General features: G+C 64.0%; 55 protein-coding genes (2 of these 55 only partly in view). 11 read left to right on the top strand and 44 right to left on the bottom strand.

Translation table 11 applies throughout. The features are described 5' to 3' along the window. Window positions 1-1,318, bottom strand: partial view of an Ig-like domain repeat protein gene (locus ACOIX3_RS23785; protein ID WP_420964532.1) — the beginning only. Its footprint begins 2,447 nt before the window's first position; only the first 1,318 of its 3,765 coding nucleotides appear in the window; the start codon lies at window positions 1,316-1,318; the stop codon falls past the left edge of the window. Window positions 1,319-2,030: 712 nt separating this feature from the next. Between ACOIX3_RS23785 and ACOIX3_RS23790 the strand changes: the two genes are divergently transcribed. From ACOIX3_RS23790 to ACOIX3_RS23805, 4 genes are all read left to right on the top strand, one after another. After that, window positions 2,031-3,770 carry a multicopper oxidase family protein gene (locus tag ACOIX3_RS23790; protein ID WP_420971786.1) on the top strand — a complete coding sequence of 580 codons (1,740 nt, stop codon included), beginning with the start codon at window positions 2,031-2,033 and terminating at the stop codon, window positions 3,768-3,770. Further along, window positions 3,770-5,944 (top strand): alkaline phosphatase family protein, encoded by a 2,175-nt coding sequence (locus tag ACOIX3_RS23795; RefSeq protein ID WP_420964533.1) that lies wholly within the window; start codon window positions 3,770-3,772, stop codon window positions 5,942-5,944. The genes ACOIX3_RS23790 and ACOIX3_RS23795 overlap by 1 nt, the downstream gene beginning before the upstream one ends. A 138-nt stretch (window positions 5,945-6,082) precedes the next feature. Continuing rightward, window positions 6,083-6,541, top strand: coding sequence for a GNAT family N-acetyltransferase (locus ACOIX3_RS23800; protein WP_420964534.1), 459 nt, complete (start codon window positions 6,083-6,085; stop codon window positions 6,539-6,541). Window positions 6,542-6,674: 133 nt separating this feature from the next. Continuing rightward, complete coding sequence (locus ACOIX3_RS23805; protein ID WP_420964535.1) at window positions 6,675-7,733, top strand: MBL fold metallo-hydrolase; 1,059 nt, start codon at window positions 6,675-6,677, stop codon at window positions 7,731-7,733. A gap of 28 nt (window positions 7,734-7,761) precedes the next feature. Here ACOIX3_RS23805 and ACOIX3_RS23810 read toward each other — a convergent pair whose 3' ends face one another. Together ACOIX3_RS23810 and ACOIX3_RS23815 are read right to left on the bottom strand one after the other, a co-directional pair. Then, window positions 7,762-8,976, bottom strand: coding sequence for an amidohydrolase family protein (locus tag ACOIX3_RS23810; RefSeq protein ID WP_420964536.1), 1,215 nt, complete (start codon window positions 8,974-8,976; stop codon window positions 7,762-7,764). Between the two features lie 123 nt (window positions 8,977-9,099). Continuing rightward, window positions 9,100-10,296 (bottom strand): RluA family pseudouridine synthase, encoded by a 1,197-nt coding sequence (locus tag ACOIX3_RS23815; RefSeq protein ID WP_420964537.1) that lies wholly within the window; start codon window positions 10,294-10,296, stop codon window positions 9,100-9,102. A gap of 129 nt (window positions 10,297-10,425) precedes the next feature. Between ACOIX3_RS23815 and ACOIX3_RS23820 the strand changes: the two genes are divergently transcribed. Further along, entirely contained in the window at window positions 10,426-11,070 is a 645-nt protein-coding gene (locus tag ACOIX3_RS23820) for an alpha/beta hydrolase (RefSeq protein ID WP_420964538.1), read from the top strand. Further along, window positions 11,067-11,216: a hypothetical protein gene (locus tag ACOIX3_RS23825; RefSeq protein WP_420964539.1), complete on the top strand. Its 150-nt coding sequence runs from the start codon at window positions 11,067-11,069 to the stop codon at window positions 11,214-11,216. Before ACOIX3_RS23820 ends, ACOIX3_RS23825 begins: the two co-directional genes overlap by 4 nt. 525 nt (window positions 11,217-11,741) lie before the next feature. Here ACOIX3_RS23825 and ACOIX3_RS23830 read toward each other — a convergent pair. The 3 genes from ACOIX3_RS23830 to ACOIX3_RS23840 all read right to left on the bottom strand — a co-directional run bounded on the left by ACOIX3_RS23830 (window position 11,742) and on the right by ACOIX3_RS23840 (window position 16,781). Next, window positions 11,742-13,901: a tripartite tricarboxylate transporter substrate-binding protein gene (locus ACOIX3_RS23830; RefSeq protein WP_420964540.1), complete on the bottom strand. Its 2,160-nt coding sequence runs from the start codon at window positions 13,899-13,901 to the stop codon at window positions 11,742-11,744. Window positions 13,902-14,091: 190 nt separating this feature from the next. Then, on the bottom strand, window positions 14,092-15,426 hold the full coding sequence (locus ACOIX3_RS23835) for a replication-associated recombination protein A (RefSeq protein ID WP_420964541.1): 1,335 nt from the start codon (window positions 15,424-15,426) through the stop codon (window positions 14,092-14,094). Further along, a complete protein-coding gene (locus ACOIX3_RS23840) occupies window positions 15,423-16,781 on the bottom strand; it encodes a DegQ family serine endoprotease (protein WP_420964542.1) in 1,359 nt (452 codons plus the stop codon). Before ACOIX3_RS23840 ends, ACOIX3_RS23835 begins: the two co-directional genes overlap by 4 nt. Before the next feature lie 344 nt (window positions 16,782-17,125). Here ACOIX3_RS23840 and ACOIX3_RS23845 point away from each other — a divergent pair, with 344 nt between their 5' ends. Beyond that, on the top strand, window positions 17,126-18,724 hold the full coding sequence (locus ACOIX3_RS23845; protein WP_420964543.1) for an OprO/OprP family phosphate-selective porin: 1,599 nt from the start codon (window positions 17,126-17,128) through the stop codon (window positions 18,722-18,724). A gap of 72 nt (window positions 18,725-18,796) precedes the next feature. On the opposite strand, the gene ACOIX3_RS23850 is transcribed toward ACOIX3_RS23845, so the two are convergent. Further along, complete coding sequence (locus ACOIX3_RS23850; protein ID WP_420964544.1) at window positions 18,797-19,177, bottom strand: winged helix-turn-helix transcriptional regulator; 381 nt, start codon at window positions 19,175-19,177, stop codon at window positions 18,797-18,799. A gap of 118 nt (window positions 19,178-19,295) precedes the next feature. On the opposite strand from ACOIX3_RS23850, the gene ACOIX3_RS23855 reads away from it, so the two are divergent. The 3 genes from ACOIX3_RS23855 to ACOIX3_RS23865 all read left to right on the top strand — a co-directional run bounded on the left by ACOIX3_RS23855 (window position 19,296) and on the right by ACOIX3_RS23865 (window position 22,802). Further along, window positions 19,296-20,309, top strand: coding sequence for a zinc-binding alcohol dehydrogenase family protein (locus ACOIX3_RS23855; RefSeq protein WP_375775241.1), 1,014 nt, complete (start codon window positions 19,296-19,298; stop codon window positions 20,307-20,309). A 264-nt stretch (window positions 20,310-20,573) separates the two neighbouring features. Continuing rightward, a complete protein-coding gene (locus ACOIX3_RS23860; RefSeq protein WP_420964545.1) occupies window positions 20,574-21,653 on the top strand; it encodes a phosphotransferase in 1,080 nt (359 codons plus the stop codon). A gap of 21 nt (window positions 21,654-21,674) precedes the next feature. Further along, the gene (locus ACOIX3_RS23865) at window positions 21,675-22,802 is read left to right on the top strand and encodes a hypothetical protein (RefSeq protein WP_420964546.1); all 1,128 of its coding nucleotides are present in this window, start codon (window positions 21,675-21,677) and stop codon (window positions 22,800-22,802) included. Here the strand turns inward: ACOIX3_RS23865 and ACOIX3_RS23870 are convergent. The 33 genes from ACOIX3_RS23870 to rpsL form a co-directional block, all read right to left on the bottom strand. Then, the gene (locus tag ACOIX3_RS23870; RefSeq protein WP_420964547.1) at window positions 22,799-23,095 is read right to left on the bottom strand and encodes a DUF1330 domain-containing protein; all 297 of its coding nucleotides are present in this window, start codon (window positions 23,093-23,095) and stop codon (window positions 22,799-22,801) included. The genes ACOIX3_RS23865 and ACOIX3_RS23870 overlap by 4 nt on opposite strands. 9 nt (window positions 23,096-23,104) lie before the next feature. After that, complete coding sequence (locus ACOIX3_RS23875; protein ID WP_420964548.1) at window positions 23,105-23,899, bottom strand: SDR family NAD(P)-dependent oxidoreductase; 795 nt, start codon at window positions 23,897-23,899, stop codon at window positions 23,105-23,107. Window positions 23,900-24,095: 196 nt separating this feature from the next. After that, window positions 24,096-24,512, bottom strand: coding sequence for a 50S ribosomal protein L17 (gene rplQ, locus ACOIX3_RS23880; RefSeq protein WP_342728492.1), 417 nt, complete (start codon window positions 24,510-24,512; stop codon window positions 24,096-24,098). A 122-nt stretch (window positions 24,513-24,634) separates the two neighbouring features. Then, window positions 24,635-25,666 (bottom strand): DNA-directed RNA polymerase subunit alpha, encoded by a 1,032-nt coding sequence (locus ACOIX3_RS23885; RefSeq protein WP_420964549.1) that lies wholly within the window; start codon window positions 25,664-25,666, stop codon window positions 24,635-24,637. Window positions 25,667-25,784: 118 nt separating this feature from the next. After that, entirely contained in the window at window positions 25,785-26,174 is a 390-nt protein-coding gene (gene rpsK / locus ACOIX3_RS23890; protein ID WP_006021048.1) for a 30S ribosomal protein S11, read from the bottom strand. Between the two features lie 114 nt (window positions 26,175-26,288). After that, on the bottom strand, window positions 26,289-26,657 hold the full coding sequence (gene rpsM / locus ACOIX3_RS23895) for a 30S ribosomal protein S13 (protein WP_173637151.1): 369 nt from the start codon (window positions 26,655-26,657) through the stop codon (window positions 26,289-26,291). A 191-nt stretch (window positions 26,658-26,848) separates the two neighbouring features. Beyond that, window positions 26,849-27,754 (bottom strand): adenylate kinase, encoded by a 906-nt coding sequence (locus ACOIX3_RS23900; protein ID WP_420964550.1) that lies wholly within the window; start codon window positions 27,752-27,754, stop codon window positions 26,849-26,851. Between the two features lie 71 nt (window positions 27,755-27,825). Next, window positions 27,826-29,160 carry a preprotein translocase subunit SecY gene (gene secY, locus ACOIX3_RS23905; protein ID WP_021081647.1) on the bottom strand — a complete coding sequence of 445 codons (1,335 nt, stop codon included), beginning with the start codon at window positions 29,158-29,160 and terminating at the stop codon, window positions 27,826-27,828. A gap of 158 nt (window positions 29,161-29,318) precedes the next feature. Then, window positions 29,319-29,804 carry a 50S ribosomal protein L15 gene (gene rplO / locus ACOIX3_RS23910; RefSeq protein ID WP_092114984.1) on the bottom strand — a complete coding sequence of 162 codons (486 nt, stop codon included), beginning with the start codon at window positions 29,802-29,804 and terminating at the stop codon, window positions 29,319-29,321. Window positions 29,805-29,825: 21 nt separating this feature from the next. Then, window positions 29,826-30,017 carry a 50S ribosomal protein L30 gene (gene rpmD / locus ACOIX3_RS23915; protein WP_092114985.1) on the bottom strand — a complete coding sequence of 64 codons (192 nt, stop codon included), beginning with the start codon at window positions 30,015-30,017 and terminating at the stop codon, window positions 29,826-29,828. Window positions 30,018-30,056: 39 nt separating this feature from the next. Continuing rightward, the gene (gene rpsE / locus ACOIX3_RS23920; RefSeq protein WP_028349043.1) at window positions 30,057-30,632 is read right to left on the bottom strand and encodes a 30S ribosomal protein S5; all 576 of its coding nucleotides are present in this window, start codon (window positions 30,630-30,632) and stop codon (window positions 30,057-30,059) included. Between the two features lie 58 nt (window positions 30,633-30,690). Beyond that, complete coding sequence (gene rplR, locus ACOIX3_RS23925; protein ID WP_029081760.1) at window positions 30,691-31,050, bottom strand: 50S ribosomal protein L18; 360 nt, start codon at window positions 31,048-31,050, stop codon at window positions 30,691-30,693. 11 nt (window positions 31,051-31,061) lie between these two features. Continuing rightward, window positions 31,062-31,595: a 50S ribosomal protein L6 gene (rplF, locus tag ACOIX3_RS23930; RefSeq protein ID WP_092114986.1), complete on the bottom strand. Its 534-nt coding sequence runs from the start codon at window positions 31,593-31,595 to the stop codon at window positions 31,062-31,064. Window positions 31,596-31,609: 14 nt separating this feature from the next. Continuing rightward, the gene (rpsH, locus tag ACOIX3_RS23935; RefSeq protein ID WP_029081761.1) at window positions 31,610-32,008 is read right to left on the bottom strand and encodes a 30S ribosomal protein S8; all 399 of its coding nucleotides are present in this window, start codon (window positions 32,006-32,008) and stop codon (window positions 31,610-31,612) included. Between the two features lie 15 nt (window positions 32,009-32,023). Beyond that, a complete protein-coding gene (gene rpsN / locus ACOIX3_RS23940) occupies window positions 32,024-32,329 on the bottom strand; it encodes a 30S ribosomal protein S14 (protein ID WP_029081762.1) in 306 nt (101 codons plus the stop codon). A 46-nt stretch (window positions 32,330-32,375) separates the two neighbouring features. Next, window positions 32,376-32,933 carry a 50S ribosomal protein L5 gene (gene rplE, locus ACOIX3_RS23945; protein WP_097675079.1) on the bottom strand — a complete coding sequence of 186 codons (558 nt, stop codon included), beginning with the start codon at window positions 32,931-32,933 and terminating at the stop codon, window positions 32,376-32,378. After that, entirely contained in the window at window positions 32,926-33,240 is a 315-nt protein-coding gene (gene rplX, locus ACOIX3_RS23950; protein WP_050402253.1) for a 50S ribosomal protein L24, read from the bottom strand. Before rplX ends, rplE begins: the two co-directional genes overlap by 8 nt. After that, complete coding sequence (rplN, locus tag ACOIX3_RS23955) at window positions 33,240-33,608, bottom strand: 50S ribosomal protein L14 (protein ID WP_011473865.1); 369 nt, start codon at window positions 33,606-33,608, stop codon at window positions 33,240-33,242. Before rplN ends, rplX begins: the two co-directional genes overlap by 1 nt. Before the next feature lie 75 nt (window positions 33,609-33,683). Next, window positions 33,684-33,932, bottom strand: coding sequence for a 30S ribosomal protein S17 (gene rpsQ, locus ACOIX3_RS23960; RefSeq protein ID WP_092114991.1), 249 nt, complete (start codon window positions 33,930-33,932; stop codon window positions 33,684-33,686). A 10-nt stretch (window positions 33,933-33,942) separates the two neighbouring features. Beyond that, window positions 33,943-34,149, bottom strand: coding sequence for a 50S ribosomal protein L29 (rpmC, locus tag ACOIX3_RS23965; protein ID WP_212309665.1), 207 nt, complete (start codon window positions 34,147-34,149; stop codon window positions 33,943-33,945). Between the two features lie 5 nt (window positions 34,150-34,154). After that, window positions 34,155-34,568 carry a 50S ribosomal protein L16 gene (gene rplP / locus ACOIX3_RS23970; protein ID WP_016843752.1) on the bottom strand — a complete coding sequence of 138 codons (414 nt, stop codon included), beginning with the start codon at window positions 34,566-34,568 and terminating at the stop codon, window positions 34,155-34,157. Window positions 34,569-34,598: 30 nt separating this feature from the next. After that, entirely contained in the window at window positions 34,599-35,300 is a 702-nt protein-coding gene (gene rpsC, locus ACOIX3_RS23975; protein ID WP_018272135.1) for a 30S ribosomal protein S3, read from the bottom strand. 20 nt (window positions 35,301-35,320) lie between these two features. Continuing rightward, complete coding sequence (gene rplV, locus ACOIX3_RS23980; RefSeq protein ID WP_018272136.1) at window positions 35,321-35,707, bottom strand: 50S ribosomal protein L22; 387 nt, start codon at window positions 35,705-35,707, stop codon at window positions 35,321-35,323. 10 nt (window positions 35,708-35,717) lie between these two features. After that, a complete protein-coding gene (gene rpsS / locus ACOIX3_RS23985; protein WP_018272137.1) occupies window positions 35,718-35,996 on the bottom strand; it encodes a 30S ribosomal protein S19 in 279 nt (92 codons plus the stop codon). 12 nt (window positions 35,997-36,008) lie between these two features. After that, entirely contained in the window at window positions 36,009-36,842 is an 834-nt protein-coding gene (gene rplB, locus ACOIX3_RS23990; protein ID WP_021081655.1) for a 50S ribosomal protein L2, read from the bottom strand. Between the two features lie 12 nt (window positions 36,843-36,854). Further along, window positions 36,855-37,154 (bottom strand): 50S ribosomal protein L23, encoded by a 300-nt coding sequence (locus tag ACOIX3_RS23995; protein WP_092114992.1) that lies wholly within the window; start codon window positions 37,152-37,154, stop codon window positions 36,855-36,857. Then, the gene (gene rplD, locus ACOIX3_RS24000) at window positions 37,151-37,771 is read right to left on the bottom strand and encodes a 50S ribosomal protein L4 (RefSeq protein WP_092114993.1); all 621 of its coding nucleotides are present in this window, start codon (window positions 37,769-37,771) and stop codon (window positions 37,151-37,153) included. Before rplD ends, ACOIX3_RS23995 begins: the two co-directional genes overlap by 4 nt. Before the next feature lies 1 nt (window position 37,772). Then, window positions 37,773-38,492 carry a 50S ribosomal protein L3 gene (gene rplC / locus ACOIX3_RS24005; protein ID WP_029081772.1) on the bottom strand — a complete coding sequence of 240 codons (720 nt, stop codon included), beginning with the start codon at window positions 38,490-38,492 and terminating at the stop codon, window positions 37,773-37,775. Between the two features lie 54 nt (window positions 38,493-38,546). Continuing rightward, window positions 38,547-38,855 carry a 30S ribosomal protein S10 gene (gene rpsJ / locus ACOIX3_RS24010; RefSeq protein ID WP_002712302.1) on the bottom strand — a complete coding sequence of 103 codons (309 nt, stop codon included), beginning with the start codon at window positions 38,853-38,855 and terminating at the stop codon, window positions 38,547-38,549. A 94-nt stretch (window positions 38,856-38,949) separates the two neighbouring features. Continuing rightward, window positions 38,950-40,140 carry an elongation factor Tu gene (tuf, locus tag ACOIX3_RS24015; RefSeq protein ID WP_420964551.1) on the bottom strand — a complete coding sequence of 397 codons (1,191 nt, stop codon included), beginning with the start codon at window positions 40,138-40,140 and terminating at the stop codon, window positions 38,950-38,952. A gap of 39 nt (window positions 40,141-40,179) precedes the next feature. Next, on the bottom strand, window positions 40,180-42,252 hold the full coding sequence (fusA, locus tag ACOIX3_RS24020) for an elongation factor G (RefSeq protein WP_212309667.1): 2,073 nt from the start codon (window positions 42,250-42,252) through the stop codon (window positions 40,180-40,182). Window positions 42,253-42,282: 30 nt separating this feature from the next. Further along, a complete protein-coding gene (gene rpsG / locus ACOIX3_RS24025) occupies window positions 42,283-42,753 on the bottom strand; it encodes a 30S ribosomal protein S7 (protein WP_021081660.1) in 471 nt (156 codons plus the stop codon). 15 nt (window positions 42,754-42,768) lie between these two features. Continuing rightward, the gene (gene rpsL, locus ACOIX3_RS24030) at window positions 42,769-43,140 is read right to left on the bottom strand and encodes a 30S ribosomal protein S12 (protein ID WP_028168167.1); all 372 of its coding nucleotides are present in this window, start codon (window positions 43,138-43,140) and stop codon (window positions 42,769-42,771) included. 700 nt (window positions 43,141-43,840) lie between these two features. Here rpsL and ACOIX3_RS24035 point away from each other — a divergent pair. After that, on the top strand, window positions 43,841-45,049 hold the full coding sequence (locus ACOIX3_RS24035; RefSeq protein ID WP_420964552.1) for an FAD-dependent oxidoreductase: 1,209 nt from the start codon (window positions 43,841-43,843) through the stop codon (window positions 45,047-45,049). A gap of 111 nt (window positions 45,050-45,160) precedes the next feature. Here the strand turns inward: ACOIX3_RS24035 and ACOIX3_RS24040 are convergent, their stop codons facing one another. The 4 genes from ACOIX3_RS24040 to rpoB all read right to left on the bottom strand — a co-directional run. Next, on the bottom strand, window positions 45,161-47,212 hold the full coding sequence (locus ACOIX3_RS24040) for an ABC transporter ATP-binding protein (protein WP_420964553.1): 2,052 nt from the start codon (window positions 47,210-47,212) through the stop codon (window positions 45,161-45,163). 143 nt (window positions 47,213-47,355) lie between these two features. Then, complete coding sequence (locus ACOIX3_RS24045) at window positions 47,356-49,416, bottom strand: FAD-dependent oxidoreductase (protein WP_420964554.1); 2,061 nt, start codon at window positions 49,414-49,416, stop codon at window positions 47,356-47,358. Between the two features lie 181 nt (window positions 49,417-49,597). Continuing rightward, window positions 49,598-53,800, bottom strand: coding sequence for a DNA-directed RNA polymerase subunit beta' (rpoC, locus tag ACOIX3_RS24050; RefSeq protein WP_420964555.1), 4,203 nt, complete (start codon window positions 53,798-53,800; stop codon window positions 49,598-49,600). Between the two features lie 127 nt (window positions 53,801-53,927). Next, window positions 53,928-55,835, bottom strand: partial view of a DNA-directed RNA polymerase subunit beta gene (gene rpoB, locus ACOIX3_RS24055; RefSeq protein WP_097675067.1) — the final stretch only. Its footprint extends 2,211 nt past the window's final position; the window shows 1,908 of its 4,119 coding nt (coding positions 2,212-4,119); its start codon lies beyond the right edge, outside the window — the gene reads right to left on this strand; it ends in the stop codon at window positions 53,928-53,930.

The following is a 55,835-nucleotide window of genomic DNA, read 5'->3' on the forward strand; positions in this document are numbered from 1 at the left end:
CGAGCGTCACCGCGGCTCCGAGATTGGCGGCGCCATCCTTGAATTGCACTGTCCCGGTCGGCGAAGCGCCGGTCACCGTCGCGGTGAAGGTCACCGATTGGCCCGGCGTGCTGGGATTGAGCGACGACGTCACGGTGGTGGTGCTCGCCGCCTGGTTGACGGTCTGTGTCAGCGTCGCCGACGTCGACGCCGTGTTGTTGCTGTCGCCGCTATACACCGCGGTGATGCTGTGACTGCCCGTAGCCAGCGACGAGGTGGTGAATGTGGCGACACCGCCGGCGAGCGCCACGGCTCCGAGATTGGCGGCGCCATCCTTGAACTGCACCGTCCCGGTCGGCGAGGCCCCGGTCACTGTCGCGGTAAAGCTCACCGATTGGCCCGGCGTGCTGGGATTGAGCGACGACGTCACGGTGGTGGTGCTCGCCGCCTGGTTGACGGTCTGCGTCAGCGCCGCAGAGGTCGATGACGCGTTGCCGCCGTCGCCGCTGTAGACCGCCGTAATGCTGTGGCCGCCTGTGGCCAGCGACGCGGTGGAAAGCGCAGCGACCCCGCCCGCGAGCGGCACCGCTCCTCCCAGATTGGCGGCGCCATCCTTGAATTGCACCGTCCCGGTCGGCGAGGCGCCGGTCACGGTTGCGGTAAAGATCACCGATTGGCCCGTCGTGCTGGGATTGAGCGACGACGTAACGGTGGTGGTCGTCGTCGTGAGGCCGACGGTCTGCGTCAGCCCGCCGGAGGATGTCCCATTGTTGCTGTCGCCGCCATAGACCGCTGTGATGCTGTGGCCGCCCGCGGACAGCGATGACGTGGTGAACGAGGCGGTGCCGCCGGCAAGCGGCACCGCTCCTCCCAAATTGGTAGCGCCATCCTTGAATTGCACCGTTCCGGTCGGCGAGCCGCTGCCGCTCACCGTCGCGGTGAAGGTCACCGATTGGCCCGGCGTGCTGGGATTGACCGACGACACAACGCTGGTCGTGGTCGGGGCCAGGGTGACGATCTGCGTCAGAGGTGGCGAGGTCGATGCCAAATTGCCGTTGGTATCGCCGTTATAGGTGGCAGTGATGGTATGGCTGCCGAGAGTCAGCGATGAGACGTTGAATATGGCGTCGCCGGCACCGACAAAACTCGATCCCAGGTGGGTGATTCCATCAAAGAAATCCACCGTTCCGCCCGGCACGAAGGGGCCCGTGACCGTCACCGTTGCGACGAGAGTCACCGTTTGACCAACCACGCTCGGGTTCTCTTGCGATATCACGACCGTGGAGGTCGCCTGAGCGAAGGCATCGCCCGCCGCGCCGACAACACCAAGCAAGGTCATGACGAATATACAGGCCAGGCGAGCGGAAAAAATCCGCTTCCGGACCGCCAATAAAATCCAGCGCAATTGCCGACCCCTGCCCGCCGGCGGAACGCTGCAGCTGCAATTGCTTCAGCGCTTCCAATTCCCCAGCAGGACGATCATGCCCACACCCGAGACCCGATTTCCATTACCGTTATCGGCCAGGTTCCCGTTCCTGTGCCTGGTGTGCTACTTCGGCCACTAGCGGATCTCCGGGCCGATCCAGTAGTCGGCGCTCGAACGTCGCTTTGTGTGCGCTTGATGAGAAGCGCGTAACCTCCGACGCAAGCAACCCCAGCCTCGATGACGAGATCGCCGACGCCGAAAAAATATCCGGCGGTTGGCAGGTCCACCCCTTCTCTCCGCAATCCAGTCGGGACACCGTTCATCCGATTGATCGCTCAGCAAGTTTGAACATCTGCGCGCGTTCCGCGTCGAAGTGCCGCAAGATGCTGTCATCTGCACGTTAAAAACCTGCCAGATTTCGGCAACAACGCGCGGCTAGCGTCCCGACACCAAACAGAAGCATTTGTCGACCATCGCGGTCGCAAGACGTGGACTGACGTCACGCGTGACGTCCGTGCGCGCTTGCGCGCCGGTGGCGGCGTATTGGCGGGGCGGCGTGGCGCGACGACTTTCGACCGTTTGTTGTGTCATCGTTGCGGCTTGCCTCGGGCTTGCCGTGAGCGGCATGACGGCCTGGCTCGGCGCAACCGGCCTGCAGAATGCGCCGCGCACGCAACAGGACGTTTGTGCCCGGCCTGAGCCCGGAAGCGCGATCGAGGAACCCGCCGAATTGCGCAGCCGCGACGGCGTGCTCGAGACCGACCTCAGTGTCCACGATCAGAAGCTGCCGGATGGCACGAGTCGCTATTGCTATCTGACGCCGGACGGCAAGCCGTCGCCGACCTTGCGGTTGAAGCCGGGCGATCAGCTGGTCATCCATTTCAAGAACGACCTCGTCGACCTCGATACGGCAACGCCTGCGATCGACCGCCCGCTCGCCGGCGCGCCGATCTGCACGACGCGAAAGCAAGCCGATATTTGCGGGAGCGGCGCGATGACGCCGATCTCGACCAATCTGCACTTCCACGGGCTGACGGTGCCGCCGGTCTGCCATCAGGATGATGTGCTGAAAACCTCGATCCAGCCCGACGACGCGCCGTTCGAATACCACCTGCGCATTCCGGATGACGCGCCACCCGGTCTCTATTGGTATCACCCGCATCTGCACGGCTTCAGCAAGACGCAGGTGCTCGGCGGCGCCTCGGGCGCCATCATCATCGAAGGCATCGAGCGCGCCGATCCACAGCTCGCCGGCCTTCCCGAGCGCGTGCTCGTGATCCGCGACCAGGATCTCGTCAATCCCGATGCGTCGCCGTCGAAATCCGAGCCGGTCATGACCAAGAGCCAGCTCGACAATGACGGCGACGTCGCCAACTCCGGCACCGGCTTCGGCAAGCCGTCGAAGGACCTCTCCGTCAACTTCGTGCCGGTGCCCTTTCCGAACTATCCGCCGGCCCGGCTGACGATGAAGCCCGGCGAGCGGCAGCTCTGGCGGGTGCTGAACGCGTCCGCGATCACCTATCTCAACCTCGCGCTGCTGGTCGGCCGCACACCGCAACAGATCGGGATCGTCGGGCTCGATGGGGTGCCGCTGCAATTTCAGGGCAGCCCGTCGCCGTCAGTGCAATGGGTCAACCATATCGGCCTGCCGCCGGGCTCCCGCGCCGAATTCATCGTCGAGGGGCCGCCGGCCGGCAGCTCGGCCCTGCTGGTGACGCGCGCGGTCGACACCGGGCCCGCCGGCGAGAACGATCCCAACCGCGCCCTAGTGGCCATCACGCCTTCAGTCAACGCGAACGAACCGCAGGCCGCGTTGCCGGCTCATGCCGAGCCGCTGCCGCGACCGGAGCGGCCGTGGGTCGGGACAGTCGCCCCGGTACGCATCCGCAAGCTGTTCTTCTCCGAGCAGCCGGAGAACCCGAACGATCCGAACAGCCCGACCAAGTTCTTCATGACGCTCGACGGCGAGACGCCGAAACCGTTCGATCCGCAATCGGACGTTCCCGACATCACCGTGAGACAGGGCGACGTCGAGGACTGGATCATCGAGAACCGCTCGATGGAGCTGCATGATTTCCACATCCATCAGCTGCACTTCCAGCTGCTCGACTGGTCCGGCGTCGCCGTCAACGAGCCGTTCCTGCGCGATACCGTCAACGTCCCCTACTACAATGGCCGGATGCTGAAATATCCGAGCGTGCGCCTGCGCATGGATTTTCGCGATCCCAACATCGTCGGCACCTTCGTCTACCACTGCCACGTCCTCGAGCATGAGGACGGCGGCATGATGGGACGCATCAGGGTCGCGCCGCGAGACACCGCAAGTTCCACCAAGCCACTTAGTCTGCAAAAAGGAGAGCTTTAATGCGCGACAAGCACAGGTCACGTTGGCTGCAAGGTTGCCGCCTCACCCTCAGCGCGCTTGCGCTGGGCCAATTCACCGCCGGCCCGGTGCTTGCGGAGGACTGGAATCATCACGGCGGACACGGGACACGGTCGCCGATCAAGCACGTGATCGTCATCATCGGCGAGAACCGCAGCTTCGACCACGTGTTCGCGACCTACGTGCCCGAACGGCGCGACCAGAGCGTGTTCAACCTGCTCTCGCAGGGCATCGTCAAGCTCGATCTCAACAAGAACGCGGTCCCCGGGCCGAACTTCGAGAAGGCGCATCAGCAGGCAGCGACGGATACCGGCCTGAACGACGCATTCCTGCTGAGCCCCCCGAAGCAGAACTTCCCCAAGGATCAACTGCCGGCTCCGCTCGTCGGCGGCCCCAAGGTCTCCTACATCCCGAACAAATGCGGCAGCTCGCCGATCACCACCTGCGAGGCGTCGCTTGCGCTGGCGCAGCAGTCGGAATCCGGCCTGCCGTCCGAGTACTACCAGTTCCTGCTGTCCGGCGGCACTGGTCAGAGCTCACAGACGCCCGACCAGCGCATCACCAATGTCAGCGCGCTGCCGGCCGGTCCGTTCCAGCTCACCAACACCGATGCGATGCCCTACGACTCCTATTCGGCAAGCCCGGTGCATCGCTTCTACCAGATGTGGCAGCAGCTCAACTGCAACCACTCGGCGGCCAGCCGCGACAATCCGTCGGGCTGCGGCGGCAATCTGTTCGCCTGGGTCGAAGTCACCGTCGGCGCCGGCGCCAACGGTGCAGCACAGCCCACCAACTTCTCCACGGAATACTCGCCGACGGCAACGACCACCGGCGAGGGTTCGACGGCGCTCGGCTTCTACAACGTGCAGAAGGGCGACGTGCCCTACTTCACCTCGCTCGCGCAGAAATACGCGATGAGCGACAACTTCCACCAGTCCGTCAACGGCGGCACCGGCGCCAACCACATCATGTTCGGCCATGCCGACATGCTCTACTTCAGCGACACCTACGGCAACGCCGCGGTGCCGCCGAACGGCACGCAGGTGTTCGGCGGCACGCCCGACGCCGGCATCGTGCATGAAATCGAGAATCCGAACCCGGCTTCCGGCACCAACAACTGGTACACCGAGGACGGCTACGGCGCCGGCGGCAATGGCGGCTTCCCGCCGCCCTTCCAGACCAGCCCGGTGTCGGGCGGCGGCTCCTACAGCGACTGCTCGGATCCGACCCAGCCCGGCGTCAAGCCGATCCTGGACTATCTGAAGGGGATCCACATCAACGCGAATTGCGAGCCGGGCCACTATTATCTCTTGAACAACTACAATCCGGGTTACTTCGGCAACGGCAAGAACGCCTACACCGACACCAACCCGTCCAACACGCCGTTCACGATCCCGCCGTCGACCCGCAAGAGCATCGGCGACAGCCTGAACGAGCGGAACGTCTCCTGGAAGTACTACGGCGACCAGTGGAACAACTACGTCAACGATCCCTACCAGCTCAATTGGGGTGTGGCTGGTCCGAACGCGGACGAGTACTGCAACATCTGCAATCCGTTCCAGTACGACACTTCGATCATGTCGCACCCGGACCAGGTCGCAGCCCATATCAAGGACTCGGTTGATCTCTACTCCGACCTTTCCAAGCACTCGCTGCCGGCGGTCTCCATCGTCAAGCCGAGCGGCTTCACCGACGGTCACCCGTCGTCCTCCAAGCTCAATCTGTTCGAAGGCTTCGCGAAGAAGATCGTCGACCAGGTCCAGGCCTCGGACTATGCGAAGGACACCGCGATCTTCATCACCTTCGACGAAGGCGGCGGCTACTTCGACTCCGGCTATGTGCAGCCGCTGGATTACTTCGGCGACGGCACCCGTATTCCGCTGATCGTGGTGTCGCCGTTCGCGCGGCACGGCCACATCTCGCATGAATATGCCGATCACGTTTCGATCATCAAGTTCATCGAGCGGAACTGGCGCCTGGAGCCGATCACGAACCGCAGCCGCGACAACTTCCCGAACCCGGTTGCGGCGCCCGGCAATCCCTATGTTCCGGTCAACAGCCCGGCGCTCAGCGATCTGTTCGACTTCTTCGACTTCGACGGCGGCGGCCATCATCATGGTGACGGCGACGATCAGGGCGGCAACTGGAACCACTGATCGCGGCACCTCGCGATACAACAATCCGCCGGCCCGAAAGGGTCGGCGGATTTCGTTTGCGCCCAGCGGATGTCCATAGCCAGCGCGAACCTGTAACGTGTCTTGTGACAGATCTCGTCTCCATGGAAATCCTGTTCAATGACATCAATCGCTTTCCGCCAGGCCCAAGCGGCCGACCTTCCGGCGATCATCGCGCTCCTCGCCAACGACGTGCTGGGACAGCAGCGCGAGGATGCGAGCTCGCCGCCGAACCCGCGATACGTCGATGCCTTCGATGCCGTCCTCGCCGATCGCAACCAGTTGCTGGTCGTGGCAACCCTGAACGACGAGGTGGTCGGGACCCTTCAACTCAGCTTCATTCCCGGAATGGCACGCCTGGGCGCCTGGCGCGGCCAGATCGAGGCGGTCCGAATTGCCGAGGCGCACCGCAGCTCGGGCGTCGGGCAGCAGATGTTCGAATGGGCGATCGCGCAATGCAAAGCGAGAGGCTGCGATCTCGTGCAGCTGACCACCGACAAGGCGCGCCCCGACGCACACCGCTTCTATGAACGATTGGGATTCGTCGGCAGCCACATCGGCTACAAGCTGATGCTTTAAGCTTGCCGCACCGTGCGGCGAGTCCAACCGGCCGCGCGATCACAACACCTCGATGCGGCGCGGCCGAGTGTTGAGATATGGCGCCGGCTTTGGCAGTCTCGGTGAAGACCGGAACGACGCGGGAGCCGACAGCATGCGGCACTTCATTCTTCCGACACCCCTACTGGCCGTCATCTGGCTGCTGCTGCCGCTTCCCGCCCAATCGGCGCCCTGCCTGCTCGTCACCTTGACCGGCACCATGAGCGGTCCCGCCTTGCTCAATGGCGTCGCGGGCGCCGGCACACTCGTGCGCTACGGCGACGACAGTGCCGATTGCGGGACGCTGAGGCTGCAGTTCGACGCAGGCCGCGGCACTGAACTGCGGCTGTCACAACTGAACGTCGAACCTGGCCAGATCGACGCGGTCTTCCTCACGCATATGCACTCGGATCACACCGAGGGCCTCGTCGACCTCCTGCTCGCGCGCTGGAACTGGAATTCCGGCGGGGCCGCGCTCGATGTCGTCTGCAGCAGCGACGCGCCCTCGCCGCTCGGCTTCACCCTGAGCTGTGGCAAGTTTGTCGCGCATATCGGCGACGCCTTCATTCAGTCCGGCGAAATCGCACAGCGGGTTTCAGAGGACAGGAAACGATTGGCGGGCGGACCTGCCGAGCTTGTGCATCTCGTCACGTTCGAGCCGACGGACGAGCCACAGGTGATCTGGTCGAAGGGCGAGGTCCGGGTGAGCGCGATCCGCTCGACCCACATCGCGGGCCATGCCTCCTATCGCGTCGACACGCCGGCCGGCAGCGTCGTGATCGGCGGCGACGCCAGCAATGACAGTGCGGCTCCGCCGCGTCCGACCTCGACGTCGGCGCAAGTCGAGAAGCTGGCACAAGGCGCCGACGTGATCGTGCACTCGACCATGCATCCCATCATGGGTCCGGAGCGCGACAGCGGCATGCCGCCGCCCGTGTTCTACCGCCAGAGCCTGGCGCCCGACCTTGGCGCCATGGCAAAGCGCGTGGGCGCCAAATATTTGATGCTGACGCACCTCGCGCCGCAGGTCGGGGCGACGCATCACGGCCCCTACAAGGTCCCCGGCGGCGCGCTCACCGAAGCGGACTATCGCGCCGCCGCCGAGGCCGGCGGATTTACCGGCACGACGATCGTCGGCTCGGATCTCGCCACCTTGCGCCTTCCCGCCAAATAGACCGGCGCAGCCGGTCCCCGGCCGGCTATCACGGCTTCTGATAGATCACGCGACCCGCACGGATGGTGATGCTCACTTTCGCAAGATTGGCGACGTCGCTGAGCGGATCACCGTCGAGCACCACGAGATCGGCGTCAAAACCCTGCTCCACCTTGCCCTTCTTCGCGGCCTTGAAGAACCGCGCCGGGTTGGTCGTCAGCGAGGCCAGCACCTGGCGTTCCGACAGCACGCGATGCATCAGCTCGAATTCCTGCGTGGTGTCGTACAGCGTGGTGAAGCCGACATCGGTGCCGAACAGCACCGTGCCGCCATTCTCGGAGAACTGCTTGAGCTGGTTGACGGTCGCGGCCACCAGACGGTTGGTGACGTTGGGGTCGAGCACCACCGTCGTGAACAGCGCCAGCGTCGGGATCAGCGCCGTCCCCTGCGCCTTGAACCGCGCCAGCTGGTCATCCGTGTAGCTCCGCTCGCTGGGCGTCGTGTGCGCCAGCACGTCGACGTCCGCTGCGATTACCGTCTCGACGCCGATCTTGTTCTGCGGGTGCGCGAACACCGGCCTGCCCTGCGCATGCGCGACGTCGACGGCCGCCTTGGCGATCGCCGTATCCATGTTGATGACAGGCTTATCGCCCATGAACGCGCCGGTGAACAGCTTGATGCCGTCCTCGCCCATCGCGAGCCAGTCGCGCGCCCACTTCGTGGCCTCCTCAGGTGTCGCAGCTTCGGGAAGCTGAATTTCGGGCGGCAGGTACACGGGATGCCCGCCCTTGGGAAACACGTTGCCGGCGAGCAGGATATTCGGACCGGCGACTTCACCCGCTGCGATGCGCTTGCGCAGCGGCAGCGTGTTGCGTGGATCGGAGCCGAGGTCCCAGACCGTGGTAAAGCCCCAGCGAGTCAGCATCTCCTGCATGTGCTGCGTCAGCGGCGCGGCCGGCGCCTCGCCGGCATTGTGCCAGACATGTTCCGTGAAATGCACGTGGCTGTTCCAGAACCCGGCAACGATGGTCTTGCCGCTGCAATCGATCACCCGCGCATCCGAGGGCAGCTTGACGTCGCCGGACTTGCCGGCCGCGCTGATGACGCCGTCCGTGATCACGATCGCCGCATCCGGCAGCGCGGCCGCATCGGCCGATGCGTAAAGCGTGCCGCCACGGAGCACCACGGTCTCGGCATGTGCCGCCGTAGAGGCGACAGCCGAGCCAATCAGGAAAAGCGCGACGCGTAACCAGGTCCCGGTCATGGACAGCCTCTTTGACGGTTGCATGCCGGCGGTGCCCGGCGCGCGGCAACATAGCCGCGGCGCGATGAGCCGCTTTGATCGTTCTTGCTGTCCGCGACGGATATCGGGAGGCGGCGTCCGCCGTCACTCCTCGGGCGCGTTCTCGATCGGGTCGAACCGGTCGGCCTCGAGCCCGAGCAGATTCCAGGATTGCAGCATATGCGGCGGCAGCGGCGCCGTCGCGTCGATCACGCCGCCGCGCGGGTGCGGAATCACGATGCGGCGGGCGAGTAGATGTAGCCGGTTCTGCAGGCCGCCCGGCAGCTGCCAGTTTTCCTTGTTGAAGTATTTGGGGTCGCCGACGATCGCGTGATCGATATGCGCCATGTGGGCGCGCAACTGATGGGTGCGGCCGGTCACCGGCTTGAGCGAGACCCAGGCGAGCTTCGTCGCCGAGGTCTCGACCACGGCGTAATAGGTCACGGCGTGGCTGGCGCCCTCGTCGCCATGCGCCGCGATCCGCATGATGCTGTCCTCCTCGCTCTCCTCCTTGGCGAGGTAGGTCGAGATGCGGCCCTGCTTCGGCTTCGGCACGCCAGCGACCAGCGCCCAGTAGATCTTGCGCGCGGAGCGATGACGGAACGAGCCGGTCAGAGCGGTTGCGGCGAAACGCGTCTTGGCGATCAGCAGGCAGCCCGAGGTCTCGCGGTCGAGCCGATGCACCAGCCGCGGCTTCTGTCCCTTGGCGTCGCGCATCACCTCCAGCATGTCATCGACATTGCGCGTGATGCCGGAGCCGCCCTGAACCGCCAGACCTGCGGGCTTGTTCAGCACCATCACGTCGGCGTCCTCGAACAGGGTCATGTCCTTGAGGTCCTGGAGGGTCTTCTTCGCCGCTTCAGACAGGCTGGTGGCTGCCTTCGGCGTATCGAGCCGCAGCGGCGGAATGCGGACGCTCTGCCCTTCTTCCAGCCGGTCCTTGCTGTCCGCACGCTTGCCGTTGACGCGCAACTCGCCCTTCCGGACGATGCGCTGGATATGGGAAAACGACAGGCCGGGGAAACGCGCCTCGAGAAAACGGTCGACGCGCATGTTGTCCTCGTCCGCCGTCACCACCACGGTCTGCACCTTGGTCGGCAGCGGCGGCGGCTCGGCGACGCTCTTCTCCGGCTCGGGCACGAAGGGCTTGGGCGCCCGCTGCTTGTCGCCAAGGCGCACCGCTGCTGACTTGCCGCCCGCACGATGCGCCGGCCCCCGCTCAGCGGCCGGGCCGCGATGGGGACGCGCGCCCTTGGCGCGGTCGGCGGCTGGGCGGAGAGGTCTCTTGACGCGGCGGCTCATGGGGTTGCAACTCCGAAGTTAAGCCCGTGGGTAGCGCAAATGCCGCGAATCGTCACGGCGAAATCGGTACGAATCCGGCGCAACATCGGCCATGTTCGGCCGCAATCGGCAATCGGCGGGAGCTTTGGAATGAGACTGGCGGTATCGGCTTTGGCGGCGGCCCTGATGCTCTCCGGACCGGCGCTGGCCCAGCAAGGCCCGATGCCGGAAGATCTGGCCTGGAAGCTGCTGGAACTCGGCCGCGTCATCGACCCGCCCAAGACGGCCGCACTCTACGCGCCACTGCAGCAGAAGGAGCCCTATCAGGGCGTCAAGGTCGAGCGCGACGTCAAGTATGGCCCTGCCGACCGCCATCTGCTCGACGTCTTCACGCCGGACCCGGCGACGGCGGCGCCCCGGCCGGTGCTGATCTACATCCACGGCGGCGGCTTCATTGCCGGCAACAAGCGCAACCCCGGGAGCCCGTTCTACGACAACGTCATGCTGTGGGCCGCCAAGAGCGGCTTTGTCGGCGTCAATGCCACCTATCGCCTGGCGCCGGCCTTTCCCTGGCCGGCAGGCGCCGAAGACATGGGCGCGATCGTGCAGTGGGTCGCAGAGAACATCGCCAGCCGCGGCGGCGACCCCAGCCGCGTCTTCCTGATGGGCCAGTCGGTCGGCGCGATCCATGTCGCGAGCTACGTCTCGCACAGCGAATTCCACAAGGTGAAGGGCGGCGGCCTCGCCGGCGCGATCATGATCCGCCGCGCTTCGTCGAGCAGTTCGAGCTGTTGAAGCAGGCGAGCTGCAAGCGGCCGAGCGGCTGCGTCCGCAGCTTCATGCTGCCGCAGCACAGCCACACGTCGGAGGTCTACGCGATCAACACGCCGGACACGCGGCTGACGGACGAGATTCTGGAGTTCGTGAAGAGCGTCAAGTGACGCGCCAGAGCAATATGAGCTACAGGCCGTCGCAGCGGCGCTGCCAAAATATCGAAAACAACCCCATGCACAGTAGCCGGCGGCGGCCGGCGTTCGACCAGGCAACTTGACACGTCGGGCAACTCAGGGATACATTTCTAATATTCCGAAGCCGCGCAAGTGTCCTCGCCCAAGGTCGTGCACATTTGCGAGCTTCTGCAACTCACGCTCCCACGCTGGCGGGCGGGACCGGGAACGCGCGTCATTCGCAGCCGCAGCCTCTCGTCGAGCACGCGGACTCGCTAAGGCGCAGCCACAACCGGATTGACGCGAGTTGAACAAATTCAAGGTAGTTGGCGGCGAGCTTGTCAATGGCTCGGCCGTGAGGCTCAAGTGGTCGCTATGCACCCGAAAGCGGACCTATCGTGCTTACCTTGAGTTTTGTCGTTCATGACCCGAATCGAACTCCCTATTCTTTTCGGCAGGCTCGGCCGCCTGCGCGCATTCGCGCCAGTGTCGGCGTGCGGAGGCCGCTGCCGCGATCGTCTATCGCTTCAAGAGTTTCGCGATTTCCTCCGGGCCGACATCGAATAGGTCGACCCCAAGTTCCCTGAACTTGACCGAGGTAGCCGGGTCATGATCGACCGTCTTCATTATGTCGGCCAAGGCAAGCATTTCTTCGGCAGCGGCGCCCTTCCTCGCTCCTACGGCGTACCAATCTCCGTCGGAGTACCCCGGGAAGAACTCCGCCACGGCAGGTACGTCCGGAAGTCGCGCGTTGCGGTTGGCTCCGGTCACCGCGAGCGCTCGAACGCGTCCTGTATTCGTCACGTCCGCCGCATGGAGAATGGTCGACATCATCAGGTCCGCCCGACCGGCGATCACGGCCGCGTAGGCGTCGTCACCCGACGCCGGGATCCGCTCGCCCTGGATGTCGAAATGGTTCAGAAAGTTCTCCACTACCTTGGTCGCCGTCCCTCCGCTATCGACGTATCTGATGGGTGTCTTTTCCAATCGCGCATATCGGACCAGATCAACCACCGTCTGTACCGGAAGTTTGGGGGTGGCGAGCAGTACGTACGGCACTCGAGCGAAACCACGAAGCGGGACGACGTCCTCAGGAGGCAACGCATCGCTTCCGAACATCACGAAATGGTAGTCAAGCGACGTGTCCGGCGGCGGCGGCCATTTCCGATCGGTCGGAGCGCCAGTGATCCTGTTGAAAGCGAATCCCAGTTCGTACTGCAGAAATCCGCGCATGGACTGCATACTGCGGTCTTGTTCCAGATATTCGACCCTCACGTAGGCTTCCGGCCTCAACGGGATTTCGGTGGGGCGCAGCGCGGGCATCGGTGTCGATGCTGTACATTTAAAACTTGGAGGGCAGGAAGGGACTTTCGGTGGGACTACCGCCGTCGGATCTTTACCGTTCTCCGTGAGGATATTGAGCACGCTACAGCCTTCATGACCCAGCGACGCGTCGATCAGATGCCCGGTTCGGCCGTCGAAGACGCAGTAGTCGGACGCATTGACCGGCGGATCCATACCGTCCGGCAGTGTGTAGATCGTGTATCGGTTCAGTGCCGGCAGACGATGGATCGGCTTCAGAATCCGATAGACCTTGTTGCCGCGTAACCCCTGCCGTCGCGACGCTTCCACGTCTTCCTCGACGGCCATATCTTCGATGAGCGCTTCGAACCCGGCCCTGCCCGGTAGGACCTCATATCGTTCCAGTAGCCCGACGGAGACCATGCTATTCTCATCGAGACGGACCGGCTTCGCCACGTCTTCCGGAACGAATCGCTCGAACGACGGCATCTTGGTCCCGGTCAGATCTTCGCTATGGACGATCCGGTCGGCGCGCCCGATCTCTTGCAGCAACATTGTCCTCAGCGCATCGTCTTCGAGTCCTCCGGTCGCCATAGGAAGGCACGTCGTGAACGAGACTTTCTCCGGCGGGACGCCCGAAACCGCTGACGTGTACATCCCGCCCCGACTCTTGTCCGACTCGACGACCACACGATCGATCAGGCCCACGTTGCCATCGAGGTTCCAAATCGTCGGTGTCCGGCTTCCGAGAACAAGATAAAGCGGCCGGTCTCCCTCGATCCTGACGTTCGAAACAGTCGTCATCTTGTCGAGTCCTACCGTGGAGATCGGCGAAATTCCGCGCGAGCGGCTTCCTCCGAGGGCAAGCACTTCAGATTCCGTACGCGGCACAGGGATCGGGCACGACGGCGTCCCTGAAGTCGACTTTGATCGTTCGGGATAATTCCACAACGCCGCGATCACGTTGCTGCCGTCGGGTTGTCTCGAAACGTGGCCGACCACCACGCCTTTGGATCCCGCTCTCGGGTATCCTCCGCAAGACGAGACCTGGACCGCGAGTGACAGCGGCCCGGGATCGATATCTCCTCGCACCACCCGCGATACGCGGACGGCAACTGGACCGGAAGCTGACGCGGTCCCGGTGACTTCGATTTCGACCGCCACGGTCCCTTCGATTATCGGAAGATGGCCCTCTTCGAAGAAAATGGATTGATGCGTTGCGACACGGCAGGCGAGGGCCGGATCCGCGAAGGCGAGCATCGCGACGAGAGCCGCCGAAGCCGCGAGCGGCCGTTTCATCGGTGAAGCCTCCGTATCTTCAGGACGACAGTCAATAACAGAAGGCGCACCCGCGACAAAGGCTTCGGTGAGCCGCATTTATTTCAAGATTTCATTTCAAATATGCATTTGCGGAAATCGGAGGGCGATCCGCCGAGCGTGCAATAGCACACGCTGTCGGGATGGTCCGCTTTTGGCCCTTCTCGGAAGTCCGACAACGTCCGCTTTCGCGCCGCTCTTGGCGGGACAAGCGGACATCGATTCACCCGTTAATTTATGAGTACGCGGCCTAGCTCCCGCCGCGCTCCTTGCGCAGCCTGTTCCAGTAATCCAGCCGCTTGCGGATCTCGCGCTCGAAGCCACGGTCGGGCGGATCGTAGAAGGTCTGGCGGCCGAGCGCTTCCGGGAAATAGTCCTGGCCGGAGAACGCGTCGGGCGCGTCGTGATCGTATTGATAGCCGGAGCCGTAGCCCTCCGACTTCATCAGCTTGGTCGGCGAATTCAGGATGTGCTTCGGCGGCAGCAGCGAGCCGCCCTGCTTTGCGGTCTGCATCGCAGCGCCGAACGCCGTGTACACCGCGTTCGATTTCGGCGCGGTGGCGAGATAGACCACGGCCTGCGCGATCGCGAGCTCGCCCTCCGGCGAGCCCAGGAAGTCATAGGCATCCTTGGCAGCGTTGCAGACCGCCAGCGCCTGCGGATCGGCAAGGCCGATGTCCTCGACCGCCATGCGCACCACGCGCCGCGCCAGGAACAGCGGGTCCTCGCCGGCATCGAGCATGCGCGCGAGATAATACAGGGCCGCATCCGGATCGGAGCCGCGCACCGACTTGTGCAGCGCCGAGATCAGATTGTAATGGCCGTCGGCGGACTTGTCGTAGATCGGCGCGCGGCGTTGCAAGATGGCCTGCAACTGTTCGGCGTTGAACACCTCGCCCTTGCGCGCGGCGCGCCAGACCTCTTCGGCTAATGTCAGCGAGGCGCGGCCGTCACCGTCGGCCATCCGCACCAGCACGGCGCGCGCTTCCGCATCGAGCGGCAGGGTCTTGCCCTCGATCTTCTCGGCATTGGCAAACAGCCGTTCGATCGCGGCCGTATCGAGCGAGTGAAACACCAGCACGCGGGCGCGCGACAGCAGCGCCGCGTTGAGCTCGAACGACGGGTTCTCCGTGGTGGCGCCGACCAGCACCACGGTGCCGTCCTCCATCACGGGCAGGAAGGAATCCTGCTGCGCGCGGTTGAACCGGTGCACCTCGTCGACGAACAGCAGCGTGCCCTTGCCGGTCTCGCGCCGGGCCCGCGCGGCATCGAACGCCTTCTTCAGGTCGGCGACGCCGGAGAACACCGCGGAGATCTGCTCGAAATGCAGCTCGGTGGCATCGGCCAGAAGCCGCGCCACTGTGGTCTTGCCGGTGCCGGGCGGTCCCCAGAACACCAGCGAGCCCAACGTCCGCGTCTCCAGCATGCGGGTCAGCGCACCGTCGGGGCCGAGGATGTGATCCTGACCGACGACGTCGGCCAGCGTGCGCGGGCGCAGCCGGTCCGGCAGCGGGTGTGGCGCATCCTGCTCCATCCCCGCCGCGGCGAACAGGTTCGTCGCGTCCCGCGGTTGCTTGGGGCTCATCCGCCGAGCGTCACGTTGATCTGCTGGCCACCACGCACCAGCGTGATGCGCCAGATCCGCGACCCCGCCTTCGATACCTTGTCGAGGTCGCTGGTGTGTACGATCTTCTCATTGTTGACGGCGAGAATGATGTCGCCCTTCTGGAAGCCGACATTGGCGGCCGTGCCGTCATCGGCGAGCTCAGTGACGACGACGCCCTCCGCGCCGGCGTCGAGATGCAGCTCATCGGCCAGCGCCGGCGAGATGTTGGCGACCTTGGCGCCCTGGAATGGCGAACGCGCGGTCAGCACGATCTCGTCGCGGTTGGTATCGGGCGCGGTCTCCAGCGGCACGGTGAGCTTCACCGGCTTGCCGGCGCGCTGCACTTCGATCTCCGCGCTGCCGCCGAGCGGACGGGTCGCGAAGCGGTAGTCGAACGCATTGGGATCGTCGATGGCCTGGCCGTCGATCCCGACGATCAGGTCGGACAGTTTGAGCCCGGCCTTCGCCGCCGGGCTGTTGGGCGCGACGTTGGCGACCAGCGCACCGGTCGGCAGCTTCAGCCCGAGCGTCTCTGCGATCTCCGGCGTGACCGCCTGCAGCCGCGCGCCAAGCCACGGCCGCTTCACCGCCTTGCCGCCGCTCTTGGCGGAGGCCACCACCACGCGCACCATGTTGGCGGGGATCGCAAAGCCGATGCCCTGCGAACCGCCGGAGCGCGAGAAGATCGCGGTGTTGATACCGGCGAGCCGGCCGGTCATGTCGACCAGCGCACCGCCCGAATTGCCGGGATTGATCGCCGCGTCGGTCTGAATGAAGAATTGATAATCCGTGATCCCGACTTGAGTGCGCGCCAGCGCCGAGATGATGCCGTGCGTCACGGTCTGGCCGACGCCGAATGGATTGCCGATCGCCAGCACGACGTCGCCGACCTGCAGCTGATCCGAGTTGGCGAAGTCGAGCGTCGCGAACTTCTCCTTGTTGGTCCCCTTCAGCCGCAGCACCGCGAGGTCGGTGCGGCTGTCCTTCAGCACGATCTCGGCCTCGTATTCGCGCTTGTCGGCGAGCGAGACCTTCACCTGGTCGGCGCCCTCGATCACGTGATTGTTTGTGACCACGAGACCGGAGCCGTCGACCATTACGCCGGAGCCGAGCGAGCGCTGCATCTGCTCGGGCTGCTGCCCCGGGACGCCGAAGAAGCGGCGGAAGATCGGATCGTCCAAAAACGGATTGCGGTTCTGCACCGTCTTGGCGGCGTAGACATTGACCACCGCCGGCTGCACCCGCTGCACGATCGGCGCATAGGACAATTGGAGCTCGGCCTGCGAGGACGGCACGCGGCGGTCCTGGGCCGCGGATGGGGACAGATTCCCCATGAAAGCCAATGTGCACAAAGCGGATATGGCAGCGAAGCGGACAGGTCGGAGCATTCTCACCTCTCGTGGAAACGCCGGAATATAGGCGTGTTCGCCGGGCAATTGAAGGGCGCCCGACCGGATAACTGGCCCCCGCCGGACCGGTGCAAAACCGGCGGCGGCGGCGTTGAAGCGCGCCGCCAAACTCCTATGATGACTGTCATCTCACTGCGCCGCTCCGCTTGTTGCCCGCGGACAACAAGCGGAACTGCGATGCTAGGCGGCGCTGTCGTGTGTCAGTCACGATCAACTCCTAGGACGTTTCAGTGAGTGAGTGGGGAATTCAAACACAACAGGGGTGCACAATGGGTGCGACAAAAGTTGGTGCAATCGCCATAGGGCTGGCAGGGGCGCTCGCCGCCTCGCCGGCCTATTCGCAATCGGCCGGAGGCGGCAGCGACGCGGAGATCGCGCTGCTGAAGCAGCAGCTGAAGATGCTCGAGCAGAAGCTCGACAAGCTGCAGAAGCAGACCAACGCCAATACCGCGACCGCAGCCAGCGCCAACGCCAACGCGAAGGCGGCGGATGCCAAGGCCGCGCGTGTCGCAAGCGCCAACGCCGCGATCCCGGTCAAGGGCCCGGTCGCGCCGTCGGGCGTCGTGGTGACGCTGCCGAACAACCGGCCGACGATCTGCACTGCGGATGAACAGAACTGCGTTGCGATCACGAGCCGCGTGCACTGGGATGTCGGCGGTTACGACTATCGTCCGAACACCGCGAGCACCTCGCCGCAGAAGCTCGACAGCGGCGAGAACCTCCGCCGCGCCCGCATCGGCATCGTCGGCAAGTTCTTCGGCGACTGGAATTACGCGCTGATCTACGACTTCGGCGGCTCGTCCGACGGCTTCGGCGGCGCGGCACCGGGATCGCTGCCGGGCGGCGGCACCTCCGGCGTCGAGAATGCCTATCTGAGCTACACCGGCTTCAAGCCGTTCGGCGGCAAGATGGCGATCGAAGGCGGCATCATGGACATCCCGTGGACGCTGGACGAATCGACCAGCTCCAACGACATCCTGTTCATGGAGCGCGCCTCGGTCGGCATCATCGCACAGAACATCGCAGCCGGTGACTTCCGTTCGGGCGCCGGCACCCGCTGGTGGAACGACCAGCTCTGGGTCGGCGGTTATGTCACGGGACCGACGACAGGCTCAATCCACTCCGCGTCGTCAGTCACACCGGCCGGCACGTCCGAGCAGTATGGCGGCGTCATCCGCGTCGCCGGCAATCCGATCAGTGGCAAGAACTACTCGGTGCATATCGGCGCTGATGCGGAATGGCTGGTCCAGCCGCCGCGCAACCAGCTCACCCAGGCGCAGACGCTCACGCTGAACGACCGGCCCGAGCTGCGCATCGATCCGACGACGCTGATCTCGACCGGTGCGATCGCCAACGTCTCGGGCGCACAGGTCTACGGCGTCGAGGCGGCAGCGACCTACGGCCCGTTCATCGCACAGGGCGAGTACTATTGGTTCAATGTCGACCGCTCTGCGAATACCGGGCTGCCGCCGTTCGGCGCGCCGAGCCTGAAATTCGACGGCGGTTACGCGCAGGTCGGCTACGTGCTGACCGGCGAGAACCACGCCTACAATCCGGCAACGGCCTCCTACGGCGGTATCAAGCCGCACGATCCGGTCTCGCTCGCAGGCGGCGGCTGGGGCGCCTGGGAAATCGCCGGCCGCGTCAGCACGATGAACCTCAACGACCAGGTCGGCCAGGCCGTCGGCATCGCGGGCGGACGGCAGACCGTCTACACGGCCGCGCTGAACTGGTACGTCAACAACAACGTCCGCTTCATGCTGAACTACCTGCACGGCGACATCGCCAGGCAGGCCTCGGCGACCTCGCCTGTGGATGCCGGCTCGAAGTTCGACGCGGTCGCGCTGCGCACGCAGGTTGCGTTCTGACGCGATCTGATCAGTGCCGATAACAAAGGCCGGGAGCGACACGCCGCTCCCGGCCTTCTTCATTGCAAATGGTCAGGCCGCGCGCTTCGACTTCTTCACGACGACGTCCGGCGCCGGCGCGCAGGACAGCCGTTCCTGATGGCCCTCGCCCCAGGCTTTCAAAATATCGATCACCGGACGCAGGCTCTCGCCGAGTTCGGAGAGCGTGTATTCGACCCGCGGCGGCACCTCGGCGTAGACCTTGCGGGTCACGAGGCCGTCGTCCTCGAGCGCACGAAGCTGCTTGGTCAGCATGCGCTGGGTGATGCCGGGCATCCGCCGCCGCAACTCGCCGAAGCGCTGGGTGCCGGCCTGCAGGTGATACAGGATCACGCCCTTCCATTTGCCATCGATCAGGTCGAGCGCCGCCTCGACCGCGCAGCCCGGCCGGCGCGCAAAATTCTTCCGTTTCATCGGTAATTTCCCAATAGTATACAAACAGGGACTAGTTCCCTGATTTTACAGTACTTGCCAAAAGGACGCCAGCGCGACAGGTAAGGCGGCAGGCAATCGCCCACCACGGAGATCAGGCATGAAGGCCGTCGGATACCAAAAATCGCTGCCGATCGAGGCGGCGGATTCGCTCGTCGATTTCGAGATCGCCAAGCCCGAGCCGAAGGGGCGCGACATCAGGGTCGCGGTGAAGGCCATCTCGGCCAACCCGGTCGACTACAAGGTGCGCAAGCGCGCGGCGCCGACCGACGGCAGCTACAAGATCCTCGGCTTTGACGCGGCCGGCGTGGTCGACGCCGTCGGGCCCGACGTCTCGCTCTTCAAGCCTGGCGATGAAGTGTTCTACGCGGGCTCGATCCAGCGCCAGGGCACCAATTCGGAATTTCATCTGGTGGACGAGCGCATCGTCGGCAACAAGCCCGCCTCGCTGTCATTCGCGCAGGCCGCCGCCCTGCCCCTGACCTCGATCACCGCGTGGGAGCTTTTGTTCGACCGGCTCGGCGCGGTGCCGGGCAAGAGCCTCGATCCGCGCACGCTGCTGATCACCGGCGGCGCCGGCGGCGTCGGCTCGATCCTGATCCAGCTTGCGCGCCGCCTCACCGGGCTGACTGTGGTTGCGACCGCGACGCGGCCGGAGTCTCAGAAGTGGTGCCGCGATCTCGGTGCGCATGCGGTGATCGACCACTCGCAGCCGATGAAGGAGCAGATCGAGAGCTTGAGGCTGCCGCCGGTCGGCCTCGTCGCCAGCCTCACCTTCACCGACCAGCACTACAAGTCGATCGCCGACTTCATCGCGCCGCAGGGCAAGTTCGGCCTGATCGACGATCCCGCCGAATTCAACGTCGCCGCGTTCAAGGGCAAGGCGGTGTCGGTGCACTGGGAATCGATGTTCACGCGCTCCTCGTTCCAGACACCCGACATGATCGCGCAGCATCATCTGCTCAACGACGTTGCCGACCTGATCGACAAGGGCGTGCTGCGCACCACGCTCGACCAGACCTTTGGCACCATCAACGCCGCCAACCTCAAGCGCGCCCATGCTTTGCTGGAAAGCGGCAAATCGCGCGGCAAGATCGTGCTGGAGGGTTGGTAGAAATCGCTGCGTAGGGCGGGTTAGCGCAGCGTAACCCACCATCTCTTCCGCTCCGCGAACGGCGGGTTACGCTGACGCTAACCCGCCCTACGCACCGACCAACTCGCGAGATATCCCCACAGGCCGATGCGTGGCTTTTGCCAAAGCCATGACATCGCCTGTATGATTTGCGCAACGATCACCCCGTCCTCAATTCGGCCGCGCGAGACGCAGCCGGAACGGTGGTGACGCCCCAAGGGGATACATGGCGATGGGAGGAAACCGATGAGTTTGCTCACGGCCGATCCGTCGCGGATCGATCCGGAGTGGATGACGCGGGCGCTGCGCGAAGCCGGTGTGATCGACCAGGCCAGGGTCGTCGAACTCGTCTGCAAGCCGGTCGGCAATGGCCTCGTCGGCGACAGCTATCGATTTCATCTGACCTATGACGGCGATGAGCCGAACGCGCCGTCAAGCGTCGTCGGCAAATTCCCGGCCGCAGATCCCGACAGCCGCCGCTCCGGTTCCGCGCACACGCTCTATGTCCGCGAGGTCGCGTTCTATCGCGAGCTGGCGGCCACCGTCGACATTCACACCCCGCGGCCGATCCTCGCCGAGATCGATCCGGCGACCGACGACTTCACGCTGATCCTGGAAGATTTGGCGCTCGCACGCCCGGGCGACCAGCTCGCCGGATGCGCGATCGCGGACTGCCTGACGGCGATGCGGGAGGCCGCCGCACTGCATGCGCCACGGTGGAACGACCCGACGCTCGATGCCGTTCAATGTTTTGTGGTGGCCGCAAGCCGGCGCAGGGATATTCGCGCGGTGCTGCCCGGCATCATCGATCTCTACAAGGAACGCTATCACGGCGTGATCGAGCCGGAATTCCTCGATCTGATCGACCGGCTTCCGGACGCGATCCCGCGCTACCAGTCCGATCGTTCGACGCCGCGAACGCTGCAGCATGCGGACTTCCGGCTCGACAACATGCTGTTCGAGGTGCGCGGCAATACCCGTCCGATGGCGACGCTGGACTGGCAGACGATGACGGTGGGGCCTGGGATCGTCGACGTCGCCTATTTCCTGTCGGCTGGCATCGATCCGTCGGAACGGCGGCTGCATGAAGCCGACCTGGTGCGGTTCTATCATTCGGAACTGATCCGGCGCGGCGTGCGCGACTATGGCTGGGATGACTGCTGGCGGGATTACCGGCGCTACACCCTGCACGGCATCATGATGGGCGTCGTCTCGGCGCTCAGCGTCCAGCGCTCCGAGCGGGGCGACGCGCTGTTCTTGAAAATGACCCGTGGCGCCTGCGCGCAAGCGCTGGACCACGACAGTTTTTCATACTGGCAAGATTGAGGGCTATCGAAAGGGATCGGCGTGCTCAACAAACTGGACGACTTCCCCATCCACCAGACGCCGGAGCCGATCGCGGTTCCCTCGACCAGCGACCGCAATGTCTATGACCGCACCTGGTTCAACGGCTACACCGCGGACGGCGCGTATTATTTCGGCATCGGCATTGCGATCTACCCGCACCGCAAGATCCTCGATTGCGCCTTCAGCGTCGTGGAGCGCGGCGGACGGCAGCATTGCTTCTACGGTTCGCGGCGGGCGCCGCTCGAGCGCACCGAGATGCAGGTCGGCCCCTTCAGGCTCGAGGTCATCGAGCCGATGCTGCGGACCCGCGTCGTGCTCGACGACAATACGACGGGCCTTTCCTGCGATCTGACCTTCTCCGCACGCACGGCTGCGATCCAGGAAGCGCGGCAGACGCTTTGGTCGGGCGACCGCCGCGCGATGGATTCGACCCGGTTCGACCAGTTCGGCCGCTGGAGCGGCGTCGTGCGCCACCCCGACGGCGAGATCAAAGTCGACGATCACACCTGCTACGGCACCAAGGATCGCTCCTGGGGCGTGCGCAATGTCGGCGAACGCGACGTCGGCGGCGCGCCGATGCCGCCGCCGAGCGTGTTCTTCCTCTGGGCCCCGCTGGTCTGGGACGACCATATCTCGCACGCCATCTTCTTCGACGGGACGCAGGGCGAGGCGCTGGTCCGCGAGGGCATCACTGCGCCGCTCTACCGAAGCGAGGCCGAGGTCCCCGGCGTCGTCGACGGGCTCGACCGCCGCATGGCGACCGCGCGGCACCGTGTCAAATACGTCCCGAACACGCGGCTGGCGCAGTCGGCCGAGATCGACCTGGTCGACATCGACGGCCACACCTCGACCATCGCGCTCGATCCGATCCTCAAATTCCAGATGAAGGGCCTCGGCTACGGCCATCCGCAATGGGGCCAGGGCATGTGGAAGGGCGAGCTCGAGATCGGCGGCGAGTCGTTCGATCCCCTCACGCTCGATCCGCTGGCCCGAGAGAATGTGCACGTGCAACAGGTGGTGCGCGCGCGCCAGGGCGACCGGACGGGCATTGGCGTGCTGGAGCAGATATGCTTCGGCCTCTATCGTCCGGCCGGCTTCAGCGAGTTTCTCGACGGGGCCAAAGCCTAGTTCGGCGGCACGCCTTCAACGAAGATCAGCCGGCGGTCCAGCGCGGTCCGCCGATGCCTGAGCGCCTCGGCATATTCCGGCGACGCGTACCACTCGCGCAGCCGCGTCATCGACGGGAATTCGACGACGATGATGTTCTTCGGCGGCGGCCCGCCTTCGACCGCCTCCGCAGCACCGCCGCGCACCAGATAGCGCCCGCCATATTGCGCGATGGCCTTGGCGGCGATCGTGCGATAGGCCTCGAAGCCCGCGGCATCCTTCACGTCGACCTCGGAAATCACATAGGCTGACATGGCCGCACCTCAGGCGATGGTGTTGACGATGCCGCCCTCGGCGCGCAGCGCGGCGCCATTGGTCGCGGAGGCCTGCTTCGAGCAGACATAGACGACAAGGTTGGCGATCTCCTCGGTGCTGGCAAAGCGCTGCAACAGCGAAGTCGGCCGGTGCTGCTTGACGAAGTTGGAGGCCGCCTCCTCGACCGACTGGCCGTTCTGCTGGGCGAGATCCTTGACGAAGGTCTCGACGCCTTCGGACATCGTCGGTCCGGGCAACACGGAGTTGACGGTCACGGCGGTGCCGCGGGTCAGCTGCGCGAGCCCGCGCGCGATCGCAAGCTGCGCGGTCTTGGTCGTGCCGTAGTGGATCATCTCGGTCGGGATGTTGAGGCCGGATTCCGAGGAGATGAAGACGATGCGGCCCCAATTGCGCTTCAGCATGCCCTGCATGTAGCCGCGCGACAGCCGCACGCCCGACATCACGTTGACCTCGAAGAAGCGGCTCCAGTCCTCGTCCGGAATGTCGAAGAAGGGCTTCGGCTCGAAGATGCCGGCATTGTTGACGAGGATGTCGACCTCGGGCAGCGCGGCCAGCAGCGCCTTGCACCCGGCTGATGTGGAGACATCGGCAGCGACGCCGCGGACCTTGGCGCCCGGCACCGCCTTGGCGATCGCGGCGACCGCCGCATCGACCTTGGCCTGGCTGCGGCCGTTGATGACGACCTCGGCGCCGGTCTCGGCCAGCCCCTTTGCGATGGCGTTGCCGATGCCCGCGGTCGAGCCGGTCACCAGCGCGGTCTTTCCGGAAAGGTCGATTTTCATCTGTCATCTCCATTGATGTCGATGGATATCGGGCGCGGCATCATGCACCGCAATCGCATCTCACCGATGCGTGAGGAGGTAGAACACACCTCGTCGTCCCGGCGAAAGCCAGGACGACGACGGGGGATGGAACGGCGCCACCAAACAAAAACGGCGCCCGAGGGCGCCGTTTTCAAAACCTTCGCTCAAAAGCGGCTTACGCCGCCTCGGCTTCCTTGTCCTGGGTCGGACCGGAGTCCTGGCCCTTGGCATCGACGTCGCGGTCGACGAACTCGATCACGGCCATCGCCGCATTGTCGCCGTAGCGAAAGCCGGCCTTGATGATGCGGGTGTAGCCGCCCTGGCGGTCCTTGTAGCGGGTCGCCAGCGTGTCGAACAGCTTCCTGACCTGGTCGAGGTCGCGCAGCTCCGAGATCGCCTGGCGGCGCAGGGCCAGCCCGCCCTTCTTGCCGAGGGTGACGAGCTTCTCGACGATCGGCCGCAGCTCCTTGGCCTTCGGCAGCGTGGTGACGATCTGCTCGTGCTTGATCAGCGCGGCCGCCATGTTGGCGAACATCGCACGCCGATGCTCGGCGGTGCGGTTGAGCTTCCGATGAACCTTGCCGTGACGCATTGTCTATTCCTTACTTTGTAATCTGCCGCGACGGTTCGTCGGACATGTTGCTCAGGTGGGCTGCCTGCGTTCGCCCGTTAGAATCATGGCCGGGAGAGCCCGGCCATGATGATTGAAACGGATCAGTAGTGATCCTCGAAGCGCTTGGCGAGCTCGTCGATGTTCTCCGGCGGCCAGCCCGGCACTTCCATGCCGAGGTGCAGACCCATCTGGGCCAGCACTTCCTTGATCTCGTTCAGCGACTTGCGGCCGAAGTTCGGGGTGCGGAGCATTTCCGCTTCCGACTTCTGCACGAGGTCGCCGATGTAGACGATGTTGTCGTTCTTCAGGCAGTTGGCCGAACGCACCGACAGCTCGAGCTCGTCGACCTTCTTGAGGAACGCCGGGTTGAACGCGAGATCGGGGATGATCTCCTGCGTGACTTCCTTGCGCGGCTCTTCGAAGTTGACGAACACGTTGAGCTGATCCTGCAGGATGCGCGCGGCATAGGCCACCGCGTCCTCCGGCGTGATCGCGCCGTTGGTCTCGATCGTCATGGTCAGCTTGTCGTAGTCGAGGATCTGGCCCTCACGGGTATTCTCGACCTTGTAGGAGACCTTGCGGACCGGCGAGAACAGGCTGTCGACCGGGATCAGGCCGATCGGCGCATCCTCAGGCCGGTTGCGCTCGGCTGCGACATAGCCCTTGCCGGTCGCGACCGTGAATTCCATGCGGATCTCGGCGCCGTCGTCCAGCGTGCAGAGCTGCAGGTCGGGATTGAGTACGGTGACGTCGCCGACAGTCTGGATGTCGCCGGCGGTGACGGCGCCCGGACCCTGCTTCTTCACGACCATGCGCTTCGGGCCTTCGCCCTGCATCTTGATCGAGATGTCCTTGATGTTGAGGACCATGTCGGTGACGTCTTCACGGACACCGGCGATCGAGGAGAACTCGTGCAGCACGCCGTCGATATGCACCGACTGCACCGCCGCGCCCTGCAGCGAGGACAGCAGGATGCGACGCAGCGCGTTGCCGAGCGTCTGGCCGAAGCCGCGCTCGAGCGGTTCGGCGACCACGGTGGCGAACCGGCTCGCGTCCGAGCCCGGCGTCACCTGCAGCTTGTTCGGTCGAATAAGTTCTTGCCAATTTTTCTGGATCGTCACTTGTTCACCCATGGGCCAGTCGTCGGGCCCGTCGAATGGCCGAACCTGGCGTTGGAGATCGCGGAACAGTCCGCGCGGTCAATTCCAAAAACCATCGCAGGGCGGCTAGATGCCGCCCGCGACTTACAGATCAAACGCGCCGACGCTTGCGCGGACGGCAGCCATTGTGCGGGATCGTGGTCACGTCGCGGATCGAGGTGACGGTGAAGCCCGCAGCCTGCAGCGCACGCAGCGCCGACTCACGGCCCGAACCCGGGCCGGCCACTTCGACCTCCAGCGTGCGCATGCCGTGTTCCTGCGCCTTCTTGGAGACGTCTTCGGCCGCGACCTGCGCGGCATAGGGGGTCGACTTGCGCGAGCCCTTGAAGCCCATCGTGCCGGCCGACGACCAGGCGATGGTGTTGCCCTGCGCGTCGGTGATGGTGATGGTCGTGTTGTTGAACGACGAATTCACGTGCGCGATGCCGGAGGCGATGTTCTTGCGTTCGCGGCGGCGTACGCGGGTGGCTTCCTTGCCCATTTCAAACCTTTCCTGTGATCTCAACGCCGCCGTAGTGCCAGCGGCTACACCTCAAAACGCAAATGGCGAGTAGCGAATTTCGATTCGCTACCCCCCACCTGCAATTCGTAAAACTTACTTCTTCTTGCCAGCGATCGCCTTGGCCGGACCCTTGCGCGTGCGCGCATTGGTGTGGGTGCGCTGGCCGCGCACCGGCAGACCACGGCGATGACGCAGGCCGCGATAGCAGCCGAGGTCCATCAGCCGCTTGATGTTGATGCCGACCTCACGACGGAGATCGCCTTCGACCAGATAGTCGCGGTCGATGACTTCGCGGATCTGCAGGACCTCCTGGTCGGTCAACTGGCTGACACGACGGTCCGCCGGGATCTTGACCTTCTCGATGATGTCGGCCGCGTTCTTCTGGCCGATACCATGGATGTACTGAAGCGCGATCAGCACGCGCTTGTTGGTAGGAATGTTGACGCCGGCAATACGGGCCACGGACTTCTCTCCTGTCGCCGATCCATCACGGATGCGGGCTTCTCAAGTTCTTGCTCTCTGCGGGCTTGTGTCCACAAACGCGAACACGACGCCCTTCCCCTCATGTCCTTCGGGGCCCGGCATCGCCATAAAACTATCCAACTTGGATGCGGGGCTTATTAAAGGATTCATGTCGGTTTCGTCAACCGCTCCTAGCGTTTAGCTCGCTTTTTCGTGAGCTTTTTTGCTGCTTTTTTGGCGGCTTTTGCCCCCTTCCGGGCATTCGCGGCACGGGCGGCCTGCTTTGCGGCCTTCTTCACGGTCTTCTTGGCCGGCTGCTTCGCCGTTTTCTTGGCAGTTTTCTTGCCAGCCTTCTTGGCAGCTTTGGCCTTGGAAGCCGGCTTTGAGGCCCCCGTGGCGGCCTTCCGGGCCGGCTTGGCGGCCGTTTTGGCCGACTGCTTCGCGGTCTTCTTGGCCGTCTTGGACGCCTTCGAGGCGCTCTTGGCCTCCTCGTGCTCCTTCGGTTCCAGCGCGCCGAGCGCGGTCAGGATCCGGTTGATCTCGCGGGTGACGTGCTCGATGGTCATCATGCCGTCGACCGTCAGAAGCTTCCGCCGCTCCGAATAATAGTGAATCAGCGGTTCCGTCAGCGAGCGGTACTGCGCCAGGCGCTTGGTCAGCACTTCCGGCGTATCGTCGAGGCGCACTTCCTCGCCGCGCGCGCGGGTTTCCTCGGCACGCTTCTCGACGCGGGCGAGCAGCGCGCTTTCGTTGACGCGCAACTCGACAACGGCGTCGAGCTTGAGGTGCTTTTTCCGGAGCAGCTCGTCGAGAGCCTCCGCTTGCGGCACGGTGCGCGGGAAGCCGTCGAGAATGAAGCCCTTCTTGGCGTCAGGCTCCTCGATTCGGTCGGCGATGATTCCCACCACGACCTCGTCGGGAACCAGGCCGCCATTGGACATGATCTCCTTGGCCTGCAAGCCGACCGGGGTGCCCGCGGCAGCGGCTGCGCGCAGCATCTCGCCGGTCGAGAGCTGAACGATGCCATGCCGGTGCACCAGCCGCTGTGCCTGGGTTCCCTTGCCCGAGCCCGGCGGCCCCAAAAGGATCAATCTCATATCTGTTTCGCCCCCCGGCTAGGTGGGCGACGTCCGCACACCTGTGTTTTGAGTTTGAAGCCGCGCCGCGATCAGCGGCGGCGGCCTCCCCTGAGCTTCGACTTCCTGATCAACCCTTCATACTGATGAGCGAGCAGATAGCCCTGCACCTGCGACACCGTATCCATCGTCACGCTGACGACGATCAGGAGCGAAGTGCCGCCAAAGTAGAACGGGACCGAGGCGTAGGAAATCAGAATTTCAGGAATCAGGCAGACGATCGCGAGATAGATCGCGCCGAGCACCGTGATGCGCGACAGCACGTAGTCGATATATTCGGCGGTGCGCTCACCGGGCCGGATGCCCGGAATGAAGCCGCCATGCTTCTTCAGATTGTCCGCGGTCTCGGTCGGGTTGAACACGATCGCGGTGTAGAAGAAGGCGAAGAACACGATCAGCGCCAGATACATCAGCAGGAACAGCGGCCGGCCATGGCTGAGCTGCGTGGTGAGCCACTGGAACCACTCCGGCCCCTTGCCGGCATTGAAGTTCGCAACCGTGGTCGGCAGCAGCAGCAGCGACGAGGCGAAGATCGGCGGAATCACGCCCGAGGTGTTGAGCTTGAGCGGCAGATGCGAGGACTGGCCCTCGAACATCTTGTTGCCGACCTGGCGCTTCGGATACTGGATCAGCAGCCGGCGCTGCGCACGCTCCATGAACACGATGAAGGCGATCACGGCGACCGCCATCACGATGACGATCAGGATCAGGCCGGTCGACATCGCGCCCTGGCGGCCGAGTTCCAGCATGTTGGCGAGCGCCGACGGCAGCTCGGCGACGATGCCGGACAGGATGATCAGCGAGATACCGTTGCCGATGCCGCGCGAGGTGATCTGCTCGCCGAGCCACATCAGGAACATGGTGCCGCCGGTCAGCGTGATCGCGGTCGAGATCCGGAAGAACATGCCGGGGTCGCTGACGACATTGCCGGCGCCTTCGAGGCCGATCGCGATGCCGTAGGACTGGAACAGCGCCAGGATCACCGTCAGATAGCGGGTGTACTGGTTCAGCGTCTTGCGGCCCGCCTCGCCTTCCTTCTTGAGCGCCTCGAGCTGCGGCGACACGGTGGTCAGCAGCTGGACGATGATCGATGCCGAGATGTACGGCATGATGTTCAGCGCAAAGATCGCCATGCGGTGGATGCCGCCGCCGGCGAACATGTTGAACATGCCGAGAATGCCGCCGGACTGGCTGCGGAACACCTGCTCCCAGATGTTGGGATCGATGCCCGGCAGCGGGATGTAGGTGCCCAGCCGATAAACAAGCAGCGCACCCAGGGTGAACCAGATGCGCTTCTTCAGCTCGTCGGCTTTCGCCAGCTGTCCGAAATTGAGGTTTGCGGCAAGTTGTTCGGCTGCTGAGACCATGTTCGGCTTTCTCCCGGAGCCCGCTCCGCCGACGCCCCCAAGAAACTCGTTCTCTCGGGCCGTCGGCAGACACCGGACATTATCTGGTGCTCGGCCTCGATAAGTCCATCATTCGATCTGCGGATTGCCCGCGCAGGCCGCGGGCAATGACGCAGATGTTACGCCGCCTCGCCTTCGTCCTTGGCGGGGGCCAGGATCTTGACCGAGCCGCCGGCCTTCTCGACCGCAGCAATCGCCGACTTGGAGGCGCCGTGCGCTTCGATGGTCAGCTTGGTCTTGATCTCGCCGCGGCCGAGCAGCCGCAGGCCGTCCTTGGCGCGGCGCAGCACGCCGGCCTTCACCAGCGACTCGACGTTCACCGTTGCGCTCGCATCGACCAGCTTGCTGTCGATCGCTTCCTGCAGACGGTCGAGATTGATCTCGGCGAAGTCGAGCCGGAAGATGTTGTTGAAGCCGCGCTTCGGGAGACGGCGATGCATCGGCATCTGGCCGCCTTCGAAACCCTTGATGCGGACGCCCGAACGCGCGGTCTGGCCCTTGCCGCCGCGGCCCGAGGTCTTGCCCTTGCCGGAACCGATGCCACGGCCGACACGCATGCGCTTCTTGCGCGAGCCGGCGTTGTCGGCGATATCGCTGAGCTTCATCGCCCTTCTCCTTATCTCTGCTTACTCGCCGACGACGCGGACGAGATGCTGGACTTTGCTGATCATGCCGCGAACTTCAGGGGTGTCCTGCAGCTCGGCAACCCGGCCGATCTTGTTGAGCTTGAGGCCGATCAGCGTCGAACGCTGCGAGTGATGGCGGCGGATTGCGCTGCCGATCTGCTCGACCTTGATGGTCTTGCTGGCCTGGGCCATGACAGTAACTCCGAATAGCGCTTCGAGAAGCGCGCGTTGTTATTCCGCCACCACTTCGGCGTCACCGCCGACGCGGCGCGACTGCAGGGTGGAGACCTTGATGTTGCGGCGCGCAGCCACCGAGCGCGGCGAATCCTGATGCTTCAGCGCGTCGAAGGTTGCGCGAACCATGTTGTAGGGATTCGACGAGCCGATCGACTTCGCCACCACGTCCTGGATGCCGAGCGTCTCGAACACCGCGCGCATCGGGCCGCCGGCGATGATGCCGGTACCGGCCGGAGCGGCACGCAGATAGACGCGGCCGGCGCCGTGACGGCCGGCGATGTCGTGATGCAGCGTGCGGCCTTCGCGCAGCGCGACCCGCGTCAGGTTGCGCTTCGCCGATTCGGTCGCCTTGCGGATCGCTTCCGGAACTTCGCGCGCCTTGCCGTGGCCGAAACCGACCCGGCCCTTCTGATCGCCGATCACGACCAGTGCCGCAAAGCCGAAGCGCTTGCCGCCCTTGACGACCTTCGCCACGCGATTGATGTGGACGAGCTTGTCGACGAACTCGCTGTCGCGCTCTTCGCGATCCCTGCTCCGTTCGCGTCCGCCGCGTTCGCGTTCACCTGCCATGGTGTTTTCCAATCTCTAGGAGGCCTGACGCCTCTATCCTGGTAATCGTTCGTAAAGTTTAGAAGCTCAACCCGCCTTCGCGCGCCGCATCCGCGAGCGCCTTGACGCGCCCGTGATAGATGTAGGCGCCGCGATCGAACACGACTTCCTTGACACCCTTCTGCGCCGCGCGTTCCGCCAGCAGCTTGCCGACGGCCTTCGCCGCATCGATGTCGGCGCCGGTCTTGCCGGCGTCGCGCAGGTTCTTCTCCAGCGACGAGGCGGACGCGAGCGTCTCGCCCTTCTGGTCGTCGATGACCTGGGCGTAGATGTGCTTGGACGAGCGGAACACCGACAGCCGCGGACGGCCGCCAGCCGAGCGGCGAAGCGCAAGGCGGACGCGCTGCTTGCGCCGGGCATTCGTAACCTTGAGTGACATGACCGGCTCCGTTACTTCTTCTTGCCTTCCTTGCGGAAGATGAATTCGTTGGCGTACTTCACGCCCTTGCCCTTGTAGGGCTCCGGCGGACGGTAGGCGCGGATCTCGGCGGCGACCTGGCCGACGCGCTGCGGATCGTTGCCCGTGATCGTGATCTCGGTCGGCTTCGGCACCGCGATGGTGATGCCTTCCGGGATCGCGTAGACCACGTCATGGCTGTAGCCGAGCGCGAGCTGCAGGTTCTTGCCCTGCATCGCGGCGCGGTAGCCGACGCCGGTGATCTCGAGCTTCTTCTCGAAGCCCTTGGTGACGCCCTCGACGAGGTTGGCGACCTGCGCGCGCGCGGTGCCGTACATCGCCTGCGCGCGGTTGGTCTTGACGCGCGGAGCGACCTTGACCTGGCCGTTCTCGAACTTCACCTCGACGTCGTCATGCACGACGAACTGAAGCTGGCCCTTCGGCCCCTTCACCTTCACCGTCTGGCCCTCGACGCTTGCCGTCACACCCGACGGGATCGCCACCGGCCTTTTGCCGATACGTGACATCGTAAAATCCTTCCTCAGAACACCGTGAAGAGAACTTCGCCGCCCACGTTGGCGTCGCGCGCCTCGTGGTCAGCCATGATTCCCTTCGGCGTCGACAACACCGAAATGCCGAGACCGTTGTTCACGCGCGGCAGGTTCTTCACCGAGGCGTAAACGCGGCGGCCCGGCTTCGACACCCGCTCGATCTCGCGGATGACGGGCTCGCCGTCGAAATACTTCAGCTCGATCTCGAGCTCGCTGCGGCCCGACGCATGCTCGACGCTGGCGTAGCCACGGATGTAACCCTCGGACTTCAGCACCTCGAGCACGTTGGCGCGCATCTTCGAGCCCGGGGTCGAAACCTTGGACTTCGAACGCATCTGCGCGTTGCGGATGCGGGTGATGAGATCGCTGATCGGATCGTGCGTAGACATTGTTCCGACCCTCCCTTACCAGCTCGACTTCACGAGCCCGGGAACCAGGCCCTTGGAGCCGAGTTCACGCAGCGCGATGCGCGAGAGCTTGTTCTTGCGATAGTTCGAGCGCGGACGCCCGGTCAGCTCGCAACGGTTGCGGATGCGCGTCGGCGACGAGTTGCGCGGCATCTCGGCCAGCTTCAGCGTCGCCGCGAAGCGCTCTTCCATCGGCTTGGTCTTGTCGGCGATGATCGCCTTCAGCTTCTCACGCTGCGGAGCGGCGTTCTTCGCCATCCGCTTGCGCCGGTTGTTCTTCTCGATCGAACTCTTCTTTGCCATGCTTGGCTCCTGGGTATCCGCGTTTGAGTGGCTTTGCCTCAGCTACTCACTGCCGGAACGGGAAATTGAAAGCGGTCAACAAGGCGCGCGCCTCGTCGTCGGTCTTGGCGGTGGTGCACACCGTGATGTCCATGCCACGCGCTTCCGAGACCTTGTCGAAGTCGATCTCGGGGAAAATGATGTGCTCCTTGATGCCGAGCGAATAGTTGCCACGGCCGTCGAAGCTCTTCGGGTTCAGGCCGCGGAAGTCGCGGACGCGGGGCAGCGCCACGTTCACCAGGCGGTCGATGAACTCATACATATGGGCCTTGCGCAGCGTGACCTTGCAGCCGATCGGCTGGTTCTCGCGCAGCTTGAAGGTCGCGATCGCGATCCGCGAATAGGTCACGATCGCCTTCTGGCCGGCGATCTGGCTCAGCTCGGCAGCGGCGGTCTCGGCCTTCTTGCGGTCGTTGACGGAATCGCCAACGCCCATGTTGAGCACGACCTTGTCGAGGCGCGGCACCTGCATCACGTTGGCATAACCGAACTTCTCGGTCATCATGCCGCGGATCTTCTTGTCATACTCCGCGCGCAGGCGCGGCGTGTAAGCTGTCTCAGCCATCGATCTCTGCTCCCGAGCTCTTGGCAACACGAACCTTCTTGCCATCGGCCTGAATCTTGAACCCAATGCGGGTCGGCTTTCCGTCCTTGCCGACATACGCAATGTTGGACAGGTCGATCGGCATCTCCTTGGAGATGATGCCGCCTTCCTGGGTCTGGCTCTGCTTCTGGTGACGCTTCACCATGTTGATGCCGCGAACGAGAGCCTTGTTCTCGTCCGGACGCACCTCGAACACCTCGCCGGTGCGACCCTTGTCGCGGCCGGTGAGCACCATCACCTTGTCGCCCTTGCGGATCTTGGCAGCCATCACAGCACCTCCGGCGCAAGCGAAATGATCTTCATGTGGTTCTTGGCGCGCAGCTCGCGCGGCACCGGCCCGAAGATACGGGTGCCGACCGGCTCGGACTGATTGTTGATCAGCACGGCGGCGTTCCGGTCGAAACGGATGACCGAACCGTCGGCGCGGCGGATGTCCTTGCGGACCCGGACCACGACGGCCTTCATCACGTCGCCCTTCTTCACCTTGCCACGCGGAATGGCTTCCTTGATCGACACAACGATAACGTCGCCCACGGTGGCATAGCGGCGCTTGGAACCTCCAAGAACCTTGATGCACATGACACGGCGTGCGCCTGAATTATCGGCCACGTCGAGGTTGGTCTGCATCTGAATCATTGATGCACCTCGTCCTCTTTCTGCGCTTTAGCGCGCCCAAAATTTCCCTGAATGTCTTCGGCCAGGCCGAAGTAATCAGGCCGTTTTCTTGTGTTCGCCCCGGACCACGGTCCAGCGCTTCAGCTTCGAGATCGGCTTCGATTCCTCGATCCAGACCATGTCGCCCGGCTTGAACTGATTGTCCTCGTCGTGCGCGTGGTAGTTCTTGGAACGGCGGATCGTCTTCTTGTAGATCGGGTGGGTGAAGCGGCGATCGACGCGCACCACCACGGTCTTGGCTTGCTTGTCGCTCACGACCACGCCCTGCAGAGTACGTTTCGGCATAGCTGGCCCCTTACTTCTTCTTCGCGCGTAGCTGCGCGGCGATGGTCTTGATACGAGCGATATCGCGGCGGGCTTCCCGCATCCGCGACGTGTTCTCCAGCTGCCCGGTGGCGCGCTGGAAACGCAGGTTGAAGCGTTCCTTCTTCAGGTTAAGGACCGCGTCGTCCCGCTGGTCGTCGCTCATCGCGCGAATGTCTTCAACTTTCATCTCGGCCATGGCGATTACTCCGCAATGCGCGCAACGAAGCGCGTCTTGATCGGCAGCTTGGCGGCGGCGAGCGACAGCGCCTCCTTGGCGGTCTGCACCGGCACGCCGTCGATTTCGAACATCACGCGGCCCGGCTTGATCCGGACCACCCACAATTCCGGCGCGCCCTTGCCGGAGCCCATGCGGACTTCGGCGGGCTTCTTCGACACCGGCACGTCCGGGAACACCCGGATCCAGACGCGGCCGGCGCGCTTCATGTGACGGGTCAGCGCGCGGCGGGCGGCTTCGATCTGACGGGCGGTGACGCGCTCAGGCTCCATCGCCTTCAGGCCGAACTGGCCGAACGCCAACGTCGCGCCAGAGGTCGCAACGCCGTGGATACGGCCCTTATGCGCCTTCCGGAACTTCGTCTTCTTAGGTTGCATCATGGCTTTAAGCCCTCAAATTCCTGCTTTGCCTCAAGCGGCGTCGCGGCGCGAACGCGGCGTGTTGTCGCCCTCGGCCATCTTCTTGTCCTGGGCCATCGGATCGTGCTCGAGGATCTCGCCCTTGAAGATCCAGACCTTGACGCCGCAGGTGCCGAAGGTCGTGAACGCGGTGGCAACGCCGTAGTCGACGTCGGCGCGCAGCGTGTGCAGCGGCACGCGACCTTCGCGATACCACTCCATGCGCGCGATTTCGGCGCCGCCGAGACGGCCCGAGCAATTGATGCGGATGCCCTCGGCGCCGAGACGCATCGCCGACTGCACGGCGCGCTTCATGGCGCGGCGGAACGCAACGCGGCGCTCGAGCTGCTGGGCGATCGATTCAGCGACCAGGGTCGCGTCGAGCTCCGGCTTGCGGATTTCGACGATGTTGATCACGACGTCCGACGAGGTGATGTCGGCAACCTTCTTGCGCAGCTTGTCGATGTCGGCGCCCTTCTTGCCGATCACGACGCCCGGACGGGCCGAGTGGATCGTCACGCGGCACTTCTTGTGCGGGCGCTCGATCACGATGCGGGCGACAGCCGCCTGCTTGAGCTCCTTGTGCAGGATCTCGCGGATCTTGACGTCCTCGTGCAGGAGCTTGCCGTATTCCTGCTTGCCGGCGAACCAACGGGAGTCCCAGGTCCGGTTGATGCCGAGACGCAGCCCGATTGGATTGATCTTTTGACCCATCGTCTTCTCCTGCGCCCTTCTTAGGCGCTTGCCTCGGCCTCGACCTGACGAACCACGATGGTCAGGTGCGAGAACGGTTTGAACACACGGCCCGAACGGCCACGGCCGCGCGGAGCAAAACGCTTCATCACGATGCCATTGCCGACATGCGCCTCGGCAACGACGAGATCGTCGACATCGAGGTCATGGTTGTTCTCGGCGTTCGCGATCGCCGATTCCAGGCACTTCTTGACGTCGACCGCGATCCGCTTGCGCGAGAACTGCAGGTCGGCGAGCGCAGCCGAAGCCTTGCGGCCGCGGATCAGCTGCGCCACCAGGTTGAGCTTCTGCGGGCTGACGCGCAGCATGCGGGCGACGGCCTTGGCCTCATTGTCCGCGAGGCTACGTTCGCGCTTTGGTTTGCTCATCGTCTATTCCTCAAGCCTTCTTGGCTTTCTTGTCGCCCGAGTGGCCGTGGAAGGTCCGGGTCGGCGAGAACTCGCCGAACTTGTGACCCACCATTTCCTCGTTGATCGCCACCGGCACATGCTTCTGGCCGTTGTAGACACCGAAGGTCAGGCCGACGAACTGCGGCAGGATGGTGGAGCGACGGCTCCAGATCTTGATGACGTCGTGACGGCCAGACGCGCGCGCGGCATCTGCCTTCTTGAGCAGAGAACCCTCGACGAACGGGCCTTTCCAGACTGAACGAACCATGTCCGGCGTTCCTTACTTCTTCCGCTTGTGGCGGCTGAGGAGAATGAATTTGTTGGTCGACTTGTTGGTGCGGGTCTTCTTGCCCTTGGTCGGCTTGCCCCACGGAGTAACCGGGTGGCGACCGCCCGAGGTACGACCTTCACCACCGCCGTGCGGGTGATCGATCGGGTTCATGACGACGCCGCGGTTATGCGGGCGCCAGCCGAGCCAGCGGGTACGACCGGCCTTGCCGATCGAGATGTTCATGTGATCCGGGTTCGAGACCGCGCCGATCGTGCCGCGGCAACGGCCGTGCACGAGACGCTGCTCGCCCGAGTTCAGGCGGACGATGACGTAGTCCTGGTCGCGGCCGACGATCTGGGCATAGGTACCGGCGGAGCGAGCCAGCTGGCCGCCCTTGCCGATCTTCAGCTCGATGTTGTGCACGATCGTGCCGACCGGCATGTTGCCGAGCGGCATGACGTTGCCCGGCTTCACGTCGACATAGTTGCCGGCGACGACGGTGTCGCCCGCCGCCAGACGCTGCGGCGCCAGGATGTAGGCCAGCTCGCCGTCCTGATACTTGATCAGCGCGATGAACGCGGTGCGGTTCGGATCGTACTCCAGCCGCTCCACGACCGCCGGCATGTCCACCTTGTCGCGGCGGAAGTCGACGGTGCGGTAGGCCTTCTTGTGGCCGCCGCCGCGGAAACGCACGGTGATGCGACCGGTGTTGTTGCGACCGCCATTGCCGAGCTTGCCCTCGGTCAGGGTCTTCACCGGCTTGCCCTTGTAGAGCGCCGAACGATCGACCATGACCAGCTGGCGCTGGCCCGGCGTCGTGGGATTGTAGGTTTTCAATGCCATCGTCGTTGCGCCTTATAGTCCGGTAGTCACGTCGATGCGGTGGCCCTCTTCAAGGGTCACGATCGCGCGCTTGGAGTCCGACTGCGAACCGAGATTGCCGCGGAACACCTTGGTCTTGCCCTTGCGAACGAGAGTGTTGACGCTCTTCACCTTGACGTCGAACAGCTTCTCGACCGCTTCCTTGATCTGCGGCTTGGTCGCCTTGCCGGCGACCTTGAACATCACCTTGTTGTGCTCGGAGGCGAGCGTCGCCTTTTCCGTCACGACCGGCGAGATGATGACGTCGTAGTGGCGCGGATCGATGTTCTTCATTTGAAGCGCGCCTCCAGCGCATCAACCGCAGCCTTGGTCAGCACCAGCTTGTGGCGGCGGAGAATGTCGTAGACGTTGATGCCCTGGATCGGCAGCACGTCGATGTTCGGGATGTTGCGGGCCGCGGTCGCGAAACCGTTGTTGAGCTCCGCACCGTCGATGATCAGCGCATTGGTCAGGCCGAGGCCCGAGAAGTGACCGAGCAGCGCCTTGGTCTTGGCGGCCTCGAGCTGCGCATTGTCGATCACGATCAGCCCGCCGTCCTTGGCCTTGGCCGACAGCGCATGCTTCAGCGCGAGCGCACGCACCTTCTTCGGCAGGTCGGTCGCATGGGAGCGAACCACCGGACCGAATGCACGGCCACCGCCGCGGAACTGCGGCACGCGGGCCGAGCCGTGACGGGCGCCGCCGGTGCCCTTCTGCTTGTACATCTTCTTGCCAGTGCGCCAGACGTCGGCGCGGCCCTGGGCCTTATGCGTGCCGGCCTGGCGCTTGTTGAGCTGCCACTGCACGCAACGCTGGATGATGTCCTTGCGCGGCTCGAGACCAAAGATCTCGTCCGACAGCTGAACCGAACCGGCGTCCTTGCCTTCAAGGGTGGTGACTTTTAGTTCCATCTCACACGCCCTCCTTCTCGGCTACAGCCTCGGCAGCTTCACCGCCGGCGACCTTGAACTTGCCGGGCTTCGGGGCTTCCTTCGGCAGCGGCTTCTTGACCGCGTCGCGCACCGAGATCCAGCCGCCCTTGGAGCCGGGAACGGCGCCTTCGACGAGGATCAGGCCGCGCTCGACGTCGGTCGAAACCACTCGCAGATTGAGCGTGGTGATGCGGTCGACGCCCATGTGACCGGGCATCTTCTTGTTCTTGAAGGTCTTGCCGGGGTCCTGACGGCCACCGGTCGAACCGATCGAACGATGCGAGACCGACACGCCGTGGGTGGCGCGCAGACCGCCGAAATTCCAGCGCTTCATGCCGCCGGCGAAGCCCTTACCGATCGAGGTGCCGGTCACGTCGACAAACTGGCCGACCACGAAATGGTCCGCCTGGATTTCCGCGCCGACCGGGATCAGCGCGTCCTCGGACACGCGGAACTCGGCGACCTTGCGCTTCGGCTCGACCTTGGCGACCGCGAACTGGCCGCGTTCGGCCTTCGGCATGTACACCGTCTTGCGGGCGCCCGAGCCGAGCTGAAGAGCGACATAGCCGTTCTTCTCGGTCGTGCGGTGGCCCAGCACCTGGCAGTTGCCCAACTTCAGCACGGTCACAGGGATATGCTCGCCGGTCTCCGTAAAGACCCGCGTCATCCCGACCTTTTGTGCGATCACTCCGGAGCGCATCGGCGTGCTTCCTGTCTTTCTGTCCGCAAGCGGCGGACGTAAAAATCCAAAACCTTAGAGCTTGATCTCGACGTCGACACCGGCGGCCAGGTCGAGCTTCATCAGCGCATCGACGGTCTGCGGGGTCGGGTCGACAATGTCGAGGAGGCGCTTGTGAGTGCGCATCTCGAATTGCTCGCGGCTCTTCTTGTCAACGTGCGGCGAACGGTTGACGGTGAACTTCTCGATGCGGGTCGGCAGCGGAATCGGTCCGCGAACCTGCGCACCGGTGCGCTTCGCCGTGTTCACGATCTCACGGGTCGACGTATCGAGGATTCGATGGTCGAACGCCTTGAGACGGATGCGAATGTTTTGGCCGTTCATTGCCGTATCTCTTTCTTCGTCGCTCAATTAGCGAATAGCGAGTGGTGAGCGGCGGGTGGGCGAACCCACCCGCTGCAAACTGACTGATCCACCCTTACTCGATGATGGCGGCGACGACGCCGGCGCCGACGGTGCGGCCGCCTTCGCGGATCGCGAAGCGCAGCTTCTCTTCCATCGCGATCGGCACGATCAGGTGCACTTCCATCGCGATGTTGTCGCCCGGCATCACCATCTCGGTGCCTTCGGGCAGGTGCACAACGCCGGTCACGTCGGTGGTGCGGAAGTAGAACTGCGGACGGTAGTTGGTGAAGAACGGGGTGTGACGACCGCCCTCTTCCTTGGTCAGGATGTAAGCCTCAGCCTTGAACTTGGTGTGCGGCTTGACCGAACCGGGCTTGCACAGCACCTGGCCACGCTCGACTTCCTCGCGCTTGGTGCCGCGGAGCAGCGCACCGATGTTGTCGCCGGCCTGGCCCTGATCGAGCAGCTTGCGGAACATTTCGACGCCGGTGACGATGGTCTTCTGGGTGTCGCGGATACCGACGATCTCGATTTCCTCGCCGACCTTGATGATGCCGCGCTCGACACGGCCGGTGACGACGGTGCCGCGGCCCGAGATCGAGAACACGTCTTCAACCGGCATCAGGAACGGCTGGTCGATCGGACGCTCCGGCTGCGGGATGTACTCGTCGACATTCTTCATCAGCTCGAGGATGGCGTCGTGGCCGAGCTTCTTGTCCTTGTCTTCGAGGGCGGCGAGCGCCGAGCCCTTGATGATCGGGATCTTGTCGCCCGGGAATTCGTACTTCGAGAGCAGCTCGCGGACTTCGAGCTCGACGAGCTCGAGCAGCTCCGGATCGTCGACCATGTCGCACTTGTTCAGGAACACGACGAGCGCGGGCACGCCGACCTGGCGGGCGAGCAGGATGTGCTCGCGGGTCTGCGGCATCGGGCCGTCAGCAGCCGACACGACCAGGATCGCGCCGTCCATCTGGGCAGCGCCGGTGATCATGTTCTTCACGTAGTCGGCGTGGCCGGGGCAGTCGACGTGAGCGTAGTGGCGGTTGGTCGTCTCGTACTCGACGTGAGCGGTCGAGATCGTGATGCCGCGCGCCTTCTCTTCCGGCGCCTTGTCGATCTGGTCGTAGGCGGTGAACGTCGCGCCGCCGGTTTCTGCGAGCACCTTGGTGATCGCTGCGGTCAGCGAGGTCTTGCCATGGTCGACGTGACCGATGGTGCCGATGTTGCAGTGGGGCTTGTTACGTTCGAATTTAGCTTTGGCCATTTGACTCTCCGTTCAATCGTTGACTGCCATCAACGACAATCAGGCAAACTTCTTCTGGACTTCAGCCGACACGTTCGCCGGAGCTTCGGCGTAGTGATCGAACTGCATGGTGAAGGTCGCGCGCCCCTGGCTCATCGAGCGCAGGTTGTTCACGTAACCGAACATGTTCATGAGCGGCACCATCGCATTGATGACGTTGGCGTTGCCGCGCATGTCTTGACCCTGGATCTGGCCGCGCCGGGAATTCAGGTCGCCGATGACCGAACCGGTGTAGTCTTCCGGGGTCACCACCTCGACCTTCATGATCGGCTCGAGCAGAACGGACTTGCCCTTCGTCAGCGCCTCGCGGAACGCAGCCCGCGATGCGATTTCGAACGCCAGCGCCGACGAGTCGACGTCGTGATACTTGCCGTCGACCAGCTGCACCTTGACGTCCACCACCGGGAAGCCGGCGACGACGCCGGAGCCCATCACGCTGTTGAGGCCCTTTTCGACGCCGGGGATGTATTCCTTCGGCACCGCACCGCCGACGATCTTCGATTCGAACTCATAGCCCTTGCCGGGCTCGTTCGGCTCGACGACGATCGACACTTCGGCGAACTGACCGGTACCGCCGGTCTGCTTCTTGTGCGTGTACTTGACTTCGGCCTTCTTGGTCACGCGCTCGCGGAACGCCACCTGCGGCGCGCCGATGTTGGCATCGACCTTGTAGGTGCGCTTGAGAATGTCGACCTTGATGTCGAGATGCAGTTCGCCCATGCCCTTGAGAATGGTCTGGCCGGACTCCTGGTCGGTCGACACGCGGAACGACGGATCTTCCGCAGCGAGCTTGGCAAGCGCCACGCCCAGCTTTTCCTGGTCGGCCTTCGACTTCGGCTCGATCGCGATCTCGATCACCGGCTCCGGGAATTCCATCTTCTCGAGGATGACCGGCTTGTCGGGATCGCACAGCGTGTCACCGGTGCGTGCTTCCTTCAGGCCAGCCAGCGCGACGATGTCGCCGGCATAGGCTTCCTTGATGTCTTCGCGGTTGTTCGCATGCATCAGCAGCATGCGGCCGATACGCTCTTTCTTCTCGCGGGTCGAGTTCACCACGCCGGTGCCCGACTGCAGCACGCCGGAATAGATGCGGCAGAACGTGATGGTGCCGACGAAGGGGTCGTCCATGATCTTGAACGCGAGCAGAGCCAACGGCTCCTTGTCGTCCGCATGGCGCACGACTTCGTTGCCGTCATCGTCGATGCCCTTGATCGCGGGCACGTCGACCGGCGACGGCAGATAGTCGACGACCGCGTCGAGCAGCGGCTGAACGCCCTTGTTCTTGAACGCGGAGCCGCACAGCACCGGATAGAACGCACCGGTCAGCACGGCCTTGCGGATCAGACGCTTCAGGGTCGCCTCGTCCGGCTCCTTGCCGTCGAGGAAGGCAGCCAGGGCATCGTCGTCGAGCTCGACGGCGGCTTCCACCATCTTCTCGCGATATTCCTTGGCCTGCTCGACCATGTCTTCCGGGATATCGACATAGTCGAACTTGGCGCCGAGGGATTCATCGTTCCAGACGATGCCCTTCATGACGACCAGGTCGACGAGACCCTTGAAGTTGTTCTCGGCACCGATCGGCAGCTGGATCGCGATCGGCTTGGCGCCGAGGCGGTCGACGATGTCGGACAGGCACTTGAAGAAGTCGGCACCGGTCTTGTCCATCTTGTTGGCGAAGACGATGCGCGGAACCTTGTACTTGTCGCCCTGGCGCCAGACGGTCTCGGTCTGCGGCTCGACGCCCTGGTTGGAGTCGAGAACGCAAACGGCGCCGTCGAGCACGCGCAGCGAACGCTCGACTTCAATGGTGAAGTCGACGTGGCCGGGGGTGTCGATGATGTTCAGGCGCTTGCCGTTCCAAAACGCGGTGGTAGCAGCCGAAGTGATCGTGATGCCACGCTCCTGCTCCTGCTCCATCCAGTCCATCGTCGCGGCACCTTCGTGCACTTCGCCGATCTTGTGGCTCTTGCCGGTGTAATACAGGATGCGCTCGGTGGTCGTGGTCTTGCCGGCATCGATATGCGCCATGATACCGAAGTTGCGGTAGTTCTCTATGGCATGAACGCGAGGCATAGGCTGTTCCTTAAATTCCGTGTTTCGCCGTTACCAGCGATAGTGCGAGAAGGCGCGGTTGGCTTCCGCCATCCGGTGCACGTCTTCACGCTTCTTGACGGCGTTGCCGCGATTGTTCGAGGCGTCGAGCAGCTCCGCCGACAGACGCTCCGTCATGGTCTTCTCGTTGCGCTCACGGGCGGCCGAGATCAGCCAGCGGATGCCGAGCGCCTGACGGCGCACCGAGCGGACTTCCACCGGCACCTGGTAGGTCGCGCCGCCGACGCGGCGGGAACGGACCTCGATGGTCGGCATCACGTTCTCGAGCGCCTGCTCGAACACGCCGAGCGGCGGCTGCTTGGTCTTGGCCTCGATCATGCCGAGCGCACCGTAGACGATGTTTTCGGCGACCGACTTCTTCCCGGCGTACATCACCGAGTTCATGAACTTCGTAATGATGATGTTCCCGAACTTCGGATCCGGAAGAACTTCACGCTTCTCAGCAGAATGGCGACGCGACATCTGATCGTTTCCCGCTTACTTCGGACGCTTTGCGCCGTACTTCGAACGACGCTGCTTACGGTTCTTGACGCCCTGGGTATCCAGCACGCCACGGAGGATGTGGTAGCGCACGCCGGGCAAGTCCTTGACGCGGCCGCCGCGGATCATGACCACCGAGTGCTCCTGCAGGTTATGGCCTTCACCCGGGATGTAGCCGATCACCTCGAAGCCGTTGGTCAGGCGCACCTTGGCGACCTTACGAAGCGCCGAGTTCGGCTTCTTCGGGGTCGTGGTGTAGACGCGCGTGCACACGCCGCGCTTCTGCGGCGACTGCTGCAGCGCCGGCACCTTCTTGCGCGACTTCTGCACTTCACGTGGTTTTGCGATCAGCTGGTTGATCGTCGGCATGCAGCCTTCACCCTTTAGTTCGCGCGGAAACCTTGAATGGCTCCGCAAATTTCTTCTCAGGACTAGCCGTCCCGTACGGCCCGCTCGACGCGGATCAAACACCCGCGCAAAGCGAAATCGCGCCAACCACTCATCACTGAGCGGAAAGCGCATCGACGCCACAGAGGACCGCGATTCCGAACCGTTCAGCGTTCGCTGTCCGGTCCGCCACCGAGGTCATGCATCCGAATTCACTCTCAAGAGGACGTGCTCAAGAGAACCAAAATCGTCCTGGCATTGCCTAGCTATCATCGACAGCGTTTGAGCGGCATTCGTCGAGGTTGGTGCCCGTCCGGCGCCTGAAAAAGGGCCTTGGGGTGTTCCGTTCCGACGCTGGCGTAGCTCACCGCCTGTCGTTAAGTGAGCGCCTTGTATAATCGAGAGATAGTGAAGTCAAGCAAAACGACAAGCAAAGAAACGCCTCTGGCGCTTGCAGATTTCGCATTTCGCGGCGCTCGCCGGGCGTCGAAATATGACAGCGTCTGCGACTCCCCTCGCCCGAATCCGAATCTCCGGCACGCCAGCGGAATCATATTATATCCGGGTAAAATATGATTAGAAACAATTCTCCCCAACTTGGACCTGAAGGCGAATTTCGAAACTAAGCCTTTATTTGCCATTCGCAGCGCAAAAATTACGGTCTACGGCCACGGAAAACGTCATGCGGTACACCGACATCGCGATCATCGGCGGAGGTCTTGCGGGCTCGACCGCGGCCGCCATGCTCGGCCGTGCCGGGATACCGACCGTCCTGATCGACCCCCATCAGGTCTATCCGTTCGACTTCCGCGTCGAAAAGGTCGGCGGCGACCTCCAGCTCGCGCGATTCGCCCGCACCGGGATTGCCGAATCCGTGCTCCGTTCGGCGACGCTGGACGGCGAGAACTGGATCGCGCGATTCGGCTATCTGCTCGACCGGCAGCCGAGCCGGCAATACGGCATCATGTACGACGCGCTGATCACTGCGATTCGGGCCGAGATCGCCGGGCCGGCCGAATTCATCCGCGACAAGGTCGTCAATGTCGCGACCAGCTCCGAGCGGCAGCGGCTCGTGCTTTCGGGCAGCGAGGAGATCTCGGCGCGGCTCGTGGTGCTCGCCAACGGCCTGAATGTCGGGCTGCGCCGGACGCTCGGCATCGAGCGGCTGGTGACCAGCTTCTGCCACTCGATCTCGCTCGGCTTCGATTTCGTCCCGGTCGGCCGCCCCGCCTTCCCGTTCGCGGCCATGACCTACTTTTCGGAGCGGCCGAGCGACCGCATCCCCTACATCACGCTGTTTCCGGTCGAAAACCGGATGCGTGCCAACCTCTTCACCTACCGCCCGGCCGACGATCCGTGGCTGCGCGCGATGCGGCGCAATCCGGTCGAGACGCTGAATGCCGCGCTGCCGCGGCTGCGCCGGCTCACCGGCGAATTCGACGTCGCCGGCGACATCAAGATCAGGCCCGCCGACGTCTATGTCAGCACCGGCTATCGGCAGGCCGGCGTCGTGCTGGTCGGCGACGCCTTCGCCAGCACCTGCCCCGTCACCGGCACCGGGACCGACAAGGTGTTCACGGACGTATCCCAGCTCTGCAACGTCCATATCCCGGCCTGGCTTGCGACCGACGGCATGGGCGAGGAGAAGATCACCGCGTTCTACGACGATCCGGTCAAGACGGAGTGCGACGCCTGGTCGAATGCCAAGGCATTCAACTTCCGCGAAGTGTCGATCGGCGGCGGGCCCTACTGGCAGGCCCAGCGCTGGGCGCGCTTCCTCGGCTATCTCGGCCGGGGCACGCTGCGCCGGCTGTACCGCCCGCAGGCAGCGTCGGCGGCACGGTCCGCCAATCACTTCCGGCAACGTCCGCACGCAGCCGACAGGGCGTAGAGGCGCGCTCAGCAAGAGTGCTTTCGAGCGAAGTGGATGCCGGTTCGCGTAAAGAAAACGCGTCAAACAAGAATCTAGCGCCCGGCCATCGCCGACGACGCGGCGCGGGACTCACGCCTCGTCTTCGTCCTCATCCTCGTCGTCTTCATCCTCATCGCCTTCATCATCGTCCGCGTCGTCGTCATCCTCGTCGTCCGCGTCGTGATGGACATGCCCCTGGTCGTCCCACAGCCTGCGGTAGACGCCATTCAGGGCCAGCAGTTCCTCGTGCGAGCCGCGTTCGATCGCCCTGCCGCCGGAGATCACGATGATCTCGTCCATCTCGACCACCGAGGCCAGTCGGTGCGTCGACCAGATCATGGTGCGCCCCTCGGCCACCTTGAGCAGCGTGCGGTTGATCGCCGCCTCCGTGGTCTGGTCGAGCGCCGAGGTCGCCTCGTCGAGCAGCAGCACGGACGGGTTGCGGATGATGGCGCGCGCGATCGCGATGCGCTGGCGCTGGCCGCCCGACAAGGTGTCGCCGCGTTCGCCGACCGGCGTGTCGTAGCGCTGCGGCAGGCTCATGATGTAGCGATGGATCTCGGCCTTCCTGGCGGCGTCCTCGACCTCCGCGTCGGTGGCCCCTTCCTTGCCGAGCCGGATGTTCTCGCGGATCGACATGTTGAACAGCATGTTCTCCTGGAACACGACCGCCATGCTGGCCCGCAGCGACTCGCGCGTAACCCGGCGGATGTCGACGCCGTCGATCGCGACGCGGCCCTCGTCCGGAACGTAGAGCCGCAGGATCAGATTGATCAGCGTGCTCTTGCCGGAGCCGCTGGGACCGACGATCGCAATGCTCTTGCCGGCATTGAGCTTGAGGCTGAGATTGTCGAGCACCAGCGTCTGCGCCCCCTCATACTGGAAGGTGACGCGGTCGAAGGAGATGTCGTTGGTGATGCGCGGCAGATCCGGCGCGCCGGGGCGGTCGGCGCCGCGAGTCGGCTCGTCGAGCAGCTCCTGGATGTGCCGCACCGCCGCCGCCGACGAGATCGACACCGGGATGAAATGCATGAGATGGGCGATGTTATACGACACCTCCCAGAATGCGCTCTCGAAGGTCACGAAGGTACCGACCGTGATCTGCCCCTTGGTGGCGAGATAGGCGCCGATCGCCAGCACCACGAGGTGAAGCAGCAGCACCGAAATGGTGACCGTGCGCTCCACCATGGTGGACAGGAACATGGCTGAGGCGGCCTTGGCGCGGACGTCGCGGTTGCGCAGCGTGAACCAGCCGAGCGCCCGGCGCTGCAGGTTGAACGCCTTCACCACCGCCTGGGCCGCGACGTTCTCCTGCACCATGCCGAGCAGCGCGGCCTCGTTCTGCTTCTGCTCGTAATTGGCCAGCACCGCCTTCGGCGTCAGGATGCGCGGCCCGATCAGCGTGATCGGAAACACCAGCAAGGCGACCACGGCAAGCTGCCAGTTCAGGAACAGCATCAGGATGATGCCGGCGATCAGCTCGAAGCCCGGCAGCGCCGCGCTGTTGGCGAAGGTCTTGACCGAGCCCTCGAAGGCCGACAGATCGATCGAGAAACGCGACAGGATCTCGCCGCGCTTGGTGCGCGCGAAATAGGCTGACGGCAGGTTCTGGACGTGGTCGAAGATGCGGGTCCGGACGTCGGCGATGATGCCCGCGCCGAGCCGCGCATCCCAGCGCTCGTACCAGACCGCGATGATCGAGGTGACGATGCCGGCGACCGCGAGCACGCCGAGGATCTTGTAAAGGGCCTGGAAATCCTCCTCGCCGAGCGCGTCGTCGATCAGGAATTTCAGGCTGAGCGGCATGATGACGTTGAACAACGTCTCGACCAGCACGCCGATCGCGACGAAGGCGAGCGGCTTCTTGTAGTTGGTCAGGATCGGCTTGACGAAGCTGAAGATCGTGGAGAGCGCGCCGGCGGCTTCCCTGGCGGTGAAGACGACGAGGTCCTCGTCATCATCATCATCGAGCTCGAACTCGTCGTCCTCGTCCTCATCATCGTCGTCATCGGCCGGCGCGGCGGGCTTGGCGGAGGCCGTTGCCGCAGGCGGACCGGCCGCGGCCGCAGACTTCTTCTTCAGCTCGGGATCGTCGGCCGCCGATCGATTCGGATCATCTGATGCAGGAGGTCTTGGCGCCATGAAACCAACCGATGCTCCACGGCCGGCATGACCGCAAATCGAAACCGCAGCGGCGAATGCTGCTGGTACAATCCTATGCGATCACAATGAATTCGGCAAAGCGTTTGGAACGGCGCGGTGCGCGGCCCCGTGCGCCGGTGCCGCTAGTCGTCGTGATCCGTCTCGACCTTGTCGAAGAAGGAATAGCGCAGGCTGTCGGAGTCGGCGTACCACTGCCCCGGCCCCTTGTTGGCGGCAAGCGTCAACGTCCAGAGCGCATCGGTGCAGTCACGGCGATGCATCGACAGGTCGAAGCCGTTGCCGAAGAACAATTCCGACCATTCCCACCAGGTGCCGAGCTTCTTCACGCCGCGCAGCAGGTCGTAGCGATCGATCACCGCGGGCGCCATGTCCGAGGTCACCGACGCGAACACGACGCCGGTCTTGACCACGCGGTTTAGCTCGCGCACCCCGCGCACCACCTGCTTCTCACCGAGATGGCACAGCGAGGTCTCGAACACGAAGTCGAACTCATTGTCCTTGAACGGCATGTCGGCGATTGAGCCGAGCTTGTTGTACTTCTTGAGCGCCTTCGGCGTCTTGCCGTGGATGTAGCGGTTGTTCTCGATGCCCCAGGCATCGATGCCGCGCTCGCGCAACGCGCCGACCAGCTCGCCGCTGGCGGAGCCGGCGATCAGCAGCTTGTAGCCCTTCGCCCTGCCCCACACCGTCTTGATCAGGTCGGTCAGGTAGGCCGGGTCGGTGAAATTGCGCCAGACTTCGCTGTAGGGACCCGCGCCGCGATAGTTCTCGAAATAGTTGCGGTCGATCTTGTCGGACAGCGTGCCTTCGTCCTGCGCGCGGGCGCGGCGCAGCCGCATCATCTCGGTGACGATGATGTCGGTCGCGGCATCGGAGGAATCGAGCAGCCCGTTCAGCGTCGAATCGAACAGGTAGTCGCCGACCACCACGATGCCGGGGTGCTGCTTCGGATCGGGGCGGTGGTTGGTCATGACGTCGCGCACCGGCAGGCCGCCCGGCAGCGCGTTGACCGACGACAGCCAGCGATGGGTCTTGCCCTCGAGGAAATGCGCACGGGCATCACCGAGAGAGGCCGGCAGCGACTTCAGCGCGGCGTCGATCAGTTCCTCGTCGCTGAGATTGGCGAAGGCGAGCGCGTCGGAGCCGGCGATCAGCCAGTTCAGCACGCCGTGCTTGCCGACATCGTGGCGGGCGCCCTCATTGTAGACGCAGCAGCCGCCGAACGCTTCCGACATGAACCAGGCGCCGGGGATCTTCTCGCCCCAGAACGGCTCGTCGAACAGGATCGAGACGCGCAGATAGTGCGCGGGACGATCGAAATAGGCGACGTGCTTGACCATCGACTTGCGCAGCTGTTCGCCGTCCCAGCGCATGGTCGCGAGCCAGGAATGCGGCAGGCAGACCAGCACGAGGTCGAAGTCGCGCGTCTCCGGCCCCTTGCCGTTCATCATGTTGAGCTGGTAGCGGCCGCTTGCGGTCTTGCCGACCTTGAGCACGCGATGGTTGAGCTGGATGTCGGCGCTGACCTCCGAGCGCAGGCAATCGATCAGCTGCTCGTTGCCGTTCTGGATCGAATACAGGCCGATATAGCCGTCGACGTCCATGACGTAGTTCTTCAGCGCGTTGAGGCCGTTGGTGTTGTGACTCTCGGTCGCGAGGTCGGAGCGCGCCATCACCTTGAAGAACCGCTTGGCGGTGACGTCCTCGACCTCTTCGTCGAGGATCTGCTCGGCGGTCTTGTAGGCCCACGGATGTTCGTTGTCGTGGGCGCCGACGCCCTCGTAATACTCGATCGGCGACACCAGCTCGCTGCAGCGCTTGCGGAACGCCTCGATCGCGGCCGCGGTTTTGGCGCCGTATTTGCGGCGCATGCCGGGAACGTCGGCCAGCAGTTCGCCGTCGAGCTGTACCTGCTCGGCATCCATCGGGATCGTCTGCAGGCCGAAATGCTGGATCAGCTCGCGCAGCGGGTCGGGTCCCGTCATCGAGTAATCGTAGATCTCGGCGACGCCGGCCTCGTACATCGCGGGCGCGCTGTCGAATTTGCGCGTGACGACCTTGCCCCCGAGGCGGTTCGACGCCTCGAAGATGGTGATGCGGCAGAGGTCGCCGAGTTTGCGCTTCAGATACCAGGCGCTCATCAGCCCCCCGGGGCCGCCGCCTACAATCGCCAAGTCGAGCATATCGATTCCGTCGTCTCCGGCACGAGCCAAACAGCCGGTCTAAGTCACCCTAGCAAAGGCACTTTTTTGCCTGAAGGGAAGATGAACAAACTGCGTCCCTGCAGCGCAGCAAGGCAAGAAAGCAACAAAAAGGCCGGCAGAACGCCGGCCTTCTCGCTGACTACCGTAGTCTTGCGGATGCCTATTCCGCGGGCGGCAGCGCCAGCGGCTCCGCTTCCGGAGCCGTCGGCACGATCGCCGCCTGCTGCTTCTCGCGCTCGTCGAGGATCAGCTTGTCGCGCTTGACCGCGACTTCGCGAATCCGCGCCATCGAGGCGCCGGTGCCGGCCGGGATCAGGCGGCCGACAATGACGTTCTCCTTGAGGCCTTCGAGCGGGTCCACCTTGCCGTTGACGGCCGCTTCGGTGAGCACGCGCGTGGTCTCCTGGAACGACGCCGCCGAGAAGAAGGAGCGGGTCTGCAAGCTCGCCTTGGTGATGCCGAGCAGAACCGGCGTCCCCGTGGCGGGCTTCTTGCCCTCCTCCTTGGCCTTGGTGTTGAGCGCGTCGAACTCGATCTTGTCGACCTGCTCGCCCGAGATCATGTCGGTGTCGCCCTGATCGGTGACTTCGACCTTCTGCAGCATCTGACGGACAATCACCTCGATGTGCTTGTCGTTGATGAGCACGCCCTGCAGCCGGTAGACCTCCTGGATTTCGTTGACCAGATAGGCAGCGAGTTCCTCGATGCCCTTGATCGCCAGGATGTCGTGCGGCGCCGGATTGCCTTCGACGATGAAATCGCCCTTTTCGACGATATCGCCGTCCTGAAGGTGGATGTGCTTGCCCTTCGGGATCAGGTACTCGCGCGGCTCCTCGGTCTTGTCCATCGGCTCGATCGAGATGCGGCGCTTGTTCTTGTAGTCGCGGCCGAAGCGGATCGTTCCCGCGGTCTCCGCGATGATCGCCGCATCCTTCGGCTTGCGAGCCTCGAACAGTTCCGCCACCCGCGGCAGACCGCCGGTGATGTCACGCGTCTTGGCGCTCTCGGTCGAGATACGCGCCAGGATGTCGCCGGGCATCACCTTCGCGCCGGTGTCGACCGACAGAATGGCGTCGACCGACAGCATGTAGCGGGCATCGCCGCCACGCGCGAGCTTCATCACCTTGCCGTCCTTGCCCTTGACCACGATGGCCGGACGCAGGTCCGAACCGCCGCGCGTCGTGCGCCAGTCGATGACCACGCGCTTGGCGATACCGGTCGATTCGTCGAGCGTTTCCGAGATCGACTGGCCTTCGACCAGATCCTCGAAACCGATCGTGCCCTCGACCTCGGTGAGCACCGGGCGGGTATAGGGATCCCACTCCGCGATGCGCTGGCCGCGCTTGACCATGTCGCCTTCGTCGACGTGCATCTTCGAACCGTACTGAATACGGTGGGTTGCACGCTCGGTTCCGTCGGCATCGACGATCGCAACGACCATGTTGCGCACCATCGCGACCAGGTTGCCTTCGCTGTTGCGGGCGATGGCCTTGTTCCTGATCACGATCTTGCCGTCGAAGTTCGATTCGACGAACGACTGCTCGTTGAGCTGGGCGGCGCCGCCGATGTGGAACGTGCGCATCGTCAGCTGCGTGCCGGGTTCACCGATCGACTGCGCCGCGATGACGCCGACGGCCTCACCGTGGTTGACCGGGGTGCCGCGGGCCAGATCGCGGCCGTAGCACTTGGCGCAGATGCCGTTGATCAGCTCGCAGGTCAGCGCCGAGCGGATCTTCACTTCCTGGATGCCGGCCTGCTGGATCGCATCGACATGGGTTTCCTCCATCAACGTGTCGCGCTTGACGACAATCTCGTTGGTGGCGGGATCACGCACGTCATCGCAGGCCGTACGGCCCAGGATGCGCGAGCCGAGCGAGGCAACGACCGTGCCCGCATCGACGATGGCGCGCATCTTGATGCCGAGCTTGGTGCCGCAATCGGTCTGCGTGATGATGCAGTCCTGCGCGACGTCGACCAGACGGCGGGTCAGGTAGCCGGAGTTCGCGGTCTTCAACGCGGTGTCCGCGAGGCCCTTACGGGCGCCGTGGGTCGAGTTGAAGTACTCGAGCACCGACAGACCTTCCTTGAAGTTGGAAATGATCGGCGTCTCGATGATCTCGCCCGACGGCTTGGCCATCAGGCCGCGCATGCCGGCGAGCTGGCGCATCTGGGCCGGCGAACCACGCGCACCGGAGTGCGCCATCATGTAGATCGAGTTGATGTCGGCATCGGCGCCCGCCGCCGTCTTCTTGGTGGACGAGATCTCCTTCATCATCGCCTTGGCGACTTCTTCACCGGCCTTCGACCAGGCGTCGACGACCTTGTTGTACTTCTCGCCATGGGTGATCAGGCCGTCATTGTACTGCTGCTCGAAATCCTTCGCCAGCGTACGGGTCTGGTCCACGATCTTCCACTTCGACGCCGGCACGACCATGTCGTCCTTGCCGAACGAGATGCCCGCCTTGAAGGCGTTGTAGAAGCCGAGCGCCATGATGCGGTCGCAGAAGATCACCGTCTCCTTCTGACCGCAGTGACGGTAGACCTGGTCGATCACGCCGGAGATCTCGCGCTTGGTCATCAGCTTGTTGATGATGTCGTACGAGATCTTGGTGCTCTTCGGCAGCAGGTTGCCGAGCATGACGCGGCCGGCGGTGGTTTCGATCCACCGCTTGGACATCTTGCCTTCCTCGTCGAGGCCTTCCCACCGGTACTTGATCTTGGTGTGGAGGTGGATGACCTTCGAATGCAGGGCGTGCTCGAGCTCGGCCATGTCGCCGAAGATCTTGCCCTCGCCGGGCAGGCCTTCGCGCATGATCGAGACGTAGTAGAGGCCGAGCACGATGTCCTGCGACGGCACGATGATCGGCTGGCCGTTCGCGGGATGCAGGATGTTGTTGGTCGACATCATCAGGACGCGCGCTTCCAGCTGCGCTTCGAGCGACAGCGGAACGTGCACGGCCATCTGGTCGCCGTCGAAGTCGGCGTTGAAGGCGGCGCAGACCAGCGGATGCAGCTGGATCGCCTTGCCCTCGATCAGCACCGGCTCGAACGCCTGGATGCCCAACCTGTGCAGCGTCGGCGCGCGGTTGAGCAGCACCGGATGCTCGCGGATCACCTCATCGAGGATATCCCAGACCTCCGGACGCTCCTTCTCGACCAGCTTCTTGGCCTGCTTCACCGTGGTGGACAGACCCTTGGCGTCGAGCCGCGAGTAGATGAACGGCTTGAACAGTTCGAGCGCCATCTTCTTCGGCAGGCCGCACTGATGCAGGCGCAGCTCGGGACCGACCACGATCACCGAACGGCCCGAATAGTCGACGCGCTTGCCGAGCAGGTTCTGACGGAACCGGCCCTGCTTGCCCTTCAGCATGTCGGCGAGCGACTTCAGCGGGCGCTTGTTGGCGCCGGTGATGACGCGGCCGCGGCGGCCGTTGTCGAACAGCGCGTCGACGGCCTCCTGCAGCATGCGCTTTTCGTTGCGGATGATGATGTCGGGCGCACGCAGCTCCATCAGCCGCTTCAAGCGGTTGTTGCGGTTGATGACGCGCCGATACAGGTCGTTGAGGTCCGAGGTCGCGAACCGGCCGCCGTCGAGCGGCACCAGCGGACGCAGGTCCGGCGGGATCACCGGCACGACCGTCATGATCATCCATTCCGGCTTGTTGCCGGAGACGCGGAAGGCCTCGACGATCTTCAGACGCTTGGCGAGCTTCTTGTGCTTGATGTCGGAGTCGGTCTCCGCCATGTCGGCACGCAGCGTCGCCTCGAGCTTTTCGAGCTCGAGCCCCTTGAGCAGCTCGCGGATCGCCTCCGCGCCGATCATGGCGGTGAAGCTGTCCTGGCCGTACTCGTCCTGCGCCTTCAGATACTCGTCTTCCGACAGCAGCTGACGGTCCTTCAGCGCGGTCAGGCCGGGCTCGAGAACGACGTAGTATTCAAAATAGAGGATCCGCTCGAGATCCTTCAGCGTCATGTCGAGCAGCAAGCCGATGCGCGACGGCAGCGACTTCAGGAACCAGATGTGGGCGACCGGCGCCGCCAGCTCGATATGGCCCATGCGCTCGCGCCGGACGCGCGACAGCGTCACCTCGACCGAGCACTTTTCGCAGATGATGCCCTTGTACTTCATCCGCTTGTACTTGCCGCACAGGCACTCGTAGTCCTTGATCGGCCCGAAGATGCGCGCGCAGAACAGGCCGTCACGCTCCGGCTTGAAGGTGCGGTAGTTGATGGTCTCCGGCTTCTTGATCTCGCCGTACGACCAGGACAGAATCTTCTCCGGAGACGCGATCGAAATCCGGATCTGGTCGAAGACCTGAGCCGGCGTCGTCGGATTGAAAAGATTCATAATCTCTTGATTCATGGTCTTCTCCTCGCGTGCCGATCGTCACCGGCAGCAAATTCGAAACTTTTATTCAACGCGCGCCCCACTCAACGTCCGAGCGGAGCGCGAAGGCCCGGCGCTTTCGCGCCGGGCGTAAATCACCGCGTTACTCGGCCGCTTCCGACGTCGACGCCGGTCCCACCTTGGAATTGTGCAGGTCGACGTTGAGGCCGAGCGAGCGCATTTCCTTGACCAGCACGTTGAACGATTCCGGAATACCGGCCTCGAAGGTGTCGTCGCCGCGCACGATCGCCTCGTACACTTTGGTACGGCCGGCGACGTCGTCCGACTTCACGGTCAGCATCTCCTGCAGCGTGTAGGCGGCGCCGTAGGCTTCCAGCGCCCAGACCTCCATTTCGCCGAAGCGCTGGCCGCCGAACTGCGCCTTGCCGCCCAGCGGCTGCTGGGTGACGAGCGAGTACGGACCGATCGAACGCGCGTGGATCTTGTCGTCCACGAGATGGTGCAGCTTGAGCATGTAGATGTAGCCCATCGTCACCTTGCGATCGAACTGGTCGCCGGTGCGGCCGTCATAGACGGTCGACTGACCAGAGGCGTCGAAGCCCGCGAGCTTCAGCATCTCCTCGATGTCGGCTTCCTTGGCGCCGTCGAACACCGGCGTTGCGATCGGCACGCCGTGGCTCAGATTGCGGCCGAGTTCGACCAGTTCGTTGTCGTTCAGCGACTTGATGGTTTCATCCTCGCCATAGATCTTCTTCAGGGTCTCGCGCAGCGGCTTGAGATCCTGCTTCTGATAGTAGGCGTCGATGGTCTGGCCGATGCGCTTGCCGAGGCCGGCGCAGGCCCAACCGAGATGGGTCTCAAGGATCTGACCGACGTTCATGCGCGACGGCACGCCGAGCGGATTGAGCACGATATCGGCATGCGTTCCATCCTCGAGGAACGGCATGTCCTCGATCGGCACGATCTTCGACACCACGCCCTTGTTGCCGTGACGGCCGGCCATCTTGTCGCCGGGCTGGATCTTGCGCTTCACCGCGACGAAGACCTTGACCATCTTCATCACGCCGGGCGGCAACTCGTCGCCGCGCTGCAGCTTCTCGACCTTGTCGAGGAAGCGCTGCTCGAGGCCCTTCTTCGACTCGTCGTACTGCTTCCGCATGGCCTCGATCTCGGCCATCAGCTTGTCGTTCGGCGAGGCGAACAGCCACCACTGCGACTTCGGATACTCGTCGAGCACCGCACGGGTGATCTTGGTATCCTTCTTGAAGCCCTTCGGGCCGGCGATGCCCTGGCGGTTCTCCAGCAGCTCGGCGAGGCGGTTGTAGACGTTGCGGTCCAGAATCGCCTGCTCGTCGTCGCGGTCCTTGGCCAGACGCTCGATCTCTTCCCGCTCGATCGCCAGCGCACGCTCGTCCTTGTCGACGCCGTGGCGGTTGAACACACGGACTTCCACGATGGTGCCCTGCACGCCCGGAGGCACGCGCAGCGAGGTGTCGCGGACGTCGGAGGCCTTCTCGCCGAAGATGGCGCGGAGCAGCTTCTCTTCCGGCGTCATCGGGCTCTCGCCCTTCGGCGTGATCTTGCCGACCAGGATGTCGCCGGCGCGAACTTCCGCACCGATGTAGACGATACCGGCTTCGTCGAGGTTCTTCAGCGCTTCTTCCGAGACGTTCGGAATGTCGCGGGTGATTTCCTCAGGACCAAGCTTGGTGTCGCGGGCCATCACTTCGAATTCTTCGATATGGATCGAAGTGAAGACGTCGTCCTTCACGATCCGCTCGGAGAGCAGGATCGAGTCTTCGAAGTTGTAGCCGTTCCACGGCATGAACGCGACCAGCACGTTGCGGCCGAGCGCGAGCTCGCCAAGATCGGTCGACGGACCGTCAGCGATGATGTCGCCCTTCTTGACGATGTCGCCGACCTTCACCAGCGGACGCTGGTTGATGCAGGTCGACTGGTTGGAGCGCTGGTACTTCATCAGCCGGTAGATATCGACGCCCGACTTGGTCGGATCGAGATCCTCGGTGGCGCGGATCACGACGCGGGTGGC

It is taken from the genome of Bradyrhizobium sp. B120 (assembly GCF_049075665.1).
Lineage (GTDB): Bacteria > Pseudomonadota > Alphaproteobacteria > Rhizobiales > Xanthobacteraceae > Bradyrhizobium.

What these genes read in the sequence shown, in the direction of transcription:
- ACOIX3_RS23790 (WP_420971786.1), top strand. Translation starts at nt 2,031, where the DNA reads ATGACGGCCTGGCTCGGCGCAACCGGCCTGCAGAATGCGCCGCGCACG.
- ACOIX3_RS23795 (WP_420964533.1), top strand. Translation starts at nt 3,770, where the DNA reads ATGCGCGACAAGCACAGGTCACGTTGGCTGCAAGGTTGCCGCCTCACC.
- ACOIX3_RS23800 (WP_420964534.1), top strand. Translation starts at nt 6,083, where the DNA reads ATGACATCAATCGCTTTCCGCCAGGCCCAAGCGGCCGACCTTCCGGCG.
- ACOIX3_RS23805 (WP_420964535.1), top strand. Translation starts at nt 6,675, where the DNA reads ATGCGGCACTTCATTCTTCCGACACCCCTACTGGCCGTCATCTGGCTG.
- ACOIX3_RS23810 (WP_420964536.1), bottom strand. Translation starts at nt 8,976, where the DNA reads ATGACCGGGACCTGGTTACGCGTCGCGCTTTTCCTGATTGGCTCGGCT.
- ACOIX3_RS23815 (WP_420964537.1), bottom strand. Translation starts at nt 10,296, where the DNA reads ATGAGCCGCCGCGTCAAGAGACCTCTCCGCCCAGCCGCCGACCGCGCC.
- ACOIX3_RS23820 (WP_420964538.1), top strand. Translation starts at nt 10,426, where the DNA reads ATGAGACTGGCGGTATCGGCTTTGGCGGCGGCCCTGATGCTCTCCGGA.
- ACOIX3_RS23830 (WP_420964540.1), bottom strand. Translation starts at nt 13,901, where the DNA reads ATGCGGCTCACCGAAGCCTTTGTCGCGGGTGCGCCTTCTGTTATTGAC.
- ACOIX3_RS23835 (WP_420964541.1), bottom strand. Translation starts at nt 15,426, where the DNA reads ATGAGCCCCAAGCAACCGCGGGACGCGACGAACCTGTTCGCCGCGGCG.
- ACOIX3_RS23840 (WP_420964542.1), bottom strand. Translation starts at nt 16,781, where the DNA reads ATGGGGAATCTGTCCCCATCCGCGGCCCAGGACCGCCGCGTGCCGTCC.
- ACOIX3_RS23845 (WP_420964543.1), top strand. Translation starts at nt 17,126, where the DNA reads ATGGGTGCGACAAAAGTTGGTGCAATCGCCATAGGGCTGGCAGGGGCG.
- ACOIX3_RS23850 (WP_420964544.1), bottom strand. Translation starts at nt 19,177, where the DNA reads ATGAAACGGAAGAATTTTGCGCGCCGGCCGGGCTGCGCGGTCGAGGCG.
- ACOIX3_RS23855 (WP_375775241.1), top strand. Translation starts at nt 19,296, where the DNA reads ATGAAGGCCGTCGGATACCAAAAATCGCTGCCGATCGAGGCGGCGGAT.
- ACOIX3_RS23860 (WP_420964545.1), top strand. Translation starts at nt 20,574, where the DNA reads ATGAGTTTGCTCACGGCCGATCCGTCGCGGATCGATCCGGAGTGGATG.
- ACOIX3_RS23870 (WP_420964547.1), bottom strand. Translation starts at nt 23,095, where the DNA reads ATGTCAGCCTATGTGATTTCCGAGGTCGACGTGAAGGATGCCGCGGGC.
- ACOIX3_RS23875 (WP_420964548.1), bottom strand. Translation starts at nt 23,899, where the DNA reads ATGAAAATCGACCTTTCCGGAAAGACCGCGCTGGTGACCGGCTCGACC.
- rplQ (WP_342728492.1), bottom strand. Translation starts at nt 24,512, where the DNA reads ATGCGTCACGGCAAGGTTCATCGGAAGCTCAACCGCACCGCCGAGCAT.
- ACOIX3_RS23885 (WP_420964549.1), bottom strand. Translation starts at nt 25,666, where the DNA reads ATGGGTGAACAAGTGACGATCCAGAAAAATTGGCAAGAACTTATTCGA.
- rpsK (WP_006021048.1), bottom strand. Translation starts at nt 26,174, where the DNA reads ATGGGCAAGGAAGCCACCCGCGTACGCCGCCGCGAACGCAAGAACATC.
- ACOIX3_RS23900 (WP_420964550.1), bottom strand. Translation starts at nt 27,754, where the DNA reads ATGAGATTGATCCTTTTGGGGCCGCCGGGCTCGGGCAAGGGAACCCAG.
- secY (WP_021081647.1), bottom strand. Translation starts at nt 29,160, where the DNA reads ATGGTCTCAGCAGCCGAACAACTTGCCGCAAACCTCAATTTCGGACAG.
- rplO (WP_092114984.1), bottom strand. Translation starts at nt 29,804, where the DNA reads ATGAAGCTCAGCGATATCGCCGACAACGCCGGCTCGCGCAAGAAGCGC.
- rpmD (WP_092114985.1), bottom strand. Translation starts at nt 30,017, where the DNA reads ATGGCCCAGGCCAGCAAGACCATCAAGGTCGAGCAGATCGGCAGCGCA.
- rpsE (WP_028349043.1), bottom strand. Translation starts at nt 30,632, where the DNA reads ATGGCAGGTGAACGCGAACGCGGCGGACGCGAACGGAGCAGGGATCGC.
- rplR (WP_029081760.1), bottom strand. Translation starts at nt 31,050, where the DNA reads ATGTCACTCAAGGTTACGAATGCCCGGCGCAAGCAGCGCGTCCGCCTT.
- rplF (WP_092114986.1), bottom strand. Translation starts at nt 31,595, where the DNA reads ATGTCACGTATCGGCAAAAGGCCGGTGGCGATCCCGTCGGGTGTGACG.
- rpsH (WP_029081761.1), bottom strand. Translation starts at nt 32,008, where the DNA reads ATGTCTACGCACGATCCGATCAGCGATCTCATCACCCGCATCCGCAAC.
- rpsN (WP_029081762.1), bottom strand. Translation starts at nt 32,329, where the DNA reads ATGGCAAAGAAGAGTTCGATCGAGAAGAACAACCGGCGCAAGCGGATG.
- rplE (WP_097675079.1), bottom strand. Translation starts at nt 32,933, where the DNA reads ATGGCTGAGACAGCTTACACGCCGCGCCTGCGCGCGGAGTATGACAAG.
- rplX (WP_050402253.1), bottom strand. Translation starts at nt 33,240, where the DNA reads ATGGCTGCCAAGATCCGCAAGGGCGACAAGGTGATGGTGCTCACCGGC.
- rplN (WP_011473865.1), bottom strand. Translation starts at nt 33,608, where the DNA reads ATGATTCAGATGCAGACCAACCTCGACGTGGCCGATAATTCAGGCGCA.
- rpsQ (WP_092114991.1), bottom strand. Translation starts at nt 33,932, where the DNA reads ATGCCGAAACGTACTCTGCAGGGCGTGGTCGTGAGCGACAAGCAAGCC.
- rpmC (WP_212309665.1), bottom strand. Translation starts at nt 34,149, where the DNA reads ATGGCCGAGATGAAAGTTGAAGACATTCGCGCGATGAGCGACGACCAG.
- rplP (WP_016843752.1), bottom strand. Translation starts at nt 34,568, where the DNA reads ATGATGCAACCTAAGAAGACGAAGTTCCGGAAGGCGCATAAGGGCCGT.
- rpsC (WP_018272135.1), bottom strand. Translation starts at nt 35,300, where the DNA reads ATGGGTCAAAAGATCAATCCAATCGGGCTGCGTCTCGGCATCAACCGG.
- rplV (WP_018272136.1), bottom strand. Translation starts at nt 35,707, where the DNA reads ATGAGCAAACCAAAGCGCGAACGTAGCCTCGCGGACAATGAGGCCAAG.
- rpsS (WP_018272137.1), bottom strand. Translation starts at nt 35,996, where the DNA reads ATGGTTCGTTCAGTCTGGAAAGGCCCGTTCGTCGAGGGTTCTCTGCTC.
- rplB (WP_021081655.1), bottom strand. Translation starts at nt 36,842, where the DNA reads ATGGCATTGAAAACCTACAATCCCACGACGCCGGGCCAGCGCCAGCTG.
- ACOIX3_RS23995 (WP_092114992.1), bottom strand. Translation starts at nt 37,154, where the DNA reads ATGAAGAACATCGATCCGCGCCACTACGACGTCATCATCTCGCCGGTC.
- rplD (WP_092114993.1), bottom strand. Translation starts at nt 37,771, where the DNA reads ATGGAACTAAAAGTCACCACCCTTGAAGGCAAGGACGCCGGTTCGGTT.
- rplC (WP_029081772.1), bottom strand. Translation starts at nt 38,492, where the DNA reads ATGCGCTCCGGAGTGATCGCACAAAAGGTCGGGATGACGCGGGTCTTT.
- rpsJ (WP_002712302.1), bottom strand. Translation starts at nt 38,855, where the DNA reads ATGAACGGCCAAAACATTCGCATCCGTCTCAAGGCGTTCGACCATCGA.
- tuf (WP_420964551.1), bottom strand. Translation starts at nt 40,140, where the DNA reads ATGGCCAAAGCTAAATTCGAACGTAACAAGCCCCACTGCAACATCGGC.
- fusA (WP_212309667.1), bottom strand. Translation starts at nt 42,252, where the DNA reads ATGCCTCGCGTTCATGCCATAGAGAACTACCGCAACTTCGGTATCATG.
- rpsG (WP_021081660.1), bottom strand. Translation starts at nt 42,753, where the DNA reads ATGTCGCGTCGCCATTCTGCTGAGAAGCGTGAAGTTCTTCCGGATCCG.
- rpsL (WP_028168167.1), bottom strand. Translation starts at nt 43,140, where the DNA reads ATGCCGACGATCAACCAGCTGATCGCAAAACCACGTGAAGTGCAGAAG.
- ACOIX3_RS24035 (WP_420964552.1), top strand. Translation starts at nt 43,841, where the DNA reads ATGCGGTACACCGACATCGCGATCATCGGCGGAGGTCTTGCGGGCTCG.
- ACOIX3_RS24040 (WP_420964553.1), bottom strand. Translation starts at nt 47,212, where the DNA reads ATGGCGCCAAGACCTCCTGCATCAGATGATCCGAATCGATCGGCGGCC.
- ACOIX3_RS24045 (WP_420964554.1), bottom strand. Translation starts at nt 49,416, where the DNA reads ATGCTCGACTTGGCGATTGTAGGCGGCGGCCCCGGGGGGCTGATGAGC.
- rpoC (WP_420964555.1), bottom strand. Translation starts at nt 53,800, where the DNA reads ATGAATCAAGAGATTATGAATCTTTTCAATCCGACGACGCCGGCTCAG.